The organism is Paenibacillus sp. 32352 (assembly GCF_002042965.1).
GTDB lineage: Bacteria > Bacillota > Bacilli > Paenibacillales > NBRC-103111 > Paenibacillus_S > Paenibacillus_S vulneris.
Genome location: NZ_MZNT01000010.1, coordinates 288,358 through 341,599, shown reverse-complemented (window position 1 = coordinate 341,599; position 53,242 = coordinate 288,358). Strand labels below are relative to the sequence as shown.

The 53,242-nt window shown below is 48.2% G+C and carries 43 protein-coding genes, 3 pseudogenes and 1 riboswitch (1 of these 47 cut by a window edge); of the genes and pseudogenes, 34 read left to right on the top strand and 12 right to left on the bottom strand.

Going from position 1 to position 53,242, the window contains the following annotated elements; all coding sequences use genetic code 11:
• Window positions 1-697: 697 nt before the first annotated feature.
• On the top strand, window positions 698-2,089 hold the full coding sequence (gene ltrA, locus B1728_RS23515) for a group II intron reverse transcriptase/maturase (protein ID WP_079912837.1): 1,392 nt from the start codon (window positions 698-700) through the stop codon (window positions 2,087-2,089).
• 786 nt (window positions 2,090-2,875) lie between these two features.
• Here ltrA and B1728_RS23510 read toward each other — a convergent pair.
• Window positions 2,876-3,217: a winged helix-turn-helix transcriptional regulator gene (locus tag B1728_RS23510; RefSeq protein WP_079912836.1), complete on the bottom strand. Its 342-nt coding sequence runs from the start codon at window positions 3,215-3,217 to the stop codon at window positions 2,876-2,878.
• A 152-nt stretch (window positions 3,218-3,369) separates the two neighbouring features.
• On the opposite strand from B1728_RS23510, the gene B1728_RS23505 reads away from it, so the two are divergent.
• From B1728_RS23505 to B1728_RS23480, 6 genes are all read left to right on the top strand, one after another.
• On the top strand, window positions 3,370-4,812 hold the full coding sequence (locus tag B1728_RS23505; RefSeq protein ID WP_256865473.1) for an MFS transporter: 1,443 nt from the start codon (window positions 3,370-3,372) through the stop codon (window positions 4,810-4,812).
• A 35-nt stretch (window positions 4,813-4,847) separates the two neighbouring features.
• The gene (locus tag B1728_RS23500) at window positions 4,848-5,783 is read left to right on the top strand and encodes an NAD(P)-dependent oxidoreductase (RefSeq protein WP_079912835.1); all 936 of its coding nucleotides are present in this window, start codon (window positions 4,848-4,850) and stop codon (window positions 5,781-5,783) included.
• A 397-nt stretch (window positions 5,784-6,180) separates the two neighbouring features.
• Window positions 6,181-6,789, top strand: coding sequence for a rhomboid family intramembrane serine protease (locus B1728_RS23495; RefSeq protein ID WP_079912834.1), 609 nt, complete (start codon window positions 6,181-6,183; stop codon window positions 6,787-6,789).
• A 203-nt stretch (window positions 6,790-6,992) separates the two neighbouring features.
• Complete coding sequence (locus B1728_RS23490; RefSeq protein ID WP_079912833.1) at window positions 6,993-7,205, top strand: hypothetical protein; 213 nt, start codon at window positions 6,993-6,995, stop codon at window positions 7,203-7,205.
• 10 nt (window positions 7,206-7,215) lie between these two features.
• Window positions 7,216-8,091, top strand: a complete 876-nt coding sequence (locus B1728_RS23485; RefSeq protein WP_079912832.1) for an isochorismatase family protein — start codon at window positions 7,216-7,218, stop codon at window positions 8,089-8,091.
• Between the two features lie 576 nt (window positions 8,092-8,667).
• Complete coding sequence (locus tag B1728_RS23480) at window positions 8,668-9,123, top strand: DinB family protein (protein WP_079912831.1); 456 nt, start codon at window positions 8,668-8,670, stop codon at window positions 9,121-9,123.
• Between the two features lie 166 nt (window positions 9,124-9,289).
• Here B1728_RS23480 and B1728_RS23475 read toward each other — a convergent pair whose 3' ends face one another.
• From B1728_RS23475 to B1728_RS23465, 3 genes are all read right to left on the bottom strand, one after another.
• Window positions 9,290-9,586: a hypothetical protein gene (locus B1728_RS23475; protein WP_144027975.1), complete on the bottom strand. Its 297-nt coding sequence runs from the start codon at window positions 9,584-9,586 to the stop codon at window positions 9,290-9,292.
• Window positions 9,587-9,751: 165 nt separating this feature from the next.
• Window positions 9,752-10,768: a phosphotransferase gene (locus tag B1728_RS23470; protein WP_079912829.1), complete on the bottom strand. Its 1,017-nt coding sequence runs from the start codon at window positions 10,766-10,768 to the stop codon at window positions 9,752-9,754.
• A complete protein-coding gene (locus tag B1728_RS23465; protein ID WP_179136165.1) occupies window positions 10,769-11,944 on the bottom strand; it encodes a glycosyltransferase family 4 protein in 1,176 nt (391 codons plus the stop codon).
• 172 nt (window positions 11,945-12,116) lie between these two features.
• Between B1728_RS23465 and B1728_RS37375 the strand changes: the two genes are divergently transcribed.
• Together B1728_RS37375 and B1728_RS23455 are read left to right on the top strand one after the other, a co-directional pair.
• Window positions 12,117-12,374: a serine hydrolase gene (locus B1728_RS37375; protein ID WP_179136164.1), complete on the top strand. Its 258-nt coding sequence runs from the start codon at window positions 12,117-12,119 to the stop codon at window positions 12,372-12,374.
• Between the two features lie 139 nt (window positions 12,375-12,513).
• Complete coding sequence (locus B1728_RS23455) at window positions 12,514-13,446, top strand: NAD(P)-dependent oxidoreductase (protein ID WP_079912826.1); 933 nt, start codon at window positions 12,514-12,516, stop codon at window positions 13,444-13,446.
• An 82-nt stretch (window positions 13,447-13,528) separates the two neighbouring features.
• Here B1728_RS23455 and B1728_RS23450 read toward each other — a convergent pair whose 3' ends face one another.
• On the bottom strand, window positions 13,529-13,942 hold the full coding sequence (locus tag B1728_RS23450; RefSeq protein ID WP_079912825.1) for a MerR family transcriptional regulator: 414 nt from the start codon (window positions 13,940-13,942) through the stop codon (window positions 13,529-13,531).
• A gap of 194 nt (window positions 13,943-14,136) precedes the next feature.
• Complete coding sequence (locus tag B1728_RS23445) at window positions 14,137-14,562, bottom strand: exosporium protein C (protein ID WP_079912824.1); 426 nt, start codon at window positions 14,560-14,562, stop codon at window positions 14,137-14,139.
• A gap of 264 nt (window positions 14,563-14,826) precedes the next feature.
• Between B1728_RS23445 and B1728_RS23440 the strand changes: the two genes are divergently transcribed.
• Window positions 14,827-15,693, top strand: coding sequence for a stalk domain-containing protein (locus B1728_RS23440; protein WP_079912823.1), 867 nt, complete (start codon window positions 14,827-14,829; stop codon window positions 15,691-15,693).
• 23 nt (window positions 15,694-15,716) lie between these two features.
• Here B1728_RS23440 and B1728_RS23435 read toward each other — a convergent pair whose 3' ends face one another.
• Both B1728_RS23435 and B1728_RS23430 read right to left on the bottom strand, forming a co-directional pair.
• A complete protein-coding gene (locus B1728_RS23435; RefSeq protein WP_079912822.1) occupies window positions 15,717-16,016 on the bottom strand; it encodes a hypothetical protein in 300 nt (99 codons plus the stop codon).
• A gap of 239 nt (window positions 16,017-16,255) precedes the next feature.
• On the bottom strand, window positions 16,256-17,287 hold the full coding sequence (locus B1728_RS23430; protein ID WP_144027974.1) for a BMP family protein: 1,032 nt from the start codon (window positions 17,285-17,287) through the stop codon (window positions 16,256-16,258).
• Window positions 17,288-17,562: 275 nt separating this feature from the next.
• Window positions 17,563-17,647, top strand: a riboswitch (cyclic di-GMP riboswitch).
• Between the two features lie 131 nt (window positions 17,648-17,778).
• Between B1728_RS23430 and B1728_RS35860 the strand changes: the two genes are divergently transcribed.
• The 8 genes from B1728_RS35860 (at window position 17,779) to B1728_RS23385 (ending at window position 26,403) form a co-directional block, all read left to right on the top strand.
• A complete protein-coding gene (locus tag B1728_RS35860; RefSeq protein WP_179136163.1) occupies window positions 17,779-19,491 on the top strand; it encodes a methyl-accepting chemotaxis protein in 1,713 nt (570 codons plus the stop codon).
• Between the two features lie 205 nt (window positions 19,492-19,696).
• The gene (locus tag B1728_RS23415; protein ID WP_079912865.1) at window positions 19,697-20,785 is read left to right on the top strand and encodes a low temperature requirement protein A; all 1,089 of its coding nucleotides are present in this window, start codon (window positions 19,697-19,699) and stop codon (window positions 20,783-20,785) included.
• An 89-nt stretch (window positions 20,786-20,874) separates the two neighbouring features.
• Window positions 20,875-21,876: a Gfo/Idh/MocA family protein gene (locus B1728_RS23410; RefSeq protein WP_079912821.1), complete on the top strand. Its 1,002-nt coding sequence runs from the start codon at window positions 20,875-20,877 to the stop codon at window positions 21,874-21,876.
• 184 nt (window positions 21,877-22,060) lie between these two features.
• Window positions 22,061-22,420 carry a winged helix-turn-helix transcriptional regulator gene (locus B1728_RS23405; protein WP_079912820.1) on the top strand — a complete coding sequence of 120 codons (360 nt, stop codon included), beginning with the start codon at window positions 22,061-22,063 and terminating at the stop codon, window positions 22,418-22,420.
• 120 nt (window positions 22,421-22,540) lie between these two features.
• Window positions 22,541-23,089 (top strand): cysteine hydrolase family protein, encoded by a 549-nt coding sequence (locus B1728_RS23400; protein ID WP_079912819.1) that lies wholly within the window; start codon window positions 22,541-22,543, stop codon window positions 23,087-23,089.
• A 155-nt stretch (window positions 23,090-23,244) separates the two neighbouring features.
• The gene (locus B1728_RS23395; protein WP_079912818.1) at window positions 23,245-23,844 is read left to right on the top strand and encodes an RNA polymerase sigma factor; all 600 of its coding nucleotides are present in this window, start codon (window positions 23,245-23,247) and stop codon (window positions 23,842-23,844) included.
• A complete protein-coding gene (locus B1728_RS23390) occupies window positions 23,819-24,967 on the top strand; it encodes a DUF4179 domain-containing protein (protein WP_079912817.1) in 1,149 nt (382 codons plus the stop codon). The genes B1728_RS23395 and B1728_RS23390 overlap by 26 nt, the downstream gene beginning before the upstream one ends.
• 38 nt (window positions 24,968-25,005) lie before the next feature.
• Window positions 25,006-26,403 carry an ABC transporter substrate-binding protein gene (locus B1728_RS23385; protein ID WP_079912816.1) on the top strand — a complete coding sequence of 466 codons (1,398 nt, stop codon included), beginning with the start codon at window positions 25,006-25,008 and terminating at the stop codon, window positions 26,401-26,403.
• A gap of 71 nt (window positions 26,404-26,474) precedes the next feature.
• On the opposite strand, the gene B1728_RS23380 is transcribed toward B1728_RS23385, so the two are convergent.
• The gene (locus B1728_RS23380) at window positions 26,475-27,236 is read right to left on the bottom strand and encodes an SDR family oxidoreductase (protein WP_079912815.1); all 762 of its coding nucleotides are present in this window, start codon (window positions 27,234-27,236) and stop codon (window positions 26,475-26,477) included.
• 62 nt (window positions 27,237-27,298) lie between these two features.
• Window positions 27,299-27,679, bottom strand: coding sequence for a MerR family transcriptional regulator (locus B1728_RS23375; protein ID WP_079912814.1), 381 nt, complete (start codon window positions 27,677-27,679; stop codon window positions 27,299-27,301).
• A 284-nt stretch (window positions 27,680-27,963) separates the two neighbouring features.
• Between B1728_RS23375 and B1728_RS23370 the strand changes: the two genes are divergently transcribed.
• On the top strand, window positions 27,964-29,073 hold the full coding sequence (locus B1728_RS23370; protein WP_079912813.1) for an ABC transporter ATP-binding protein: 1,110 nt from the start codon (window positions 27,964-27,966) through the stop codon (window positions 29,071-29,073).
• A gap of 93 nt (window positions 29,074-29,166) precedes the next feature.
• Here the strand turns inward: B1728_RS23370 and B1728_RS23365 are convergent, their stop codons facing one another.
• Window positions 29,167-30,105 (bottom strand): VOC family protein, encoded by a 939-nt coding sequence (locus tag B1728_RS23365; protein ID WP_079912812.1) that lies wholly within the window; start codon window positions 30,103-30,105, stop codon window positions 29,167-29,169.
• A 217-nt stretch (window positions 30,106-30,322) separates the two neighbouring features.
• On the opposite strand from B1728_RS23365, the pseudogene B1728_RS23360 reads away from it, so the two are divergent.
• The 5 genes and pseudogenes from B1728_RS23360 to B1728_RS36390 form a co-directional block, all read left to right on the top strand.
• Window positions 30,323-30,544, top strand: a pseudogene (locus B1728_RS23360) (transposase); the annotation flags it as partial.
• A gap of 220 nt (window positions 30,545-30,764) precedes the next feature.
• Window positions 30,765-31,182: pseudogene (locus B1728_RS36915) on the top strand (IS630 family transposase); the annotation flags it as partial.
• A gap of 280 nt (window positions 31,183-31,462) precedes the next feature.
• Complete coding sequence (locus B1728_RS23345; RefSeq protein ID WP_256865472.1) at window positions 31,463-33,937, top strand: winged helix-turn-helix domain-containing protein; 2,475 nt, start codon at window positions 31,463-31,465, stop codon at window positions 33,935-33,937.
• A 128-nt stretch (window positions 33,938-34,065) separates the two neighbouring features.
• The gene (locus tag B1728_RS23340; RefSeq protein ID WP_144027972.1) at window positions 34,066-37,776 is read left to right on the top strand and encodes an S-layer homology domain-containing protein; all 3,711 of its coding nucleotides are present in this window, start codon (window positions 34,066-34,068) and stop codon (window positions 37,774-37,776) included.
• A 627-nt stretch (window positions 37,777-38,403) separates the two neighbouring features.
• Window positions 38,404-38,556 carry a hypothetical protein gene (locus B1728_RS36390; protein WP_179136162.1) on the top strand — a complete coding sequence of 51 codons (153 nt, stop codon included), beginning with the start codon at window positions 38,404-38,406 and terminating at the stop codon, window positions 38,554-38,556.
• 106 nt (window positions 38,557-38,662) lie between these two features.
• Here B1728_RS36390 and B1728_RS37370 read toward each other — a convergent pair.
• A pseudogene (locus B1728_RS37370) lies at window positions 38,663-38,746 on the bottom strand (IS3 family transposase); the annotation flags it as partial.
• A 417-nt stretch (window positions 38,747-39,163) separates the two neighbouring features.
• On the opposite strand from B1728_RS37370, the gene B1728_RS23330 reads away from it, so the two are divergent.
• From B1728_RS23330 to B1728_RS23285, 10 genes are all read left to right on the top strand, one after another.
• Entirely contained in the window at window positions 39,164-42,280 is a 3,117-nt protein-coding gene (locus B1728_RS23330) for a family 43 glycosylhydrolase (RefSeq protein WP_256865471.1), read from the top strand.
• Between the two features lie 136 nt (window positions 42,281-42,416).
• Window positions 42,417-42,671: a hypothetical protein gene (locus B1728_RS23325; RefSeq protein WP_079912806.1), complete on the top strand. Its 255-nt coding sequence runs from the start codon at window positions 42,417-42,419 to the stop codon at window positions 42,669-42,671.
• A gap of 345 nt (window positions 42,672-43,016) precedes the next feature.
• Entirely contained in the window at window positions 43,017-43,973 is a 957-nt protein-coding gene (locus B1728_RS23320) for an ABC transporter permease (RefSeq protein WP_079912805.1), read from the top strand.
• 19 nt (window positions 43,974-43,992) lie between these two features.
• On the top strand, window positions 43,993-44,865 hold the full coding sequence (locus tag B1728_RS23315; RefSeq protein WP_256865470.1) for a carbohydrate ABC transporter permease: 873 nt from the start codon (window positions 43,993-43,995) through the stop codon (window positions 44,863-44,865).
• Window positions 44,866-44,909: 44 nt separating this feature from the next.
• Entirely contained in the window at window positions 44,910-46,550 is a 1,641-nt protein-coding gene (locus tag B1728_RS23310) for an extracellular solute-binding protein (RefSeq protein WP_079912804.1), read from the top strand.
• A gap of 101 nt (window positions 46,551-46,651) precedes the next feature.
• Complete coding sequence (locus B1728_RS23305; RefSeq protein WP_079912803.1) at window positions 46,652-47,767, top strand: glycoside hydrolase family 88/105 protein; 1,116 nt, start codon at window positions 46,652-46,654, stop codon at window positions 47,765-47,767.
• Between the two features lie 204 nt (window positions 47,768-47,971).
• Window positions 47,972-49,702 (top strand): cache domain-containing sensor histidine kinase, encoded by a 1,731-nt coding sequence (locus tag B1728_RS23300; RefSeq protein ID WP_079912862.1) that lies wholly within the window; start codon window positions 47,972-47,974, stop codon window positions 49,700-49,702.
• The gene (locus B1728_RS23295) at window positions 49,699-51,234 is read left to right on the top strand and encodes a response regulator transcription factor (RefSeq protein ID WP_079912802.1); all 1,536 of its coding nucleotides are present in this window, start codon (window positions 49,699-49,701) and stop codon (window positions 51,232-51,234) included. Before B1728_RS23300 ends, B1728_RS23295 begins: the two co-directional genes overlap by 4 nt.
• Window positions 51,235-51,514: 280 nt before the next feature.
• Window positions 51,515-52,465, top strand: a complete 951-nt coding sequence (locus B1728_RS23290) for a DUF1861 family protein (RefSeq protein WP_079912801.1) — start codon at window positions 51,515-51,517, stop codon at window positions 52,463-52,465.
• A 372-nt stretch (window positions 52,466-52,837) separates the two neighbouring features.
• On the top strand, window positions 52,838-53,242 hold the start of the coding sequence (locus B1728_RS23285; protein WP_179136160.1) for an ABC transporter substrate-binding protein. Its footprint extends 906 nt past the window's final position; only the first 405 of its 1,311 coding nucleotides appear in the window; the start codon lies at window positions 52,838-52,840; its stop codon lies beyond the right edge, outside the window.

Below are 53,242 nucleotides of genomic sequence, written 5' to 3'. Positions count from 1 at the left end.
GATTTCGATGCGGATACGCTGAAGAAAATCGTCAAGAGCTTCGGCGTTGGCAAGCCGTTGACGCAAGAGCAAATTAATAAGTCACAGTCCAATGTAGACAACTTGATTCAAACGCAGCGAGCGGCTCCGGCTCCTGCGGCTCGTCAATAAAATTGGACTCAAGACGTGCAGCATTTGTTATCTTCCAACTGTTTATACGTGAACACGTTTATAAGAATGTTGCAAGGTTTACAATTTAGCCGGGAGGCACAAAAAAACATCATTCAAAAAATGAATGATGTTTTTTTGTGTACGCCCAGCATGGGCGTCATCTCTAGGGTGAAAGTCCCGAACGGGGGCTGGCGAACGCCTACCGTTAGCCAAGAGCAAGGGTGTCTGCCGCGAGGCAGAATCTGAAGGAAGCTGGAGGCAAATGCACGAGCCAAGGTACACGAACTCAATTTGAGGCGGGATTAGCCGGATGAGTCACCACAACATGACGAAATCCAAAGTCGCCAAGGACTAATTTCGTAAACTTGAGTGGTTGCGGGCAGAAAGATGACGTTCTTATCTGGGGAGACCTGCGGAATACGCGAAGTAACTTCGTAACCGCGGCTGAGAAGTCGCGCTGAATCCGCAGGAGTCAGCAGAGGCCATAGTACGGGAGTAGGGGACGCCGGAAACCGGAAGGGCTGAACTTAAAGGAGAGAAGAAACCGATGCGTTCGCGCGAAGAGCAACGACAGCAGCCAACTTCATATGAAGGCTCACGGCAAAGAGCAGTGGTGAAGCCACAAGGGTATGCCGGAGCGCCGAGTTCTTCGTCGGCACAACTCGCCCCTTCTTCTCGCGAAGGACATAACGACTTGCTGGAAAGAATACTCGAAGGAAACAACCTTCGACTCGCGTTCAAGCGAGTGAGACAGAACGGCGGAGCGCCTGGTGTCGACGGAGTGACAGTAGATGAGCTACAAGCGCACTTATGGGAACACTGGGAAACCGTGAAAACGGAACTTCAAGAGGGCACCTACAGACCAACGCCTGTCAAACGGGTGGAAATCCCCAAACCCGGAGGCGGGGTTCGGCTGTTAGGTATTCCAACCGTAATGGATCGCTTCATCCAGCAAGCCCTCATGCAAGTGATGACACCGATCTTCGATCCACATTTCTCACTGAACAGCTTCGGCTTCCGTCCAGGAAAACGAGCCCACGATGCCATAAAGCAGGCGCAATCCCACATTCAAGAAGGCTACCGCTGGGTCGTGGACATGGACTTGGAGAAATTCTTTGATCGAGTCAACCACGATATTCTCATGGCAAGAATAGCAAGAAAAGTGTCGGACAAGCGTGTCCTAAAGCTGATTCGAGCATACCTAAATGCCGGTGTCATGGTAGACGGAATGAAACAGGAGACAGTAGAGGGAACTCCTCAAGGAGGCCCCCTTAGCCCACTCCTGGCAAACATTCTGTTAGATGACTTGGATAAAGAACTGACCAGACGAGGGTTGCGATTCGTCCGCTACGCGGATGACTGTAACATCTTCGTGGGAAGCAAGCGTGCGGGAGAACGGGTAATGGAGTCTGTGATTCGTTTCGTAGAGGGGAAGCTTAGACTGAAAGTGAATAGGGACAAAAGTGCGGTAGACCGCCCTTGGAAACGGAAGTTTCTTGGCTTTAGCTTCATAAGAAACCGAGAAACAACCATTCGCATTGCACCCAAGAAACTGGAACAACTCAAAGAACGCGTACGTGAGATCACCTCGAGAACGAGAGGAATCTCCATGGAGCGCCGCATAAAGGAGCTTAATCGCTACCTAATGGGGTGGATTGGCTATTTTCGCTTGGCATCCGTAAAGACACATTGCGAACGGTTGGACGAATGGATACGACGGAGACTTCGAATGTGTCTGTGGAAGCAATGGAAGTTGCCGAAATCCCGGCTCCGAAACCTACGCGCTCTAGGGGTTCCTGAATGGGCGGCCAGGATGATGGCAAATTCCCGACGAGGATGCTGGGAAATGTCCCGCAACATAAATAACGCCCTTAATCGCTCCTACTGGAACAACCAAGGGCTAATGAGTCTAACTTCTCGCTATCTTGAAATTCGTTAACCTTTAGGAACCGCCGTATGCGGACCCGCATGTACGGTGGTGTGAGAGGTCGAGGGCTAGGCGCCCTCACCTACTCGATTTTTAATAAATGCCCGTTTCGCGCAACGCGGGCGCGGGGGGGAAGTGCTATCAAGTTCTTGTCATTTATGTACTTTAAAAGCTTACCACTCTTTAGCTGATTGAGACATGGGCATTGCTCAAACGCTTGCGTAAGGCATGTGCGCGAGTTCCGTCTGGTAGTCGCAGAGCAACATGGGGGACGAAACTCTGTGGGTGTGTGTCTGAAGCGCTGAGCGTCGTTTTTTCGATCGGGCGTTCGAAGAAATTGAAGCCCCTACGTTGTCGTCGTTTGGTTTGACGAAAATGAGACAATGCCTGCGGCGTCCCTGTTGGGACGGGGCGTTACGCTAGCGAAAATTAGATCAAAGAAGCCGGAAATTCCGTACGCTAAGGAATCCGGTTTATGTGCTATGTAATATGGGAAATCAACTTTTAGGGTAATGCCAGCGAAGCTGTTACCAAGTGCCAACCCTCTTATTCGTAAATTACTAGAAATACCGGTGGTATAATTCCCTGCGCCGCTCTCCACGTAGCTGGGCATATATTTGGGTGGTTGATGTTTTTTCTTATAAAAAGCCGACACTAAACCTATCTCGAAATCCAAGAAAATAGATTTTTGTTGATAGGATTAGTAGATCACTGGCTTTTGGTCACCCTTTCTTTACTGGTGGAGTAACTATACGACACTCCCTATATGGAATCAATATCTATGTATCTCTTGCCCTTTTAATTGCTTTCGGGATAACGCTCCTGGATGTATTTTTCCCCCCAGTCGCACATATGATCAATGATTGTTTTCAGTGTCTCTCCTAGTTTGCTCAATTCATAGATAACCTTTGGCGGTATTTGGTTGTAAATTGTCTTATCGATAACCCCGTCCTCATGCAACTCTTTGAGTTGTTGCGTTAACACTTTTTGCGTAATGTCGGGTATTAGCCTTTTAAGTTCACTCGTTCTTTTCGGTCCATAGGTTAAATGGCATAAAATCAGCGTTTTCCACTTCCCGCTGATGACGTCTATCGTGGCCTCTATAGGGATATTATAAGTTGGTTTTTGGCGAGGCTCCATGTAATATTTCCTCCTGTCAACATAGGTACTTTTTAGTACCTATGCTACTTGTTTCTCTCTATATCACAAAAAAGTGCGTACTTCCTTCTTTTGATTATAGGATATATTATCTTTTTGTACCAGCGCCAACTACAAAACAAGGAGGGAAACAAATGAGTGCAATAAATGAATCCATGACGCCAAAAAGCACGAACAACAAAATCGCTTGGGGATTGTTGTTCGTGCTCTGCGGGGCGATATTCCTTGAAGGAATCGACGTATCGATGATGGGCGTAGCCTTGCCATCGATACGCGCTGAACTGAGCATGTCGGTTAGCGAGCTCAGTTGGGTCATGAGTGCTTATGTTCTCGGCTACGGAGGCTTAATGCTGCTCGGAGGCCGGGCAGCGGACTTGCTGGGTAGACGGCGAATGTTTTTGACCTGGCTTGCCATATTCCTTGTTTTTTCCGGCCTTGGCGGGCTTGCAACCGCAGGGTGGATCCTGATTGTCGCCCGGTTCGTTACGGGAGTAGCCGCTGCATTCATGACGCCTGCCGGTCTCTCGATCATCACGACAAGTTTTCCGGAAGGTCCACATCGCAACAAGGCGCTTTTGGCTTACGCAGGAACCGCGGCGGCTGGATTCTCACTGGGTCTTGTCTGCGGCGGTTTGTTGACCGAGCTCAATTGGCGATGGGTGTTCTTTGCGCCGGTCATTTTAGCTTTTGTAATTCTTCTTGCAGCCATCCGTCTCATCCCGCGCTTGGACCGCCCGGAACGCTCGTCTCAAGGCTTCGATATCGGCGGAGCGCTCACTGTAACGAGCGCGATGCTTCTGCTCGTCTTTACGGTAGTTCAAGCACCAGATACGACATGGGGCTGGACAATTGGCACACTTGTCGGCGGTCTCGCCTTCTTGGCCATCTTCGTCGTCATCGAGCGTCGATCGGCCTCACCATTAATGCGCCTTGGCATTCTGCGTTCGAGCTCCCTCGTGCGAGCCAATCTGGGCGCGATGTTGTTCGCCGGTTCGTTCTTCGGATTCCAGTTCGTCGCCGTCCTGTATCTTCAGGAGCTTCGCGGCTGGTCCTCGTTTGAGACCGGACTCGCCCTTCTTGCCATCGGCGTCGACTCCGTGCTCGCACCGACCCTCACGCCGCGTCTCGTCAACCGCTTCGGCAATGTTAGGGTCATATTCGGCGGGTTTTGTCTTGCCGCAGTTTCCTATGCTCTTTTCATGCGGGTTGACCTCGACTGGACCTATGCGGCAATGTTCCCTACGATGATTCTTCTCGGCACCGCATTCGCTCTGACCTATGGCCCTCTTACCATCGCAGCTACCGATGGCATCGCAGAAGAAGAACAAGGGCTCGCCAGCGGACTGCTAAGCTCATCGTTCCAATTTGGCTCGGCACTCGGACTGTCGGCAGTGACTTCTGTCAACGTCGCCGCTTCTGCAGAACAATCGCCTCTAGCCATGCTGGATGGGTTCCGAACCGCACTTATCGTGCCCGTTACCGCCGTCGTTCTCGGCGCGATCATTATTGCATTCGGTCTTAGGAAGCTCTCCGCGTTCCCTCACGGGAATCAGACAGATCAAGCCAATGCCCTGTAAAATCATCATAACTATACTTGAAAGGGGCTTTTCAAATGAGCCAAATTAACCCAAATACGCAATTGTTTTCGAAAGAGAACGAATCAATTAATCGCCAGCCAGTGACAGTCATTGGCCTGGGTATGTTAGGTTCGGTCATGGCTAAAGCGTTCCTGAATCATGGACACCCGACGACCGTATGGAATCGCTCGGCTAACAAAACAGATGTTCTTGTCGCCAGAGGAGCTGTCCAGGCAGCCTCAATATCCGAAGCGATTTCAGCTAATCCGCTTGTGATTGTATGTGTATCCGACTACGAGGGTGTACGCGAGATTCTCGATGCAGGAGGTGATGCTCTTTCGGGCCGCGTCGTCGTCAACATCAGCTCTGGTACGCCGGAATTGGCACGCCAGATGTCCGAATGGGTAACAAGTCGTGGCGCCGATTACCTTGACGGCGCTGCAATGAGCGGCACTCGTCTGGTCGGTCAGCCTGAAGCAGTCTTCCTCTACAGCGGATCGCCGGCTTCCTTCGAGAGCCATCGATCTACGTTAGCGAGTCTAGGCGGTGCCACGCATCTTGGAACAGACCCCGGTCTTGCCTCACTCTATGATACGGCTCTATTCAGCCTCATATGGGGAACTCTGAGCGGTTTCTATCACGCTGTTGCCCTTGTCGGCACAGAGAAAGTCGATGCATCGGCTTTCTCTTCTGTAGCGACGGAATACTTGCCTTTTGTGAGCGGGCTGATGACGAATCACGCCGGTCAGATCGAAAAAGGGCATTACCCGGGAGAAGACGGCACGGTCGAAATTCACTTGGCTGCGATGGAACACCTCCTGCATACCAGCCAAGCCAATGGGATCAGAACAAATATACCTCAGTTCTTCAAGACGCTTCTGGAGGGGGCCCTCACGGCAGGACACGGCGAGAACGGAGTGGCTAGCGTGATTGAAATGATTAAACATTCGGCATCGAAAAGTGCGCAATAACAATCCATTCAGAAAACGATAAAAATAGGCTGAGTTCAAGATAGTAGTTACTTAGGAAGCTATTTTCTGAGTTTCGTCCATTTTTGATATAATTGGGATGTAAATAATCGTGATAGGCTAGCCAGCCATGCGAAACCATTATGGTTTCACTCTGGCGGCCTATTGCCGCGGTTGTGTGGGACACTATACGTTTCTTTTCTTTCTGATACGCAGGGAGACTCAGCAGTCATAACTAAACCCAATATTCTAACGGGATACGAGAGTTCATTACTACTTAGTGCCAGGCTGCCGACACCAACGGGAGCCTTTCCTTACCTATCGGGCACGATTAGAGAATAGGGGTAATATTGAGAAGCTAGAACATTAATCTTTCCACAAGTCTTCGAGGTGAGATATTGTGAAAAATTATTTTCCAAAAATGGCGATATTGCTGATAAGCATATTTTTGATCGTATTTGTGGTAGATTCTTTCGTCCTCAACGGACTCTTACATCAATGGGGGACATTAAATAAAAAGAAGTTGTTTTTGGATTATCAATGGTGGAGGGCTGTAACTTCTTCATTTTTCCACACGGGAGTCGTACATATTTTGGCTAATAGTCTAGCGCTGTATTGCTCAGGAGTACTTATAGAATCAAAAATCAGGAGCAGTTGGTTTTTGCTGGTCTTTTTGATAAGTAACATTTTAGAACAAATTATTTTTTCCTTTGTTTTTTCGCCTACCTCATCTGTTGGGAGTTCCCCCGGAATATTTGGTTTAATGGGTATAATATTATTATTCTGTTTGAGAAATAGAGAATTTTTTGTAAAGCATATTAAGAGTCGAGAAATGGAGTATTTGATAGGATATTGTATTCTCGGAAATGTTATAGGTCTAGGTGGTTTTCATTTTGATAGGTTATTTGTACATGCGGTTGGCTTTACTATTGGGATTGTACTAGGTATTGTGTCAAAACCGATTTTGAACTTAATGCCCAATGATAAGACATCAAACAATATGCGGTAATACGAACAGTGACATTATAAGCTCATTTTGGGGGATTTTTCGGATGTCATCAACTGCGACGCAGCCGCGTTAACGGGCAGGTTATTGCAACCATACTCATTAGACACATATTACATAAAAAGGAAATTAAGTTGTTATCACGAATATCACTGGAATTGATTTTGTGTTCCAAAACCAAGTTTTTTTCGTGAAAGGAGTCAATTATGGATGGCCTCGTAGGATTCTTAATTTTAGGTGCGTTGTTTGGAATATTTGTTGCTATTCAAAAACTTAACTCAAATATCATAACTCAAATTGACCAAAACGAAAGGATTATTGAATTATTGCAAGAAAAATGCAATAACCATTCCAATGATCCGACTATACAAAATGGAGATAAAATGAGTTATAAGTTAGATCAGGATAGAAGGGAATGATTAGGGAAGTATGAAGTTCACCATTAACTTAGAATACACCCCAATGTCACCAGTTCCTAATTTACCGTTCACAGAATCAAGCTTTAAACGTATGGGATCACAATACACGTTGGATACGGAAGAAATCGGAATTGCCCTCGTCGATATTTGGAACTTCGGTTGGGAGAATGGAGCTATCGTACCAGAATTGGGGTTTGAATTGAGTACAGAACGCGGGGTTTCACATGCAAAACGAAAACGGCAAATAATTGAAGAAGTCATTGCACCTGCGGTTAACGAATTAAGGCAAATGGGGGTTCAAATATTTCATTGTAATCATCCGTTTTTTTTAGAAAAGTACCCTCAATGGATTGATTCTACTACAATAGCAGAAAGAGAACGGCTTAGAAAATCCATACAAGAAACTAGTTCTGAGCAGTTACCTACGGAGGAGATGAAGATATTTCCACCCAAAGAGTGGGTTCAGCATTGGCAATCTCAGCATTCAAATGAAATTAATAATTGGGAATGGTTGAAACAAAATGACAGTGTCTACGAGTTCATAGATATTGCAGAACCCGCCAAGCCGCAAGAGGATGATTTACTTGTTTATGAGCATGCCCAGTTTCATAGGCTTCTTTCAGAAAGAGGAATCAAAGTTCTATTTTATATGGGATTCGAAACCGATATATGTGTTCAATATAGCAATTATGGTATGAAAAACATGAGTAGTTATGGTTTTATGTGTAATATCGTTCGCGATGCGACATCAACTTTCGAAACTGCCGAGACATTAGACGGATTGTGGAAAACCAAAGTACATATTGCTTATATAGAAAATAAATATGGGTATTCAACTACATCAAGTGCCTTGATCGAATCAATAAAGAAAGCAATAAATCATTGAGGGATGTGTACAATACTAATAACTAGGGAGCAGATCGCACGCGACAACACGTTGAAAAAGATGCAACCACTCATTTCACTAAAAGGGGCATCAGTTTAGTGAAGAAAAGATGGTGCTGGATATCTCTCCGAGATCAATCGCCTGTTTTGTTTAACGAGGATTTTCTTAACTACCAGGCAGGATAACAACGTAACTCCTAGTGAGTGAAAACGTATAGATGTTAGTGAGAACATTAATCGGATGTGATGTTATGAAGTATCTTAAAGAGAACTTCAGTGACATATTAATTTGGAGGATTTGGGTTATACGCTCTATTTAAAGGGATAATGGGGCTGATAAACGGAAGAATTACACTAAGCCAACGAGGTGGAGGGCAATCAACGATTCTATATCCAGAATCGGTTGAAATTTCGATTTATTTTCTTGTACCAAGCATTATTTTTTTCTTCTGTATTATCCGTATTATATATTTTTATTTTTACATCTAAGGTTACGGAACGATAGCTTAATTAGTCATTCAAATGATTAAACTAACGGATAACAAATTTTTGATGAGACGAAGAGGGGGAAACCGAAATGAAGACGATCAAGTGCATGATGGACCACCTGTACTGGGCAGACGGACGCATTTTGGATGCACTCGAGCAGAGCGAGACGAAGAACAAGGACCTTCTGAAGCTGGTTCGGCACGTCGCGGTCGCGGAACGAGTCTGGCTGTCCCGATTGCAGGGCAAGGCCAGCGCGCAATATTCGTTGTGGGAGGAAGCGGAAGACCTGTCGGCAATCCGGACGATGTTCGAAGAAAACGCCGAGCAATATCGTATCTATATCGAAGAACTCGAGGAATCCGGGTTGGACGAGATGGTCGACTATGCGAACCAGAGCGGGGTTCCATTCCGAACGTCCGTCCGGGACATCCTGTTGCAGGTCCTCTTACATGGGCAATATCACCGGGGACAGATCAACCGGGCACTTCGAATCGAATCGGCAGAGCCTGCCCAAGTCGATTACATCACGTTCGCGAGGCTCTGACAGGGCGTAATAATCACCATTAATAGGTCTGTTGGCCGCGGGCGAATAGGGCACGCTGTCCATGCTATAACAAGAACTGTTTATCTGACAAAATGGCGATCACTCTACGGTTTGGAACCGGGAGCGATCGCCATACTAATACAGTAAGGATTTAATGTAACGCGTACTAAATGGGATTGTTGTCCTTCATGAACGATTTGGCCAAGCTATCAGCATACCGATCCCTTGTATGAGGATCCTCGTAATCTTCAAGAACATCGATGAGATATTCCTCCCCGGGTCTATATGCTTTGAAAATAAACTTCTCTTTATTTTCTATGCGTACATCGTGACCGCAGTCCTTAAGACATTGCTCAAAGTCTTGTATTGTAGGTTTCTGATGGTCCTCCAAATAAATAAGTCCTCTTAGCAGCCGTGTTCCTGTCTTACTAATCATTTTAAAATGGACGATATGCTCTTTCATTATTATTTTCCTCCAATAAAAGGTATCATCGTTCCATTGTATAGTAATGAAAATTTGAAGTAAGTGATATTTGATACAGACTGGTTCCTAACCGCTTCGGAACGGACGGCGGATTACGCGACAGCATTGGTGCTGTGTTTGAGCGAGCCTTGTAAGCTGGAACAGTTATCTCGCATATTTGTCCAAATGCCTGATAAAGGAGGTAATTCTCCTTTCGTCCTGAAGAACTTGCAGGAATTCTTTCTCCGAAGTTGTTTTATCTTTTAAACTTCTGTGATTAAATTTCCTGAGCAAAAGGTACATCGTTCGAGGAAAACGCAGCCAGACCTTCAAAAGAGCAAAATCTTCTTTTTTGAGCTTGTTAACCGACTGATATCCATCGAGGATGGAACGAGCGATCGCAAAATTCCATTTATGATCCTTACACGAATTATACAGGACCCTATATAAATCGTAAGCGCGTAAGTCGACTCGGAGGGTTTCAAAATCGATCAGATGAGTTCCCGTACTATTTAATATAAAATTAGTCGGTCCACCATCTCCATGACACAAGGTAGCCCTATTTCGGCTTCCACTGCAAATTGCCTTATACTTAGACTTGAGTAAACTCTGAGATGCTGCTTTAGAATAGCCCAAAATTTCATGTCCATGCTGCTTAAGAAGATTATCCATACGCCTGTGGTACCCGTTTTTATAGGCAGTAGTAACATGCTTTTTCAAGAAAAGGTGTTGTCCCCGAATCATTCTTGGCCAGCTTCCCAACATGTTAGAAGAACCGGCTTTCAAAAAATCAGCGCTCCGGCCCGCATTATGAAATTTCGCTAAGGCAATTCCGCATGCGCGCATATCTTTACTTGAACGAGGGTTAGGCCATCTTCCTTGTATCCATGGGGTGAGTATATAATTGGTTCTAGAATGTGTTTTTACGAATAATCGTTTCCCTTCCCGCGTCAGTGGCCTTCGCCAGGCGATTTTAGGAAACCCCTTTTTCTTAATTCTAAGGAGTGCTCTATCCATCCAATGCAGACGAGTCACGGGGCAGGGCATACGCTTTAAGCAATGCATACTGCCATCGCTCAAGACAACTTTATAAACCCCTTTTTGGACATAGTCTATTCGTTTGGCCTTTACCTTAAACTTGGTAAGCAATGCAGCTGCTTCAGGAGTGTAGTTGTTACCCATTTACTTCCTCCTTTTTAGGCGTACAAATAATTTTTTGTATCGCTCGGCTATGTCAGGCCACCGATAGCGCCGCGCCATGAGCTTGGCGTTTCGTATTCTCCACTTTGTTTTCGCTGGGTTTGTCAAGACTTGCTCGATCGATGTTGCGATGGCTTTACTAGTAACGTATGGAATAATTTGTGAGTTTCGATGATTGACAAATTCCTTCAAACCGCCGGCTCGGGTGGAAACAAGGGGGTTGCCATAAGCCATCGCCTCAAGTGCTGTAAGACAAAATGATTCCCCCTGAATGCTTGGTACGACGACTATACCGAAGGATGCATATTTATGTTTTATTTTATGTGGAGGAATGAAGCCCGAAAATCGGACTTTCGATGCAAATCCTTTACGTCGTGCGATGGCAGCAAGTCTATTTCGATATTTGCTAGAGCCTTTGCCGATGATCGTTAAACTGAGCTTACTACGCTTACGCGCCAACATACCCGTAGCCTCTACTAAGGAGGTAACCCCTTTGGACGAAATCATTCTTCCGACGTAGAGAATCTTATGCCAAGGTGCCCTTGATGCATGGGAGGAAGGCGTTATTCCATGGGGGACTACTATTGTCTTTGATGAAGCTTTTGGATATCTCTTCACAATGTTAGCCCGCAACCATTTACTTGGAGCAATGACCCGATCGGCACCTAGAATAATTTCCCTTAAGATTTTTTCCCATCTCTGTCCTGATTCAACTAAAGAGTGGCAAGTGTATACAATGGGAATCCGATACTTTTTCTTGTAAAACAATGCTTCCCTAGCATATTCCAAACTATGCACATGAATAACATCCGGTTTTCTCCTAATATATTTAGAGGCCGCCCGTCTTAAAGAACCGATTTTGTAAGAACGCTTGCTGCTGTCAAAATAAAGTGCAGTTCGGGGAACACCAATTACGAGCAATCCGTTCTGCCGGGTGTACGTTACTTGCTTGCCAGAACCTTGATTCCACACGATCATTTCCATGTTTTTTCTACCCATCGCTTGTGATAGGTTGGTAGCAACAGTTCCAAGTCCACCGATGATTAGTGGACTAAACTCCGTTGTCATCACCCAAATGTAAGGAGAACGGAATCCTCCCATATCAGCAACCATCCTTTCCAACGTTTTGATTCGTTCTTCCTTTTGAACTTCAAGCAAAAAATATGTCCACATCTATAAATGCGCGAGCTTGTAAAATGGGCTTTCGCATATATTTAGCTAAAACTGCTTACGCATAATTTATGTAGACAACGAAAAAGTGTTTGGACGATGTTGACAAATAGTGATTAGTACATAGTAGAATCCCAATACCATAAAAGGAGGGGAACTAGTGGAAAAATACGTACTTGATAGACTCGAGGCATACATCGAAGGACAGGTAAGTGTAGATGGTTTCTGTGGAACTATTCTCATAGCCCAATCAGGTAAATGCCTAATATGTAGAGGATGGGGATTGGCAAATCGAGAACATTTAATACCAAATCGAGTGGAGACAAAATTCCGTATCGGATCTGTTAGTAAACAATTTACAGCCGCAGCAATCTTGTTGAAACGATTTGATCGTCAGAGCAATTCCAATCCGTGGTAATACGAACAAAAATATAAAACGTCGATGAAGGGCATTTTAGCATAACGTTTATTCCACATAAATTTCATCCAAAAGTTAAGTTGACATAGACACAGTGTCAATGTTTTATGATACGGAGGAAAGGAGATGAGATATCCGAATGAAAGAAAATGATCGAAGTGAGACTGTGGCAAACTATGATTCTGGCACAGCGGGAGTTAACCTCCCGCCGGTGAGTGTCATCGGTTTAGGCATGATGGGATCAGCTCTAGCCCAAACACTCCTGAATGAAGGACATCAGACGACCGTCTGGAATCGCACGCCAGGCAAGGCTGACGCACTTATGAAGCAGGGGGCGAGGATCGCGAGTTCAGTGAAAGAAGCGATTACAGTGAGCCCGATTGTGGTGATCTGCGTAATGGATTACGGAGCTGTACATGAGATCCTTGAGGAGGCGGGTGAGATATTGGCCGGCCGGGCGATCGTAAACCTCACAAACGGGACTCCGGCACAGGCACGTCAAACGGACTCTTGGGTAACCAGCCGGGGTGTCGAATATTTGGACGGCGGGATCATGGCTGTCCCGCAGATGATCGGAACCTCCGGCGCACTTGTGCTGTATAGCGGTTCGGAAAAGGTTTTCCAAACCTATCAGCCGACGCTACAATGTCTAGGGGCCGCGAATTATCTTAGCGATGACCCCGGGTTGGCGGCCCTATACGACTTAGCACTGCTAAGTGCCATGTATGGGATGTTCGGGGGGTTCTTCCATGGAGTTGCCATGGTCCGTTCGGAGCAGATCAAAGCGGAAGCGTTCACGTCCATTGTGATTCCCTGGCTTCAGGCAATGTCGGCCTCTCTGCCTCTGTTGGCGAAGTCGGTTGATGAAGGTGATCACCTAACGAACGTGTCCAGCCTTTATGTCAACCAGGCGGGATTTATTAATTTCATTGACGCGTGTCGAGAGCAGGGCGTCAGTACGGAGCTGATGACACCGATTCAAGAATTGATCAATCGGGGGGTTGCAGAAGGCTACGGTACCGATGGACTTTCGAGGCTAGTTGAGCTTATCCAGAAACCCGTTTCGGTTTAAGCGATTGCCAGCAGCTTGTCGGAATGTTACAGAAAGGTCAGTTCTAGACCATAGAGCTGACCTTTTCTATACCCTTTTCCGCTCATAGAGTTTGGCTTGATTGTTCGGCGGAAGCGATCGCTGTGCTTATCATCGCTTTCTGGCCTCTCATTTTTTCTATACGTTGTTCGAGTTTGCGTTGTACCATAGTCATCGTTTGAATTTGTTGGACGATCTCCGCATGTTTTTCCTCATAGGCCCCGAGCATTTCCTCACAGAACTCATCACTATCATAGGCATCTAAATCTTCATGGCACTTTAAAATTTCAAGAATTTCCTTCGTTGACATACCGAGTTCTAAATAAATTTGTATCGTTTTGATTCGCTTGATGTCTGCCTCGTCAAATTCCCGATAATCATTATCTAAACGCTTTGCGGTCAGCAGCTTTTGCTTTTCGTAATACCGGATAGAACGGGCGCTGACGCCGGTTGCTTTCGAAAGCTGGCTTATTTTCATCGGATAGCCCCTTTCATAAAGATGTTATTTCTATTATATAGGTACCTTCCATTACTTCCAAGCATTGAGCGAAGCGGGAAAATCATTTTCAAAAAAAGAAGCAGCCCACTCCCTTGCGGAACGAGCTGCTTTTTCTCACTTAGAAAATCTATTACTGATGCTTTTGTAAGCATCTTTCAGGCATAGAGGCGCTGTTAATTTCTGGTTTTAACAGCTAATCCACTAAACGATATAGGCCCCACAACATCCACTCTTGTATTTGCAGTAAGATTTTCTGCCGTGACTGTGTAAGCATGGGCACCTGCTTTTACATTTCTATCTTCAGCCTGGAAGGTAACGATATAATTTTGTTCCGAACCCGTAGATTCGATGCCTTGCTGCGTGTTGAAAATTTCTGTGTTATCGCGGAAGACTCTAAAACGAATCTGCGCAATGCCTTTGATACCTCTGACACCAATGGAAGCTACCAAGTCCACCCGATTCGGTTGAGAATTCGCTGGAATCCGTATAGGGATCGATGCTATGCCGGATTTTTGGGGGGAACGCCGAATAGTGAACGATCTGGCCGGGTTGAATTTACTAAGCGGCTGGACGGCTGCTTTATCAAGAATACGTACCAAAAATATCAGCTCCTCTTTTTTTTGATACATCAAGATATGTAAGAGATTAGTAAAATGATTGGACAAACATTTAATAGAAGCATCTTTTTGGAAATCTCCACTCATGCTGGTAACAGACGGGTTTGAAATAAAAAAATGAAGCCTCTTTAAAGAGCTCCACGTAGATATATCGCGAATTTTCATTTTCCATTATATGGGTTACCAATGACATAGGGTATAATAAGACTCAGAAACTAAGAAGTACTTACAACAAGGGGGATTAGAATGGTATTAAAAAAAACAAAGCTAATTGCTTCCTTATCGCTTTTGATAATAGGTTTGTCGAGTTTTGGGATTCAAGACATTAACGCATGGGAACAAAAAATACTTATTTATCTTAATGGTAAAGAAAAGACAGATTGGAATCCCCAATTCATAGATGGTCGTGTGTATGTACCAGTTAGGTCCATTGCTGAATCTCTAGGTGCTAAAGTAAGTTGGGATGACCAAAGACATGCTGTAGATATTAATGCCGACATCAAAATGATTGCTTCTATTCCAGAGGAAGAAACTTACCTGTACGCTTTAAATAAAGCTGATAACTTGTATAAAGATCTAATATTAAGTATCAAAGGTGTTAAAAAAGTTTTCAATTGGGACACCATTGCTATGATAGAAGATTTACCGCAATTGTCTTATTTGGATTTGAATAATGATCAAAAGAAAGAGTTGGTTATTATTTTAAGTCAAGGTCATGGCACAGGCTACTCTAATGAAGCTATTCATATTATTAATCCTGAAAACTTTACGGAATATAATATAGAAAATCCACTAGATATCGTTAAAAACAATGTCACAACAAGAATCATATCTGATACTGAAGTTGAGATACAAATAGGTGATGCGATTTCCAAAATAAATGTAAAGGATGTCCCTTATGAATATTCCCAACTGTTCCCGGCTAACATTTCTGAAATTAGATATGAAAATTTTATTCAATATGAAGTGTCCAATAATACAATAAAAGCAGCTGTTGGAGTCGAAGGAGATTATTTGAAATCTATAGGGGATATTGTAATCGAATATTCGTTTAAAGATGAAGGGTTTACAATGAATAATATTTCATTTAAGAAAACGAGCTTGCCTAATTGAGCTTGAAACATAACCAAGTAGAATCATTTGCTTTTACCAAGGTACACCAGCAAACTAATTACCGACAAAATCGCAACGATAATAAACATAATAAAAGAAACAGGGTCGCCGCCCATGGATAATGCATCGGAGAGAATTCCTATTTGATAAGTCATAAAACCGGATACTATTAGACAAATACATAGGATAAGGCTGATGGTAAATCCATTCACTAATGGATAGTGCTTCTTCTGGAAGAGCATCACTAACACGGAGACAATTAGAACAATGATCAACAATAGATAGATCGGTCTGAAATTGGTAAAAACATTTGCAGTCTCCATATAATCCCCCTGTCACCTGCATTGTGAATCTTGTTTGTGATGCCTCTTTTTACTATTCTTCGAACCTCATTATTAGTATATTTCTTCCAGAAGCTGATGACAATTCGGTAGTGAAATTAGAATCTTCCTTCTTCGCTCGTCTTAATACATTGAGTAAAGAAAAGCACTTCTCTACCCCCTCTCGAGAGTAAAGAAATGCTCTTGGTACAAACCTAACGTATCGTTATCCGAACGCAGGCTTAATAATTTGTAAATTCAGGACCGGTGTATTCGGTAGGAATCACAATTTCACCAGATTTGATTTTATCGGCGAAAGATGCAATTTTGTCCTTCACATCTTGTGGAACAATAGGTGACAGGGCAAGACGAACGGCATCCGGATTCTCAAGTCCGATTTTTTTCACCGTATTCGGCTTCCATGTGCCTTCCGTCAAATCTTTAATTGCTCCGTATACAGTCAGGCTTGCATCCGAAATCGCAGATCCAATGAAAACATCAGGTGCATCGGCATAATAATCGCGAACGTTAGCGAATTGGTATACGCCGTTCTCGCGTGCCGCTTCGGTAACGCCGTTACGGGCCATGTTCAGCATGGTGAAGATCATATCCGAACCCGCGTTAATTTGCGCTTGTGCAACTCTTTTCGCTAGGTCAGCATCTTCCTGATTGCCCGTAAACGTGGTAAGGAGCGTTGCGTTAGGATTCGTGTATTTCACACCGTCGGCAAAGGCTGCGCGTCCCGCTAGGCCGGGACCTACGCGTGCGCCGGAAATATGGGAAACTACGTTGGTTTTAGTCAAAAGTCCTGCTGCTGCGCCCGCCAGCCATGCGGATTCTTCTTGCTTAACTTGATAGCTGGACAGGTTGTTGCCGGTCAAATTCGTTTGTGTATTCACAAATTTTATTTTTGGATATTCCTTGGCTACGAGCTTCACTGCTTCCGAGCTTTGCCCTGCATGAGCAATGATCATATCCGGATTTTTCTTAGCCAATTGACGCAATGCATCCGCGATTTGTGCGGTATCATGCGGGATATTTTCCACGTAGGTCGCTTTGATTCTGAAATCCTCTTCTGCCTTTACCAATCCGCGGTAAGCAGATTCCATAAAACCGCCATCCTTGGATGAACCTGGAATCAACAGGGCGACTTTAGCCTTTTTATTATTGGTGTGAGACGGGTCCTTGCTAGCTTCTGCAGTAGCTAAACCGGATGTAAATACAAGTGCCATAGCCAAGCTCGACAAAGCCAATTTCGAAAGAAGTTTTTTCAAGATGTACCCCTCGTTTCCAAAAAGTAGTTTTGTCCGGACAAATCAGAGAATAAACTAGACTTCATTTTTTGTCAAATTATGCCGAAAAGAAATAGAGGAGGTGAAACAATTTTCGCGGAAAAACGTCATTTGCAGGCCTATTTTCCCTAGGACAACCATGACGATTATCCTAAAATTCGACATTTCGGTACGTAAAGTAAGTATTTAGTTTTAGTAAAGAGGTCTTGTATTTTTCAAAACGCTATATTATACTTTGGCCAAACGATATACCCATATCACGAAAAAGGCAAACTTCTCGAAAGAGGGGGACGCAAAGCTTCGGGCCTAAGGATTTTGATCTACGGCAGCCGGGCCACCGAAAAATGGGGGGAAGTCCATCCCTTTTTTTGGGGATGGACTTTTTTTGCCTTGTCAAAATGTTTGAGTTCTTTAAAGTGATAAAGCGTTTAGTGTCTCATTACACAAATATTTCAATGGGGGATGCTTGGATCATGAAGTTTATCCAGAACTTGCGAATCAAAACGAAAATAGGCGGAATGCTGGGGCTTTCCATCGTGTTCCTGCTCATTATCGGCATTACAGGCTATTTCGTCATGGACAAGATGGCTAACAATGCCCGCGTTATGTACGAAGAAACCTTGATCCCGAATAGTCTCGTTGAAGGGCTTTTGTTCGGTAATTCGCAAATGGACTCCTTGCAGCTTGAATTGCTGCTGGCGAAAGATGAAGCGATTATTAAACAAATTCAACAGCAAATTACTCAAACCCGCGATAAAAATCAGGCTATACGAAAAAATCTCGAACAAATCACGTTGTCCCCGAGAGCACAGGAGCAGTACCAGCACTTCGTCGATTTAATCCCTAAAAACAACGATGCCAAGAAAAAAGTAGATGAATTGGCCGTTGCCAACCAAAAAGAAGCGGCGCATAAGGAATATGTAAATTCGTTCAAGCCGATCCGTGCGGAGATGATTCAAAGCCTGGAGAACGTTGTTAAGTACAATGAAGAGGATGCCAAAATCTTTTACGATAAAAGTATTGAAAGCTCCAAGGTGGCAACCTCCATCATCATTGTTGTCACAGTGCTTGCCGTTGTTCTTTGCTCCTTGATCGGGTATGGCGTTGCTAATATGATCACCAGACCGGTCCGCAGTATCCAGCAATTGATGGCTAAAGCGCAGGACGGGGACTTAACGGTTAACGCTACATACCAATCCAAAGACGAAATCGGTCTTCTTTCGAAGGATTTCAACGGAATGATCGCGAGCCTTAGAGAAATCATTGCGAAGATCGTCTATGAATCTCAGAACTTGTCTGCAAGCTCGGAGCAATTAGCAGCGAGCTCGGAGCAATCCGCCCAAACCACCCATCATGTCGTTGCGGCCATTCAGGACATTGCCGGAGGCGCAGATCAGCAGATGCAGAGTACTACCGAGAGCGTAAGAGCAATGGAAGAGATGGCGACCGGCATCAATCGGATTGCAGAATTTTCGGGCAACGTATCCGCCATGTCCATGGAAGCTTCCAAGGAAGCTGAGGAAGGCAACATTTCGATCCAGAAAGCCATGTCCCAAATGGATATGATCCGGGAATCCGTGAGCGATTCAGCCAAGGTGGTGAATCAGCTGGGAAAACGTTCCGATGAAATCGGTCAAATTGTCGATGTTATTACCGATATTTCGATGCAGACCAATCTGCTTGCGTTGAATGCCGCCATTGAAGCTGCGCGAGCGGGCGAACACGGAAGAGGCTTTGTCGTCGTAGCCGACGAGGTTCGGAAGCTGGCGGAGCAGTCGCGGCAATCGGCGGAGCAGATCGCGGAGATTATTCAGCAAATTCAAGGTGAAACCCGTTCTGCGGTGATCGCCATGGAAAAAGGCAGCAAAGAAGTAGAGCACGGAACCGTGATCATGCAGGAGGCGGGAGAAGCTTTCCGCAACATTATGAATGCGGTGCAGCAGGTCGCTTATCAGATGCAGGAGGTCTCTGCGGCATCAGAGCAAATGTCGGCAGGCACCGAGGAGATTACCGCTTCTCTCCATGATATGAGCAGCATTACAGAAGCCGCCTTCTCGAAGACGGAAAGTGTAGCGGCCGCCTCAGAGCAGCAGCTGGCTACAATGGAAGAAATTTCGGAATCCGTGAATGCATTGACACGGATGGCTCAAGAGCTGCACGAGATGACTTTGCGCTTTAAGAGCTAACTGCCCCCCATCTGAGGGGAACCATATCAAACCGCTGTTGGTTCTAACCGGCAGCGGTTTTTGCATATTATCCTATTCATAATCGGCTGCATCATTTAAGATAGGGGTAGCAGACAAATCTATACGATGGAGGGCTCAGCACACACAAAAGCAAAGGAGTATAATAATGAAGGAACATACCAAGGGGTACCAGCTTCATACAGCGATCGCCGATAAAAAGGTGACCTGGCTGGAGCTGTTTTATGATTTACTTTTTGTAGCAGCCGTTTCCAAGGCAGGTCATGTCTTGCTGCATACCGAAGCCGGCTCCATTCCGGCAGAATACTTTACGAAATTCTTCCTCATCTTCGTTCCAATCTGGTGGGCATGGGTAGGGCAGTCGCTCTTTGTCAACCGGTTCGGACAAGATATCTTTTCCCACCGAATCATGCTGATCCTGCAATTATTTTTTGTATTGATCATGACGGCCAGCTTGTCGGTCGATTTTGACCAATACTACGTTCCATTTTTAATAGGCTATGTGGGTTTAAGAGCTATGACCGCCATCCAATATCTTTTGGTGCATAAGAAAGAGGAAGCCGGCCGAAGGACCACGGCCCGTTATTTGGGAAGCAGCTTCTGGGTAGGTTTGGTGATCTCGGCTTTATCATTATTCTTTGACTCGTGGATTCGTTATGCCGTTTTGTATGCGGGAATTGCTGTAGATATGTTACTCCCCTTAATCGGCCGGAAGTACTTGGTCAAAAGCCCGATCCATACGCATCATTTATTAGAACGCTTCTCCTTGTTTACACTCATTCTTCTAGGCGAATCGGTTGTCAGTATCCTTTCCGTATTGCAGTCGAGCCATTGGACGTGGCAGACGATTTTATTTGCATTGCTCACGTTTCTCTTTATTATCGCGATGTGGTGGCAGTATTTTGACAATGTCGAGAAAAAGGTGGACAAGACGCTGGAGACGGCCGGGCAAACGATCATTTATGGCCATTTGTTTATTTATTCATCCCTGTGCATGATCGCTGCTTCGATCCAATTGTTATTTTTGGAACAGCTGCATTATAAATATATGTTATGTTTTATTTTTGGATCGGTATTGCTCTACTTCTTTTCGACCTCGCTGGTCTTCCACAGATATAGACATGTCCATCAAAGATTGCGGATCTCTCATTTGGTCTTATTCTTAGGAATGCTAGGCGTATTTTTTGCGGCGGATTGGTTATTCCTAATGCCCAATACCGTCATCATTGGAGAATTGATGATCTTCTTTGCGGTCTATGCTAAATTAACGACTTGAGTTAAAAAACGTCGGGCCAACGGGACACATTAGCTTTCTAACAACTACGACGCAATTGCCGTTACAAAATATGAATAGAGGTGTCAATGATGAAAGTCGCGATAATCGGTGCAACCGGGCACATTAATTATGTGTTCGGCGGGCTGCGCGAGCTGCCGGACGTCACGCTGGCCGCCGTATCGGTCGGGTCCGCAGGAGAGACGATGGACAAGGTCATTCATACGGCACAGAAGGAGGGCCATTCGCCCGTCGTTTATGCGGATTACATGAAGCTGTTGGATGATGTCGAGCCGGATATAATTGCAGTCGCGTGTTATTTTCACGACCACGCCCGAATTACAGCGGAGGCGCTGCGGCGAGGCATCCACGTGTTTGTCGAAAAGCCGATCGCAACGACGCTGGACGACTTGGCTATGCTGCGTGAGGTTTATGCAGCTGCAAAGGACAAAGGCGTACATCTTGCCGCGATGCTAGGCATTCGATATCATCCGGCTTTTTTGACGGCATGGCATGCCGTTAGCGGCGGCGCGGTGGGTGAAGTGCGGCTGCTGCAAGCGCAGAAGTCATACCGGCTCGGCCGCCGGGGCGAGCCTTTTACGAAGCGGCATACCTATGGAGGCACGATTCCCTGGGTCGGCAGCCATGCTATTGATTGGGTCCACTGGTACAGCGGCCAAAGGTTTGAAACGGTGTATGCGACTCATTCCACCTTATTTAATGAAGGGCACGGCGAGCTGGAGCTCACGGCACAGTGCCAATTTACGATGTCCGGCGGAGCCGCCGCCTCGGTCAGCATCGACTACTTGCGGCCGAACGAAGCGCCGTCGCACGGCGACGACCGGATTCGCATCGCCGGAACCGCCGGCGTGCTCGAGGTCCGGGATCAGCAGGTATTGCTGATCAATGAGCGGCAAAGCGGCGTGCAGGAGCTGCCGCTGGTGCCCAAGCGCGAAATATTTGCCGACTTCGTGCGGCAAATTAATGGAGAAGGGCGCTGCCTGGTCAGCGCCGACGATTCCTTTTACGTGACGGAAGCGTGCCTGCGAGCACTCGTATCGGCCGATGAGAAACGAGTCGTTCATTTTGAATAGGCCTAGAAATAAGAAGCTGCTTCTGTTGGTTATTTCCCTAATTCTGCTCATGCTGCCCATCACATTCATGGACCAAGTAGACGGAAGAAAGGAGCTTGTTTTTAAATCGATTTTCGTTTCTAACGGAAGCTAGGTTCCCTATCGGCTAGTAAAAAGGTAAGTTAGTTAAACAGAGGTGAGTTCTATGATCATTCGAGAGAAATGTTCCTGTCCGCTAGAGATTGTTCATGACATTATCAAAGGCAAGTGGAAGACGATGATCGTCTTTCAATTGAGAAGCGGGAGCTTGTCCTTAGCTCAACTGGAGCGGGATATTGACCAGATTACCCAGAAGATGCTGCTACAGCATTTAAGAGAGCTTCAATCCTGCGGGATCGTTGATAAAATCAAAACGGAAGGCTATCCGCTGCATGTTGAATATTATCTGACGGACCGCGGAAGAAAGCTGTTGGATGCGGTATTGATTATGCAGGAGATAGGCATTGAATACATGGTGGAGCTGGGGCAAACCGAGCTTCTTGACCGCAAAGGCATCAGCTATTAAGAAATTGTATCCATGGCAAAATCCATACCCACAAAAAAGTGGGTAATTCACGGTTCACCTTACCGATACTATAATACTTTTCAGAACCAAATTTAACTACAGGTAAAGGAGCCGTGAACCATGAATACAGCGTTACTTATAGTAGACATTCAGAATGATTATTTCCAAGGAGGCAGAAACGAGTTATTCAACACCGACAAAGCGGTAACCCATGCACAAGAAGCCTTGTCGTTGTTCCGGGCGAAGAGTTTGCCAGTCACTCATATTCAGTGTATTCTACTGGAGGAGAATGCTTCATTTTTCCTGCCCGGTACCGAAGGGATTCAAATTCATGAACGAGTACGTCCCTTATCGGATGAAAAAGTGATTGTTAAACATACTCCGGACAGCTTTTTTCAAACGGAGCTGCAACATCATCTTGACTCGATGAATGTAACGCGGTTAGTCATTTGCGGCATGATGAGCCATATCTGCATTGATTCGACTGTGAGAACCGCACACCGCCTGGGATATGAAGTCATCTTGCTCGGTGAGGCTTGTACCACCAAAGATTTAGTATGGGATGATACAGTCATTCCTGCAAAAACCGTTCATGATACCTTTATGGCCTCCTTGCAGGGTACCTTTGCCCAGGTCATAGAGACCGGCACTCTTCGCGATATGATATAATAGACTTTCTCATTTCAATTATATACAAGGGAGCGGATCGCTTAAGGCGCTGCTCCCTATTTTAATTCCGTAACCCAGATTTCACTCCTGTCACAATTCGGGCTTCACGGGTCGTTTAATATAGTAAAGCCGGCAAACATCAGGAGGTGATCCCATTGGAACAACCAGGCCCCGGGGCACAACAGGTTGAACATCATTCAGAAGCGATCGATGCTGCCATAGAACGGGTGGTATCAGGCGATAAACAAGCGTATGCCATTATCATTCGCGAATATGAAAAGAAAATTTATACTTATTGCTACTGTATTCTGAAAAGCCGTGAGGGAGCGGAGGATGCGGTACAGGAAATATTTCTAAAGGCGTATCAGAATTTGTCCCGTTACGAGAAGCAGGCATCCTTGCTCACATGGCTCTACAAAATTGCGTACTTTCATTGTGTGGATCTTATTAGAAAGCAGAGCCGCTGGCACCGTCTCCTATCGCTTTGCAAAGAACGGCTGTCCTTATCGGCTCCAACGTATGTTAATTACACCGAGCAAGCTGTCAATGAAATGCTGATGCATCTGAACTGGGAGGAGAGGAATATTTTGCTGCTTCGAGTGGCAGAACAATACAGCTTTGAGGAAATAGGCAAAATTATGGGCTGCAAACCGGCAACTCTGCGTCAGAGATTCGCGCGGCTTCGAAAAAAACTAATCAACCAAAGGATACAGGAAGGAGGTGCAGCCAATGGAGAAGTGGCCGAACGAACCTGAATCATGGAATTTGCTGCATATCCGACGCACCGTTCAGAGGATGGAGATGCCTGTCAACAGCTTCAGCGACAAAATAATGAGCAGGCTCGAGGAGCCGACATTCACTGCAAACAAAAGCAATCGTATGCGAAAGGCATTCATGGTTACTTCAGCAGCAGCGATATTGGGAATCTGCATCATCAGCAGTGCTCTTGTTTCGCCGGCAATGGCAGCATCTCTGAAGAATGTTCCGTTGATGAGCAGCATCCTCAAGCTAGTGGGAGATTTCACAGGCAATGCCTTCACATTCAGCAAGCCCGAGCCGTGGAGCATGGGGGAAGATTCCGGGATGACGTATAAGATGGACGGGTCCGAGTACAGTCAAATCATGCTGAATGCAAGAGGAGAGCTTAAAAATGTTCATCTGGATATGAAGTGGAGCGATTTGAAGGACTCCTACAAAAAAGAGATGGAGGCGGCACTGCAGCAAGTATTCCCTGGCCAAAATATCGCAGTCGATACCGTGGGGATCTCGGTACAATACGGTCTCCCGGATGATTCACCTATCAAAAGCGGCGCCTTGTATCTGAATACCCGTGTCAATAATACCTTCATCGAGCTGGAGAACGGCAAGCTGCACAGAGTGGTTAAGAGCCTTGCAAATGAGGAAGTAGATTTGGAGGCGCTAAAGACGGCTGAATCCGTATTTGTCGGCAATGGTCTGGATGGCTTGAAGAAAGGGCCGTTGAATAATCCGCTATTGATAGTCCAGGACGGCAAGGAGGCGTATGAGTTCCATTTTGCCGCTTCCGATAAGTTTCCGGTATTTGTTACCGTGGAAAAGGGAACTCGCAAAATTCTCAAAGTAAATGCAAGTGACCTGCAGGACAAGATAGACAAGTTCCCTGACGTCTTCGATACCATAGAGGGATATACCGAAGCTGAACTGTTGAAAAATGCGAAGGTCCAGGCAAAGCAATTATTGAAAATCGATTTGGAAGGCTATCAAGCAGCCAAGGATCCTAAAATGATGGCCGTCGTTTATTTTACCAAATCAGGCGCACCCACGGTGATGGGTCAATATAATTCAAAGGGACAATTCTACAATTTGGAATATGACGAACCGATCAGAAAAGCTGAATAGTTAGACTTTAGCTAATCTTCAAAAAGGGATGGATAGTAATGAAATTAGGTCGACTGGGGTTAACCGCCGGATTGGTGTTATCCGTCATGATGGCGGGATGTGATTCCGGCAGCTTAGCCGGGACGGGAGGAGAAAAGTCCTCCAATATGGTAAAACCGCTTGGTAAAGACGAAAAGGCGAGTATTAAAGTGGCTTATTACGATAAAAATTCTTTTCTCCAGATGTACGGAAATATGTTTTCTGTGAAATATCCGAATATAGATGTTCAGGTTGTCTCCATGCAGGATACGAGTGGCCCGGGCTTTCAGAAGCTCATCGATGACGAACAGCCGGATGTGCTTGTATTCCATTCGCCGGAGAGATTTAAAGAATGGGCAGAACAAGGGAGGCTTTATCAGCTGGACCCTGTTATCCGCCAGGACAAGTTCGATACGGAAAACATTTTGCCTAACGTCATGGATCTGCTCAAATCGAAGGGCGGCGGTAACATTTACGGCTTGGCCCCGTCCTTCTACAGCCAGGCACTGTTCTACAATAAAGATTTATTTGAGAAATTCGGTGTGCCGCTCCCGCACAATAAGATGAGCTGGGAGGAAGTGCTGCAGCTGGCCAAACGATTCCCGAAGGATGGACATGGGAATGACCGTATCTACGGATTTGCCAGGAATTCTGCCGATTGGATTGTAAGCGAGAATAAGGCTCTTGGTTACTATTTAATGAACAGCATCGGAACAACACACGGATTAGAGGATATGGATCCCGTTAAAGGGACGGTGACTCTCCAATCGGAGGGGTGGAAGCATGCACTTGGTTTGGCCGCAGATGCTTTAAAGTCGGGAGCGGTTTATACCGGTAAGACAAGTGATCCGGCCGATTCGAATGAGGCTTGGCTGAAACGAGACTTGTTCGTCACCGGCAAGGTCGCCATGACTCTGGAATCTCCTTATATGATTAACAACATTGTGCGGGCTAAGGAGGAACTGAAGGATGTCAATCCTGTCAATTGGGATATCGTCACTGTGCCGGTCGATCCGAAGAATCCCGATGCTTCAAGCACTATTGACGTATCCGAAATTTTCGCAATCAATACCAAATCATCTAACCCGAGAGCAGCCTGGGAGCTTGTCAAATACATTAACAGCGACGAAATGGCGAAGCAGTTGGCCAAAACCGAACAATTCGGCTTTCTTTCAAGAACCGCTTATGTGAAGGAACGGGATGGCCGTGATTTGGAGCCATTCTATATGCTGAAAATGAGTAACCGGGGTCTTCAAGCCGGGGAGCAGGTACCTTCGGAGTTTTATGCAACCTTCAACGAAATGGCGGGAAACGAGGTCCAACTGGTAGTTGACGGAAAGAAGTCCGTAGATGAAGCGCTAAACACAATGCAGACTAAGGGTCAGGAAATCTATAATACAGTCAAGCAAAAACAGTAATGATTTAACATGCTTCACAGAAGAATATATAAGGGCTGTCTGGGCAGCCCTTAGTCTTTTTGTAAGTACAGTTATTTGATAGAATCTTTCGTGGCTTTATACATAGTTTCTGTGTATTCGTCAATTTCATCTCGCGACATGCGTAAACGATTTACCGAAGTACCATAGCCAATTTCCTTCTTGCCCTCTTCCAACCCCTTGAAAATTCCATCTGCGAATGCATCTAAAGGTTCCCCTTGCGTATGCAGCCCGGCCCCGCCTAATTCCGTATTCACTGCCGGAGGAGCAACCTCAATGACTTCAACAGACGTGTCGGAAAGCTGGTGTCGTAGACTCATTGTAAAGGAATGCAGGGCTGCTTTCGTCGCTGAATAAATCGGAGCAATCGCAAATGGCGTAAAAGCTAACCCGGATGTCACGTTAATGATAGCCGCTTCTTCTTTTGCTGCCAAAAAAGGAGCGAACAGCATGGAGAGATGGAAAGGTGCTTCCAGGTTAGTTGTGATTTCTTTACTGAAATAACTCCAATTGCTCCTAGCGTCCGCTTTTAATACATTGAAGCGTTGTTGGATTCCTGCATTGTTAACTAATACATTCACTTCCGGATAGTTCGCAGTAACCCAATCAAACAATGCTGAACGTTCGGATTCAATGTCCAAATCAATTACACGGGTAATCAGGCTGGGGAATTGTTCTTTCGCCTTTTGAAGCACCTGTTCACGCCGGCCGCACACGATAACACGATTTCCCGCTTTGATAAAGCGTTCTGCAAAAGCTAACCCTATTCCAGTGCTTCCGCCTGTAATAAGGATTGTATTTCCTGAAAGCTTCATTATAAGTTCCTCTTCTCCATAAAGTTCTTTGTTTCATAATTTAATTATGTCTGATATTCGCCTTATGATTCTTCTTTTCTTTCCTGCATTCGTTTTGTATAGCGTGCAATTTTGAAGTTAATTCCTTCCATGGCTTCTGTCATCAACGAGATTTCAGCCAGCACAGCCTGTTTGTGCTTCATCATCATTTCAAGCCGCAGCTGGGTTGTGCTTTCTCCCTCAATTACCCAATCAATATACTGCCTGATACTACTTATTGGCATGTGCGTGTTTTTCAAACGAATGACGGTTTCAAGCAGTGACATTTGATCCTCTGAAAATAACCGCCGGCCGGCTTCATCGCGCTCGATTAGCGGCAGCAGCCCTTTTTTTTCATAATAACGCAGCGTGGATTCCGGAATATTAAGCTTGGCCGAAGCCTCGCTAATGGAATAGTACTTCATCTGAAGGCCTCCAAATGGTTTCTTTCATTGTCGACAAGAATAGGATACGACTTAAACCATGGTTTAAGTCAATAATAAATAAGCTGCCTCTATATTTAAAATTACTTTACATGTGCATAACACTCCGATAATGAACCTGATGTATGCTAAATACATTGTACCATTTGGGTGGGAGACTCTGAGAAAACCCAAAAGTAAACAGGCGTGAAAACAGCCTTGTTTCTTTTGATTTCCAGAGTCTTTTCGCTTATTCGCAGCATTTTGAAGGCTCAGGAGGTTATGGAATGGCCAAAATAATGATCAATCATTTATATAAGAAATATAGCAAGGACAAGCATACGGTGGTAAAGGACTTCCATATGGAAATTGAAGATAAGGAATTTCTCGTGCTGGTAGGACCGTCGGGGTGCGGGAAATCAACGGTTTTGCGCATGATTGCGGGACTTGAGGATATCACCGAGGGAGAGATCTATATCGGGGATACCCTGGTGAACCATTTGCCACCTAAGGACCGGGACATTGCAATGGTATTTCAAAATTATGCGCTGTATCCGAATATGAGCGTTTACGAAAATATCGCTTTTGGACTGAGGCTGCGCAAGCTGCCGAAACATGAGATTGATCTTTCCGTGAAGCGGGCTGCGCGCATTTTGGAATTAGACGCGTACTTAGACCGCAAGCCGGGACAGCTGTCCGGCGGACAAAGGCAGCGTGTAGCTTTAGGGCGCGCAATTGTCCGTAATCCGCAGGTATTCCTGATGGATGAGCCGTTGTCCAACCTAGACGCGAAACTGCGTGCACATATGCGTATGGAGATCATTAAGCTTCATAAGTCACTTGCTGCGACCTTCGTTTATGTCACTCATGATCAAATCGAAGCCATGACGATGGGAGACCGGATTGCTGTCATGAAGGATGGGGTCATTCAACAAGTGGATACGCCGGAAGTCATTTATTCCACACCGAGCAATATGTTTGTAGCCAGTTTTATCGGCTCGCCGCCAATGAACTTTATCCAAGGCCGAGTTCTTGAAAATATTCCCGGAAAGCTGGAATTCCACACCCAACGATTTTGGTTAAAAATTCCCGAGCATGCAGCAAGTCTACTAATCAAACACAAACAGGTTAACCGTACGGTAACACTTGGAATCCGGCCTGAGCATATGGAATTGGCTAAAGGGGCGGACGAACAGACTGCGATCCCTGCATACTACAAGCACAGCGAGCTAATGGGGGCGGATCGGTTCCTGCATTTGGATATTCACCAGAAGCAGCCGCTCATCGTGCGTGCTGACCCTGGGATTCGATTGGAGGAGGACGAAATAACGTACGTTACTCCGAATATGTCAGAGGCGTTGTTTTTTCACTTGGAAACCGGGGATCGAATAAGCTAAATCACTATGACATACACGGCATGATGCGGTACGATAGCATAATAACACAGGCTGCCAGTCATCGGCAGCCTGTTAAAATAATGGGCATATTGCTCATTTCATATGAAAAACATTTTGTAATTCCGATATCGTAAACTTTTTCATCTTCAAGTACGCTTGCGTGATCCGATCGCGTTGTTCCGGACTGCCTGTCGCCAACATCTCGTTCAATTCGGCGGGGCAGATCTGCCACGATACACCGTATTTGTCTCTAAGCCAGCCGCATTGCTCGGCCTCAGGTGCGGCAGAAAGCTGTTCCCAATAGTAGTCAATTTCATCCTGCGTCTCGCAGCAGACCATGAGGGAAATTGCTTCGTTGAAGTTGAACGGGTGTTCCAACGTGCTGTCCATTGCTGCGAACCAGGTGTTCTCCAGCATAAAGTCCGTAAACATCACCGTGTCCTCTTTGTTGGGCTCTTGGCCAGGGCCGTATCGGAAGAGGGCGCCAGGTTGTGCATTTCGGAATACCGAGAGATAGAACTCACGTGCCTCTTCGGCCTTGCCGCTGTTATTGCCCGTGAACATCAGGGAGGGGACAATGGTGGGCCGCGGCTCACCGTTCGGATTCGTAAGAATGAGCTGCCAGGAGACACCAAACTTGTCCTGAACCCAGCCATACCGTTCGCTGAACGGATACTTGTCTAACGGCATAAGCGCCAATCCGCCTTCGGACAACTTATTCCATATCTCGTCGATCTTTTCACTTGCGTTCTTTTCCCGAGACGGATCGAAATTTACTATAAACGAAATCGAAGGATTGATCTTAAAGAAAGGACCTGCAGATATGGCCATAAACGGATGTCCGTAGACGTTGAACGATACAGTATCGCAATCTCCCGATGGCGTATTGTGCAAGGTCGTCATGCTCGTAATAATGGAATCCGGAAATACGGAACAATAAAATTCTGCGGCTTCTTTTGCCTCTTTGTCGAACCATAAGTGCGGTATGATCGGCTGGATACCCTTCTCATATTGACTGTTGGCGTTACTCATCATCATTTCCTCCTTTGGTTTATAGGGTTTACACTTTTTGATTGTAGCACACGGAATCTTTCGATATTTCTTTCAGATTGCGGTATCGAGGGATGACAAAAGATAACGATAAAAAAGACACTTACTGGCGGTGCCTTTTCGTAGAGTCTGTAAAATATTCTGTGTAAACTCTCAAATCATACTTTAAAATGAAGGCTGGTTTGAGAGGATGGCTGGAATGGCTCGATTCAGCAAGGAACAAGTAAAGGCGTTTGTAAAAGAAAATAATCTAAAGACCAAGGATGACGTTCAGTCCGCTCTTAAGGAGTTGTTTGCTGAAACGCTGCAGTCCATGCTGGACGCGCAACTCGACACCGAACTTGGTTACGAGAAGCATGACGTGAAGAACAAGGCGACAACGAATAGCCGTAATGGAAAGAGCAAGAAAACGGTAACTACATAGACGGCACTAAAGGATTGTGGGAACATTTGTCTAACTCTTAGAGGTAACCAGATTGTTGCCTGAAGGAGGCGTTACGATGAACAAAACACTCCGAGAAGACAAACAAAACCCCGAAATCCACACAATAAAAATGGCTATGAAAGAAACAAAAAGTAAACGAGTGTTCGAAAGATATCAAGCGATTTTGCTTTACTTGCATGGAGTTACATACGATCAAAATACGCTGGCTCTCGCTGATTCCGAAAAACAAGAACAATTCAAGCAAGACTTTGAGACGGTAAAAAAAATTGATTCTGCGCGAAATTGATCGAATCCTGTTTCAGGATGAGTCAATGATTCGGGACTATCAGGCACTAGCCCATACTTGGTTTCCGAGAGGACAACAAAAGATAGTTCTTACTTACGGCAAGCATCGCGGTGTCAAACTGATTGGTATATTGGATTATGAAAGCGGTGAAATATTTTGCATCGAAGAAGAACAATATGATGCAAATGTATTTCTAGCCTTCCTTAAGCAAGTAGTTGCTCGCTATCCCGGAGAAAAGATTGTAATGGTCCTAGACAACGCCCGAATTCATCACGCCAAATTGATTAAAACTTTCTTGAAGGAACACTCCGATCGCTTACAACTGATTATGAATCTTTAGTGCCGTCTATATAGCACAACTGAATATGAGTCCTTATCAATGAAGATACATTCGTGTTTTAAAGATTGATTTCTTGGTATAGAAATTACTCATTCCCTTAATAGGGCTGAAAACTTATAATTTCTATAGCGTTAATAAAGACAACCTTGTTAAGAGAAACGGGTGAGCTTCAGTGGAAACAGTCTTATTAAACACGAAACTGCATATGCCTCCTCTTCTGTCTGCGGTTATACCGCGTGTCCGTTTGACGAAGAGGATGCAAGAAGGCTTGGACCTGAGAGCAACCGTCATTAAAGCGCCCGCGGGCTACGGAAAATCAACGCTCGTCAGCTCGTGGGCCGGGCAGCTGGCTCGGCCTGTCGGATGGTTGTCGCTCGACCCGGGCGACAATGACATTTTCCGCTTCTGGCGTTATGTCATTTCGGCAATCGATTGGGTCCGCGACGGGTTCGCGCTTAAGGCGAAGCCGGCTTTGGAGTCGCTGTCACCGGTAAACCATGAAACCTTCCTCGTTCTGCTATTAAACGAATTAAACAAGCTGCAGGACCCGCTCGCATTCGTTTTTGACGATTTTCACGCCATCCATGATTCGAACATTATCGCATCGATGACTTTTTTTCTCGAATATTTGCCTGCGCATGTTCACCTTTATGTAACGAGCCGAATGGAAGCGCCTTTTCTGAAGTCGCGCCACTTCAGCCGCGGATGGGCCGTTCAATTGGACGCCCAGGATCTGCGATTTGATGTACAGGAGGCCGAGGAGCTGTTCCGCCTGTGGGAGGACCGGAGCTATCCGCCGGAGCAAATCCAATTGCTCGTTCAGCGAACGGAAGGGTGGGCCACCGGATTGAAGCTGGCCGGTCTCGCCATGCCCAAGCAGAAACCGGAACCGTTTCTTGCGCAAGATTTTACGGCGGATAACCACCAAATCGAGCAATATTTGCTTGAAGAAGTGTTCCAATCGCTGGAGCCCTCTATGCAGTCGTTCCTGATCAAGTGCTCCCTATTGCAGCAATTTTCGGAGCCGCTGTGCAGGGCGGTTACGGGAGATGCCGACAGTCGCCGCAAGCTGATTGAACTGGCGGGCAGGGAATTGTTCGTTATACCGCTTGATACGAAAGAAGAGTGGTTCCGTTTCCATCACTTGTTCGCCGCTTTCTTGACAGGCCGGCTGCACCGGACGGATCCGGACGGCATTAAGGAATTGTACAAGTCGGCTGCGGACTGGCATGCGAAACAAGGCTTTCTGGAGGAAGCCGTGGAATACTATTTGGCCGGGCGGCATTTCCAGGAAGCCGTGGAGCTGTTGGAGCAAATGAAATCGTTCATGGTGAAAAGGGAGTTTTCCACGCTGCGCTACTGGCTGTCGCTCATCCCGGAGTCGATCCTGTGGGAGCATCGCCAGCTGTATTTTTCCTATATTTTATCGTTGTTATGGGATAATGAGCCGCTGCTGGCCGAGAACTATTTGCAGTCTGCCGAAGAGCGGTTTCAAGCTTCCGCTGCGGACTGGTCAGAGGAGGAGCGGAACCGGTTTCTGGGGAACCTTTACTATTTGCGAAATTCCAAGGCGACCCAATACGATCTGGATGTCGTCAAAGGGCTCGAATATATCCAGTTGTCGCTGCGGTACAGCCCCTCCGGCCCGGAGCTGCTGTTCGCCCCGCCCCATATGCCGATGTCTCCCACCATCTTCCGGTCGTACAACGGCAAGAGAGGAAGGCATTTGCCCCGCGAGGTGGCGGATTCCTTCTTTCGAACGATGATCGAATTTCTGAAGCCGATGGACCTGCACGATTCCACCCTCGTTTGCTACGGCGAGCTGCTTTATGAGCGCAACGACCTGAAGGAAGCAGAAGCTTATTTCAAGCTGGGGCTTCAGGAAAACATGCATAACCGACACCAGCCGGAAAAAGTGTACGTCACCGCTTACCTTTTTCTGTCTCGCATCGCCAAAGCAAGAGGAGATCGGCTGCAAGCGGAGCAATGGCTTGAGGAAGCCAGGCAAAGAGCGCTCTGCGAACGGGCTGCCGCCGCACTGCTCTTCATTGATGCGGAATTGGCGGGGCTGCGGCTGGATCAGGGGGAAGCGGCCGCCGCATCGGAGTGGAGGAACAAATACGGAGTGAGCGAGACCGATCCTGTCTCCGTATTTCAATTATATACCTACACGTTTCTTGTGCGGGTATTGATGCAGGAAGGGCTTTACGAGCAAGCTCAGGCTCTTGCGGACAGGCTTCTCGCCTTGGCGATCAAGGGGCATCGACCCATGGATGCGCTTGAGCTGCAAGTGCTGCAGGCGCTTCTTTGGCGCAACACAGGCAAGACGGAGCAGGCCTTCTTAACGCTGGAGCAAGCGCTGAAATACGCCGAGCCGGACGAATATATCCGCGTTTTCGCGGACCGGGGGATGCCGGTTGCCGAGCTGCTCACGAGCTATATTCAGCTGCGCCGAAAGGGGCATGTGCGGGAAAGCGAAGCCCCGTCCCTCGCCTTCGTACGGAGGGTGCTTTCCTGTTTCGGCGAACCGGCGGCAATCGGCGCGACCGCGGACCGTCTTCTAACGAAGCGGGAATCGGCGATTTTCCGCTGCATGCTGGAAGGGATGGACAACCAGGCGATCGCGGACGCTTTGGGCATCGGCATGGGAACGCTGAAAACGCACATCAATCATATTTACGGCAAGCTTGACGTCAGAAACCGGGTCGAAGCGATTCGGCGAGGCAAGGAGCTGCTGGAATAATCGTTTAAAAAATCTAACCCCGTCTATAACCGGGGTTAGATTTTTTTAAGGCCCAAATCCGGTATGCTTTGAAAGGGACGGAACTGTCGAAACCTGCAAAGAATGCAAAAAAGGAGAAGGAGATTTCATTGAACAAAAAAATAAGCACGATCGCGCTGCTGGCCTTGATTTTATTTCCGGCATTGGGCTCGGTTTCGGGTCCTGCAACGGCAGACGCTTCCGGCTTGTCGGTGACCTCGTTGTCTTCCCAAACGGGTACCGCGCTGGCATTGGACAGCGACGGACACCTATGGGCCTGGGGCAAAAACGATTATGGCGAATATGGCGACGGCACGAAACGAAGCGTCGCTGAACCGAAAAGAATCGTTGTCGAGGATCAAGGCGTCCCCGTCGTTTTTCAGAAAGTGGCTGCGGGATTCAACTGGTCGATCGCGTTGGACCGTTCAGGGCACCTGTGGTCAACCGGGGATAATAGTTTGGGTCAATTGGGTTATGGCAACGGAACCATAACGGAATCTCTGGTTTGGGGGAAACTTGCGGCGCAGGACAGCGGCGGAGCCGATGTCGTATTTAAGGATATTGCCGCGGAGCGCGTCAATGGGCTGGCAATTGATGCTGAGGGACAGCTGTGGGCTTGGGGGACTTTCAGAGGCTATACTCCGGGACAGTCTTTGGTGCCGATGAAGATCGCCGTGACCGACGGCGGGACTCCCGTGTCCTTCCAAAGCATAGACGCTGTGGATGAAAATGCGATGGCGCTCGATAACCGGGGAGCCATATGGCAAATTAACAACATCGAATTTCAGCCGCAAAATAAGATCAACATCACAGAGAACGGTTCTCCCGTGCGATTTAAAGCGATCTCGACAGGCGATTCATTCAATTGTGCCAGACGTCCATGCAATTTTTCCCTCGCTTTGGACGATGACGGTAATTTGTGGTCATGGGGGAGCAACACCAAAGGCGAGCTTGGGGACGGCTCGACAACGACAAATACTACGCCGAAAAAGCTTACGGTTACGGATTCCGGCGTACCCGTTACTTACACGGGCATATCCGCGGGAGACAGGTATGCCTTGGCATTGGATAGCAGAGGCGCGGTTTGGTCCTGGGGATTTAACGACAACGGTCAGCTCGGAGACGGCACGCAGACCGATAGCTCTGTCCCTCGCAAGGTCAACATCACGGATAATGGGAACCCTGTAACATTCACAACCATCCGGGCTGGATTCGGCAGCTCGCAAGCGGTGGACAGCAGCGGGCAAAGATGGGTCTGGGGCGAGAACGGCCAAGGGTCGCTCGGCGACGGTACAACCGTCAGGCGACGGAGCCCTGTAAAAGCACGTTTCAGAGCGACGACTTCTCTTTCCGTTTCGAAGGCGACCTCCACTTACCTCGAGCCGTTGACTTTAACGGCAACGGTAACGGGGGGGGTTGGGATGCCGACCGGAGTCGTAACCTTTAAGGACGGAGAAGCCGTTCTGGGAAGCAGCGCTTTGGATGCCAATGGAACGGCGGTTCTCCGCATAGCCGAATTATCGGCTGGAGCGCATAGCTTGACGGCTCAATATGAGGGCGACCGTTCGTACAATGCAAGCATATCGGGCGTCATAGCGAATCAGGTGAATATGCCTGCCGCACCTGCGCTTTCGGTTGTTCAATCGCCTGCGGATTTGACGAACGGCACCGTAACCATAAGCGTTGAAACGATCGTCTACGGAACCGGCAACTCGCTTGACGTCCTGAAATGGCTGCCGGGAGACAAAAGCGCCGCCGATTTCAGAGATGCGGGCAATGATATTTTGGCGACCGGACGCTTTCAGGTGAACCATAGCGGCAAATATACCGTGTACGCGGAAGACAAGGCAGGCAATGAAACGGTTCAGTCCGTCGCAGTTGACAGCATTCCGGCCGTGTGGTTGACCGGAGCAGCCCTGAACGGTTCCTCGTTCACCGAGCTAGAGGGCCAAAATCAGCTGATAATAACCGGAGAAGTGAATCACATCGATGCGGGCGACCCGCTGACCTTGCAGATCGACCTGCTGGATAGTCAGGGAACGACCGTAACCCAAGCCGTTTACAGCATCCTATCCACTGGACTGCATCAAGCGTTCCGGCACGATATGACGATCACGTCGGCACAGTTCCCGAGCGGATCGTATACTGCGCGTGTGACGATTTCGGATGCATCCCGTACGCCGGTTGTAGTGACGCTTCCCTTCACCGTAAACACCACCTCCCCGATTATTCGGGTGACGATGGTGACGGCGGACGGAAAGCCGTACACCAGCGGACATTGGACGAATCAAAACGTCACGGCCACCGTTTATGCAAACGTATATGCAACAAGCTCGCTCGCCTCCTTGATCTTGTCTGTAGACGGAAGCGCCGGGCAGGCCGTGGCGAATAATAGCACCTTTACCGTATCGCAAGAAGGATCGCACATCTTGACGTACCGGGCGGCAGACAGTGCAGGTCATGCGAGCACCCTGGCTTTCCAGATAAATATCGACCGGACGCCGCCGACCCTGGTGCTGAACGGACCGTCGCATATGACATTGACCGTAGGAGACGCCTATGTTGAGCAGGGCGCTACAGCTTCCGATAATGTCGGAGTCGCGGGAAATGTGAATATCAGCGGAAGCGTAGATACCCAAAACCCAGGTACGTATACCGTGCGCTATAATGTACTTGATGTCGTCGGAAATGCCGCTCTCGAAGTTATACGTACGGTTACGGTAGTGCCTGTTCCGACCGTTCCGCCTGATCCGCCGGTGCCGCCCAAGGAGGACACCGTACTGACAGACCTGAGCGCCAGCCCGGCGGATATTTCGGTCCAAGTCGGGCAGGCAGCATCGGCTACCATCACGGCAACATACTCGAACGGGAAGCAAACGAATGTCACGCAGCATGTGACGTGGACCGTTCAATCGCCTGACGTCGCTGCGGCGAAAGACGGCATGATTACTGGGCTTATGCCCGGCAGCACGGTCGCCCAAGCGGTCTATGGCGACCGAGCCGTCGATATTCATGTGACCGTGACCGGCGCCTCCTCGCCAGGCGGAAGCGATAGCCCTGGCGGCGGCAATAGTGGCGGAAACGAAAGCACTAGCGGCGACGAAAGCAGCGGAAACGACGACAGCGATAATCCGGCGACTCCGCCCGACAAGCCGGCGGCCCCCGCTGCGGATCTTAAGCGTGAGCCGTTTAAAAACTTCGTCCAGTTGGAGAAGATGCTGGACTATATGCAGCGCGCGATCAGCTCGAATCGTGCCGTCTCATTCACGGATACGGCGTCTCACTGGGCTGCTAACGATATTCGGCTTGCCGCCATGCTCGGCTTTGCCGACGGTTATCCGGACGGCACCTTTACGCCGGATGCAGCCGTGACGCGGGCGGAATTCAGCAAGCTGCTTGTACAGACTTTCGTTCTGACCGCAGGCGCGCAGCAAGCGCAATTCAACGATACCGCCGGCCATTGGGCTGAAGACGCCATCCGCATTTTGGCTTCGAACGGCATCATCCAAGGTTATGAAGACGGTTCATTCAGGCCGGATCACCGAATATCCCGCGCCGAAATGGTTACGATGCTCTCCCGCATTGCGGATTTCGCCGCACCGCGGCCGGGCGCCGCGAAGACGTTCGCCGACGTTCCTTCCGGCTACTGGGCGAAACCGGTCATTGAAAAAGCGGCAAATGAGGGCCTACTGCAAGGCGTGGACAACGACCGCTTTGCGCCGGATGGGGCGACGACCCGTGCGGAAGCGATCGCTTTGATTCTAAGAACGCTAAGGCTGAATTCGGCCATAAGCGATTTGCTGAACTCGATTCAACCATAATAAAAGCACAAAAAGCAGGAAGATCAGGCCGCTTGCGGCTCTGCGCTTCCTGCTTTTATTAATGTATTTCCAAGTCTCGGCAACGTCCCCCGTTTGGTCGGCAATCCGCCCGCCCTTGCTTGTCCTGCTGCTCCCCATTATCCGATCAGCCGGTCGAGCCCTTTCAGATCCAGCTCCCGGAATTTTTCCAGCACCGTATGTCGGTCCATTTCCCAGCTGCACAATTCCAATGCGCAAGCGACGGGCGCTTCGCAGCAGATCGTCGCCAAGCTTCGGGACAAATGCAGTAGAAAAGGGCGCGCAGTTAATCAAGGCTTATCATTCTGCCAACGATCAGGAAAAGACCACTATAGATAACATGCTCATGATCCTAACAGGTTGGAGCCTTTCCAGCCTTTGTGAAAAGTCAAAGGAACAATGCACGGAAATCGAAAGTTCCGATTGCGATTGGTGCAGCGAAGTGAATTTTCAGGAAATGGCTGCGTCCCCATACTGCGAAAACTGCGGATTCCATTTATGTGAGGATTGCCTTTCGTATAGTCCAGGCTGTCCCAATTGCCAAAGCGAAAACGTGAAAGAGATTGAACCGGCTGAATAAGCCGGTTCCCACAAAGGAGCCGAGAGCAGATGAATACATTGCACGTTGCTGATTATGCCGGGAAAAAGATTATGGCGACCGATGGTACACAGTTTCTTCTTATCACAGACGGGGAAAAACTAACATACATGAACTTTGATGTCTGCCGTATTTACCTTCTTTCTTTTTCTGGAATAGAGTAGTAAATCATTTAATGCTTTAATCATTTAATATGCTTCGATAGTGGAGGCTATATAGACGTCACTAAAGATTCATAACTGAATACAAAGCCTGTTAGACAATGTATGGTTAGGTAGTGTTTTGGGTATGAGTTCGGTACTGTACTGGACTCATGCTTTTTAGTCTTGCCATTATCCGTTTGTGATTGTAGTAATTCCGCTTTCAAACGGACTGTCCGGCTGCGGGTAAATAACAAAAATCGTACAGAAAGACCTAAAGAATCTTAAGGTCAAGAAAGGAAGGGTCACAGTATAGTGTAGGCATCCATGGAGCGAAGCTCATAGTGAAAATGAAAGCGATTTATTGCGAGCGATCATTCCTGTCTGCCGAAAGCTCCACATAAAATTGGTTTGTTTGTTGTGAGGTGATGGGATAGATCCCTGCGGGCTCCCCGAAAAGAATTCCAGCTTGTCATCAGCAAGATAACAGACAAGCAAAGCTGCGTTGGTCAGTCTCAGCTGGGCTGAAGGGAGGTGATTCTACAGTTCGTACCGCGGATAATCTATTGCTTCTCTAGGTAGCACGAACGCCGTAGACAATAGGATGATATGATTCCAAGGAGGATTGTACATGGTCAAAAATAACTTCAGACATCTACTGCTTTGTCTCGCAGTGCTGCTGATGCTGCCGCAATGGAGCGGATTAGCCGGGGCTGCAGAGCCGTCGCCGGGTACGGCGGATTCGATGCCGGCGTTTTCACAGGAGGGGAAGAATGTGTCCGATTTCTATAATGTCATCATGCAGACGGGAGCCGACCCTTGGGTTTACAAGCACACGGATGGCTATTACTACAACGTTTTTGCCAACGCTAGCGGCGTCATGATCCGTAGAGCGAAGACGATCACCGGCCTGGAGGCGGGCGAGAGGCGTCTGGCCTGGTCGCCGGTTAAGGGCACTATGTACAGTTCCAATGTTTGGGCGCCGGAAATGCATTATCTCAAAGATACCGACGGTCAATCCAAATGGTTTATTTACTTTGCAGCCGACAACGGAACCAACGCTAACCACCGCATGTACGTGCTGGAGAACGCGAGCGAAGATCCGTTGACCGGCTCCTGGGAGTTCAAAGGGAAGATTACCGATCCTGCCGACCGTTGGGCGATCGACGGCACTGTGCTGACGGTGGGCGAGCAGCATTATTTCATCTGGTCCGGTTGGGAAGAAACGGATGGAAGCTTCCAAAATTTATATATCGCACAGATGAGTGATCCGCGGACCATCAGTTCGGAACGGGTATTGCTCTCCACGTCTCAATATGATTGGGAATCGTCCCCGGCCCGCATCAATGAAGGCCCGCAAGTCACGATAAAGGGCGACACAATCAATCTGGTCTATTCCGCAAACGGAAGCTGGACCGACAGTTATTGTCTCGGGCTGATCACGGCCAAGATCGGCGACGATTTGATGAATCCGGACTCTTGGGTGAAAAAAGACAAGCCGATCTTCTCCAGCGCCAACGGTGTTTATGGCCCGGGCCACCACAGCATCGTCACGTCTCCTGACGGCACAGAGGACTGGATTATCTACCATGCGGCCCGCTGGCCAGGAGCGGGATGGACCCGCAAAGTCCACGGGCAGAAATTCACCTGGAATACAGACAATACACCAAACCTGGGAGAGCCTGCCGATCCGAACCTGCCGATTGCCACGCCTTCGGGCGAGCCGGCGCGGAAGCGCTATGAAGCGGAAAACGCGCTGTTGGTAAAGGATCCGGGCGGTGAAACCTCTCCCGCTGTCCGGATGGAGGCCACCGCTTCCGGCGGGATGAAGGTCGCCAACATCAAGAACGCTCGTGATTATGCCCAGTTTACTGTCAATGTGCCGGAGACGGGATTTTACATGCTGTCCGTGCGCAATGCCAACGGCTCGCCCAATGCGGCCGATGCTTCCCATATTTTGTCGATCAACGGGAACTCTGGCGTCAATTTGAACATCGTCTATTCCGGCGTGAATCGTTGGGGACTTTCCGCGGCGAAGGTCTTTCTGAAGGAAGGCGACAATATTCTCCGCTTCTCGAAGGGGAACAACTTTGCCGAAATCGACAGCCTGGATATATTTAAGCTGGAAACCTCGGAAATGCTATTCGATGCCCCGGGGTACACGCTCGGATTGGGTGAAACCCGCAGCTTGCCCCTGTATACCGTAACAGACGCTACCTATACCGCTGTTGACACAGGAGCAATCTTCAGTTCTTCCAATACGAAGGTCGCCGTTATTGACGGTGGGGTTAGGGTTAAGGCTGTAAGTGCGGGCAGTACCACAATCACCGCCACATATAACGGGAAAACAGCCACAGCCACGGTTACCGTTTCTGCGGATCCTAGAGCTGTGCAGTCCGTTGCCTTCGGCGGATTGCACCGCATCCTGACCAGCGGGCAGACAAGCGGACCATTGCAGGTAACGGCACACTATAACAACTATGAGGTTCAGAATGTGACAGCGACTGCCCGGTATACCAGCAGCGATCCTGGGGTGGTCAGGATTGATTCGGATTCTGTGACCCAATCGGTATATGCGGTTAAACCGGGCACAGCTCTTATTACAGCAGAATACAACGGCAAGAAAGCAGAGCTCAACTTGACCGTTATTGCAGCTTCTGATGTGGTTCAGGTTACTTCAGTAGTGAAGATTCCTTCCGGAGTGGCCCCTAAGCTGCCCAGCGTTGTTGATGTTGTCTACAACAGCCAGCCGAAGAAGGCTGAGGTTGTCAGCTGGGAACCGGAGGGACTTGACCTCAACTCCCTTGGTACTGTTCAGGTGCCTGTCACCCTGAAGCTGGATGGCCGTGATTTTCCTTCCACCGTTTCCGTAAACGTTATTCCGGGATGGGGCCTTGATGAGATTGTGAATCAACTCCGAAACAAGCTGGCCAACTTCTCCTATCCTTTGGGTGACGGGCTGGGCAACTATAGCCAATCCAAGTATGATGCCTTCGTGGCCGAAGTGAACAAGGCGGAAGAAATGGCTGCAAACGCCGATCTGAGTAAAGAACAGTTTAACGAGGAACTAGATAAGCTTGCTCAAGCGGAAGCAGCTTTGTTAGGTTCGCTGAACAGCATTCGGGACGGCGTAATGTATAACGCTTACCGGGATTTCTCCGGCGATACGGTTGGCAAATACCCTTACGGCATTACCACCGAAGATCTAACCAATGGCGCTACCGCCACTGTGCAGGAAGAGGCCGGGAATAAATTCCTCCGGCTGACTACAACCGCTACCTCGGGCAAGGCAAACCTGCTCCTACCGTATGCAGGCGAAGTTAAGGCTGAGGCGGATCAGCGTATCGTCATCGAATACCGTGCCAGACTAAACACCAGCTTCCAGTACGCCAATGGCGCCATGATGCGAAATGACAGCGGCACAGGCAATTATTCCATGGTCACGGCTTTTGATATGGGGAAAATTATAGTCCAGAATGGACCGTCCACTAAGGTCAAAGTCAAAGACTTTCAGTACAATACATGGTACAAAATCAAAATGGTGGCAAACTGGGACGCCAAGACTTATACCGTCTATATAGACGATGTTGAGGTGGCCACTGACTACAACTTCCGGCACACAGGCGGCGACAAGCTGACCGGCCAGCGGTTCGGCATCGATGGCTATGCCAACGCCTCCATCGACTTTGACGATTTCAAAGCGATGGTTATCGGAGGACCGAAGGCTGCGCCCGAAGGGCAGCAATGAAACAGCGGTTGGGGCCAATGATGGACGCATCACTGGGGTCAACCCCTCCATGGAATGGTCCTCCGGCTATGGGAGCACCTGGTTGAATGTCGAAGGGGATACTATCGCAAATCTTTCTCCCGGGACTTGACGCGCCATGCTATTTACCGTGCTGGCCCGTTTGCATGACGTTGAGACCGAATATTGGTACAGCAAGGCGAAAGACTGGGCTACCGCTTCCGGGATCAGTGATGGCGGTACCCCTGAAGCTTCTATTTCCCGGGAACAACTGATTACTATCCCGCACCGTTACGCTGGACTGCCTGCTGCAAGCAACAATAGCAAAAGCTTTGCAGACAGCGGCGAAGTGTCCGCCATGATCGTGCGCTTTATAGCCTGGCGTAGCAACTAAAGCCATTGAGTGGATCACAGGTTTAAAAACCAAGGAGCCAAGGGAACGTCCGCCCGGCTCCTTGGTTTTTTGCGTTCCGCATAGGCGGATTTGTCAGGGCGTAGGATTTGCGGAGGGGGGATGTTGGCGGAACGGTATTCCAAGCGGGCATAGGGCGTGTTCGGCTGATGACTTTTGAAACAGACCCAGTGCTGCCCTTTTCCGTGAGGCTCCCTGCTGATTTGAAGGAGAAACAAAAATCGCACAGAAAGACCTAAAGATTTTTAAGGCCCGGAATGGACGAACCGCGGTACATTATAAGCATCACATCCAACAAAAACTTTCATCAGGAAAGAAGGGGAAGCCATGAAAACGACGCCTGCCGCCGTAGGAACAGATAGAGTACCGGCAGCCAAAGAAGCTTTTTACCAGACAAAGCGGTTTCGGCAGAATATTCCGCTATTTGTCATGCTTATACCGGGAGTGCTTTATTATCTGATATTCCGTTACTTGCCTATGGGCGGTCTTGTGATAGCTTTCAAGAACTACAACTTTCACGATGGCATATGGTCAAGTCCGTGGGTGGGATGGAAATATTTCGAGATTTTGTTCCAGTCCAACGTCACGCTGCAAATTATCTGGAATACCCTCACCCTAAGCGTTCTGAACCTGGTCTTCGGGTTCCCTGCGCCGATTCTTATCGCCATTGCCTTGAATGAGGTTCGGAAGAGCTGGCTGAAGCGCTGGATTCAGACCATTATTTATCTGCCTCATTTTTTGTCCTGGGTTATCGTTGCGGGCATTATCCTGACCCTGTTCTCCATCGACGGCGGCACCATCAACAAGCTGCTGGGCCAATGGGGGATGGAGCCGGTGCCCTTCCTGTACCGCACAAACTCATGGATCGCCATCTTTGTCGGCTCCGGCATGTGGAAGGAGATGGGCTTCAGCGCTATTATCTATCTCGCCGCTATCTCCGGCATTGACCCCAGCCTGTACGAATCCGCGGGGATGGACGGTGCAGGCAAGCTTAGGCAGATTTGGCATATCACCCTGCCGGGTATCCGTCCTACGATTATCCTGCTGCTGATTCTTGGCATGGGCCGTTTGATGGAAGTAGGGTTTGACCAGGTTTACAATTTGCAGAATCCCACTGTCCTGCAGAAAGCGGAGGTCATCAGCACCTACGTGTACAAAGTGGGGCTGCAGCAGGCCCAATTCGGCCTGACCACAGCCATGGGCTTGTTTGAATCCTTCGTCGGCCTGGTACTTGTGCTGTCGGCCAACGCCTTGGCCCGTAAATTCGATCAGGGATTATTCTAAAGAAGGGAGGGAAATGCTCTTGAGAGAATCCACAGGCGGAAAAATTTTTGTCATCCTTATTCACGTGGTATTGATCATTATTTCGCTCACCTGCATCCTGCCTTTCCTGCATCTGATTGCGCTGTCCGTAAGCTCCGGGCACGCGGTTGACCTGGGCCAGGTCTGGTTCTGGCCGGTGGGGCTTGATTTCACTGTTTACCAATACTTTTTTGAGAATACGCCAGCCTTGCGCGCCTTTACCAACAGCGTGATCATTACCTTATGCGGAACGGCCTTGAGCATGCTGGCCACGGTGCTGACGGCCTATCCCTTATCCCGCCGTTACCTGTATGCCCGCAAGCCGATCACAACAGCTGCATTGTTCACCATGCTTTTCAGCGGAGGCATGATCCCTACCTATCTGGTCATGAACAGCTTGCATTTGACCAACACTTACTGGTCCCTCTGGCTTGGCGGGCTGATCAGCACCTATAATATGCTGATTATGAAAAGCTATTTTGAGAGCATCCCGGGAGAAGTGGCGGAATCTGCCCAGATGGATGGCTGTGGCGAGGTCCAACTGCTCATGCGCATCATACTGCCCTTGTCTCTTCCCATGCTGGCTACGCTGACGTTATTCTACGGAGTGGGCTACTGGAACATGTTCATGAGTGTTATTCTTTACATCAATAAGACGAATTTGCAGAATCTTACTGTTATCGTCCAGGGGATGCTGCAAATTCAGGGGAACTTCAATATGTCGGCCATGGATATGATGCAGCAGCAGGAGATGGTATCCGAAAAGCTGAAAGCGGTTGGGGTTATGGTTATGGTTGTGCCCATGCTGGTGGTATATCCGTTCCTGCAGAAATATTTTGTCAAGGGCATTATGCTTGGCTCAATCAAGGGTTAGCGGCAACAATGAAATAAATCATAGAAGGATGAGGGGGATTCCACATGTTTGGACAAACATTCGCACCAAAAATGAAGATCACGTTAGCGCTGGGACTGTCGGCGGTTATGGCGGCAGGGGCAGCTGGTTGCAGCCAAAAGGAAGAAGGGGCAGGAGGGCAAGCTGAAGGAAAAGCCACAATTACCGTTTCCAATTATGACAGAGGCAATATTCCTGCAGCGGAGGGAACGGTTGAGGACAACCGTTGGACCAAGTGGATCAATGAGCATTCTCCCGTTACGGCCAAGTATGTGCCGGTGGCCCGGGCAGAGGCAGTCAAGAAGCTGAATGTGTTGTTCGCATCGGGCAGTGCGCCGGATATTGTCAATGATTATGATACGGGATTCAGGAATTCCCTGTACCAGCAGAAGCAATTGATGCCTTTGGATGATTACTTGCAATATGCCCCTGAATACCAGAAGCTGCTGGAGAAGTACCCCCAGCTTCGCAAAATAGGCACCAAGCCGGACGGCAAGCTTTACGAAATCGGCAAAATTAATGAGCCCCACCTGCAGAGTGTAGCCTTTATCCGGATGGATTGGCTGAAAAAGCTGAAGCTAGAGGTTCCGAAGACCACCGACGAATTGCTTGTCGTTCTGAAAGCATTCGTTGAGCAGGACCCTGACGGCAACGGGAAGAAGGATACTTATGGAACCAATATGAGCTACACCTCGGATGGCATGGTGGATTCCATGTTCGGCTCGTACGGCTGGAAAATCTCCAATGATGACAAAATTGTCAGGACTTGGGATAATTCGCTGGAGTCTCTTAAATTCAAGAAAAGATTATTTGAAGAAGGGCTTATCGATAAGGATTACTTGGCGGACAAGAATGGAGCCAAAGCCAAGCAGGATTTTCTGAACGGAAAAATAGGCGTTTATCTTCCTCCTGCTATCACCAACTGGTTTGAGAATACGGTAACGGACGTTAAAACGCTCCGCAAGGTTGTTCCGGGGGCGGAGATTGCGCCGATGGCGCAGCCAAGGTCTTCTATGGGACAATTCGTTCATCATGTGGTCAATCCAGTTCAAATGACCACGGTGATCAATGCCGCGGCCAAGGATCCCAAGGCAGCTATGGAATATATTAACTTCATCATCAAGCCGGAGAATGCCCTAATTTTGAAGAAAGGAATTGAGGGAGAGCATTGGAAGAAAGGCGAGGACGGTTTTCCCAAGGTCATTGATCCTGCGAAGAATGCCAAGGAGCTGGATTGGGCCATGGACTACTCCATGTTCTACTCAATCCCAGAGAATCCGCTTCTGATTTCCACCACTGCGTTCGACGTGAATGATCCTGACCAGAAGGCTGGCCTGGACATGTTGAAGAAAGCCGACGAGTTTCTGCTTAATCCCGAGGCCCAGTATCCCGCGCTGAGTCACTATGAGCATATGCCTACCCTGCCGAGCGATTTGGTAGTGATCAATACCAATATCGACAAGGAAATGAAGGACATCTTTACCAAAGGCATTATTGGTGGGGCCCAATATACCCCTGAGCAGGCCATTGCAGATGCTAAAGCTGCCTGGGAGAGAGGCGGCGGCAAACAGATCGAGGAATTCATGAATACCTGGTATAAAGAAAATAAGGACAGAGCCTTCCTCGGCAAGGATATCCTGGAGTTGGTCCGCTCCCAACACAAGTAAGGGCTGAAGGGCCTGGAATAGGATAAATGCGGACCTGGTCCGGCAAAGGCCGGGCCAAGTTTGCTTTCGGAACAATTTATATGAGAAGGAGTATATGAATCATGACAAATGAAATGCTGCTTCAAAAAATCGGACTGGTAGTGGACAAACTTATGAATCTGGGCGGCAGCGACTATGAAAAGGATAAAACCGCGGTCCAGGCCGATACAAGAAAAGGGATTGTCCAACGGGATTTCGGAATTGAGGAATGGGACTGGCCCCAGGGCGTCGGTCTTTATGGTCTGTACAAGCTGCAGAAGTATTACAGCGATACTCGCTATATGGAGTTTTTTCAGAACTGGTATTCCCGCAATATGGAGGTCGGCCTGCCGTCAAAAAACATTAATACGACCGCCCCTTATCTGGCTCTGGTTTTGCTCCTGGATCAGCTTGAGCCTTCCAAGCAGCTGGAACAGCTATGCCGGGATCATGCGGACTGGCTCGTTCATGAGCTGCCCAAAACCAAAGAAGGCGGCTTCCAGCATACAGTCACTGCCATTGGTAACCGGGATGGAATCCACTTGCACAATGAGCAGTTATGGATTGATACGCTCTTTATGGCGGTTCTGTTTCTGAACCAGGCCGGGCGCAAGTTCAACCGGCCGGAGTGGGAGCAAGAAGCAGTACACCAGATTTTGCTCCATATCAAGTACTTGTTCGACAAACATACCGGACTGTTCTTCCACGGCTGGAGCTTCGAGCGCAATGATAATTTCGGCAGCATCTTCTGGTGCCGCGGCAATTCCTGGTTCACCTACGGCCTCGTCGATTACCTGGAAACTTGCCAGGATACGATGAACCCGGGTGTCCGTCAATTTCTGGTTGATACGTATAAGGCCCAGGTCAACGCTCTGGTTCCTCTCCAGGCCGCTTCCGGCCTATGGCACACCGTCCTGCAAGACCCAACCAGCTATGAAGAGGTATCCGGATCGGCCGCAATTGCCGCGGGTATCCTAAAAGGCATAAAAACCGGTATTCTGGATTCCTCCTATCAGGCTGTTGCAGACAAGGCCATCCAGGCGGTTTGTCAAAATATCAGCGGTGACGGAACCGTGCTGAATGTGTCGGCCGGAACCGGTATGGGAATGGACAAAGACCATTATAAAAACATTACCATTATGCCAATGGCATACGGACAGTCCCTTGCTCTAATTGCCTTGTATGAAGCTTTAAAATAATACAGGTCAACCGGATGAAGCGTTTCCTTCCTACGTAGACAGGTAAAATGTAAACGTTGTTTGCTTGGAAGGAACCGTTTTATAATACAATATGAAATTCAAAGGGGGGAGGGGAGCCGACTGCGTCCGACAAGCTGGCCGGGTTATATAGCAGGAAAAATAAAGGGCAGCTTCAAGATCAAACTGATTGTGCTGCTCTCGTGTATGGTAACACTTGCCTTTGCCTTGGCAGGCTGGATGGTCTACCGGTCAAATATCCAGTTAATGGAGGATGAAATCAGCAAGCAGTTCTCCATCGCCAACGAACAGGCTTTGGCCAGACTGGAGATGTCCTTCCAGGAAATCAACCGCGTATCCCAATCCATTATCCTGAATCCGTCCATCGAACTGTTCCTCAAGGAGAACATCGTTCCCGTAAGCGATTCCTACACCCAATTCAAGAACCGCAAGTATGTAGAAGAGCAGTTGAATATGCTGCTGGTGGATGCGCCGTCCATCCGTTCCGTTTTCCTGTACAATGAGAACGGGGAAATGACGGCTCTCTCCAAAACCGGTGCGTCAGGAGAGCCGGGAACGGATGACTTGACCAGGATGATGGAAAAGCTTAAGCCCCATCGGGGGAATATGGTCTGGGGCCGGGCCGAGGCGGCCAGTACCATTGATCCGGACGGCCGCAGAACGGTTCTGGTTGCAGCCAGACGGATGCTCAATGAGAAGCTGATCCCGTACGGCACCATGGTGATGGTGATGGAGGAAAGCCTGGTATCCAAGGTGCTGCGGGATCTTACGGAGAACGGCAGCGGCAAGGTGCTGCTGCTGGAGCCTATGGGCGGTGTGCTCTACTCCAATACCGATCAGAGTGAGATGGAGCAACTATTGCAACTGACAAAGGCACATTATCCTCGTTATGTCAAAATGAATGGCATCACATATCTGTTTGTCCGCCACGAGCTGATTCCGGCAGGTTTTACCCTATATGGAGGGGCTTCCTTACAGGAGATACAGAGGAAAAATAAAGACATCATCCAAGTATTGGCATTTGCCGGAATCGGCGTGATCCTGCTCAGTGCGTTACTTATTACGATTTCCACCCGGACGCTCCTCACTCCTCTTGCCCATCTGATGCAGGGACTGCGTACGCTGCGTTCCGGCGATTTCACGGTCCGTGTCAAAGTGGATTCCGGCGATGAGCTGGGCTTCATCGGAGACAGCTTCAACAGCATGGCGGAGCAAGTGAGCGAACTGATTAATAAGGTATATCTGGCCCAGATCAGCCAGAGGGAATCGGAGCTGAAGGCCATCCAGGCACAGCTAAACCCTCATTATCTGCACAACCTGTTCAATGAGCTGTATTGGAAGCTGTACAGCAACGATCAGGAGGAGACGGCGCTTCTGATCAACGCCATCTCGGAGATGTTGAAGTATTCCCTTAAATCTGTCCAGACGGATACGACTCTTGGCGAAGAGTTGCACCAGATCCGCAATTACATCAAGATCCAGACAGAGCTGTTCACTGGCGAGATTGAAACCATTATCCAAGCTGAAGAGTCCCTGCTGAGTCTGCGGATGATGCGATCCCTCTTGCTGCCGGTGGTGGAAAATGTTTTTGTACACGCTTTCCGTGATATGGAGAAAGACCGGGTGCTGCGGATTAAAGCGTTCCTGTTAAATGAGGCACTGCATATCGTAGTGGCTGACAACGGATGCGGTATGGATAAAGAAACCCTGAGAGCTTTGACAGAGGCGGAGGCTGTGCTGCCGGACGGCGATAAGACAGGAATCGGCTACAAAAGTGTGCTGAGGCGCATTCAACTGGTATACGGACCCGCATATGGGGTGGAAATTACCAGTAGTGAAGGGAAAGGAACGGTTGTTCACATGACGCTTCCTATTAAATCCGGGACACTGGGGAGTCATGAGGAGGGAAACGGGTGAAGGGCAAGTTGTTTATTGCAGAGGATCAGCCTAACTTCCGCAAGGGGCTGCTGAAACTGGTGGGGAAGCGGTCCGCCGAGTGGGTGGTGACTGGGGAAGCGGCCAATGGCCGGGACGCCTTGTCAATGATGGAGAAATGTGTCCCGGATCTCTTGCTGACCGATATCCGGATGCCCCATATTGATGGTCTGCAGCTGGTAGAAGAAATCAGAAGCCGCGGCTGGCTGACGAAGATTGTGATTGTAACCGGATTCAAGGATTTTTCGTATGCCCAGTCCGCCGTCAAGTTCGGCGTGGTGGACTTTATTACGAAGCCTTGTGTGGAAATGGATATATTAAGCGTACTCGATCGGATTTATGTGCAGCTGATTGAAGAAAGCCAGTCTCAGTTCTTGGTGGAGGGCTGGAAGCGTCAGCATGAAGACAGCGAGCTGCGCTCGGCTATTATGGGCATGCCCTGCAACGGTGAAGAGGTGGAGGCTCTGCTGAAGCGGATGAAGCAATGTGAGCTGCATTTTCTCCGTATTCCCACCTATTTTCCTCCAGAGAAGCATTATTCCGCCGAGGATGTGCCGCTTTTGCAATTTGCTTTCGCGAATATTGCCGGGGAGCACTTGAATAAATGGTTTCCCGGCGGCTTTCGCCTGTTTCCCATGAATGCATCGGAGTGGGCTTTATTGGTGGACCGGAGTGCTTCCCGGCCGGATACATTCCCCTCATGGCCGCAGATACTCACCGACTCGGTCCATCATTATCTGAGGCTGGCTCTTGAATACAGCGGACAAGGGCTATGCGCCAGTACGGAGGAATTGCGTCAGGGCTACAGACGGTATTGCCGGGAAGGGGACAGGGACCACGGTTCTGCCAATGAATCACTGCTCAACCAGACGGCGCTTTACGAGAAGGAAAAGGAAATTGTAACCTGGCTTATGTCGGAGGATAACAGCCGGCTGAGCCGTGAGCTGCAGGAGCAAGTCGTCCGGATCAGCCATTTGCCCCCGCAAACCGCCAAGATTGAAGCGCTGCTGCTGGCTGCTGCCATTCTTCGGCTAGTGCAGGTCCAGTTTCCCGAATGGCAAATGGCTGTGCGCCCCATAGAGTGGGATACTGTCTACAAATGTGTGACACCGGATGATATTGCGGTATGGCTGCAGGGATACATCCATGAATTCCTGCGGTCACACAATAACTGGCTTGCCAGCAAGAATGATAATCCGGTCAAGCAGGCTATCCGGTTTATTGAAGAGTCATACATGGGGGTATGCGGCTTGGCCGAGGTGGCGGCCCATGTCCATCTCAACCCCAGCTACTTCAGTAATCTGTTTAAAAAGGAAACCGGGGAAAGTGTAACCGGCTATATCCAGAACCTGCGCGTACAGAAAGCGAAGCTTCTGCTGAAAAGTACAGATATGAAAATATTCGAAATTTCCGAAGCCACCGGCTTCAACGACTCCAATTATTTCACGCATATCTTCAATAAAATAGCGGGAGTCTCGCCCAAAGAATACCGCAAGCAGATGGCCGGCCAGTGACTCTTCCAGGAAAAAAGTTCATTACACCGTGCCCAAACCTCGCCATAGAAGAGGACTGGATGGACCAGCTTTCGGAAAGCGCATCATCGATTCGTTTGATCGGAAGCCGGTTCTTTTTTTACGTGAATGACAATACGACAAGGCTTTCCTAGCATAGCTGGAAAAAATGGGTAATATGGTATGGATAAGGTAGTTACGGATACCTGGAGCAATTCACTAAGAATATCAGGCTTCTAAAATAAATAAGCGAGTCGAAATCAAAAGGAAGGTGTGAAGAAATTTGACCCTGCAGAAGCAAAGAATTGAATTTGAGGCGGCAAAAAAGATCTATGAGAGCCAGACACTGGTATTTCATGGTGTAGACGGTTTTGATGTCTACAATATTTCGATTCCGTTCATACGGGACGGGAAGCGCTATTTGTTCGGACGGGTAGAACGCCGTGAAGAGTGGGCCCGCTCTTGGGTCCGCCTGTTCGAGGAGACGGGGCAGGATGAATGGACCGTGGTGAAGGATAGCATGATCTATACTCTGGAGGACCCTTTCATCAGTGAGATCGGCGATGAGCTAGTAATGGGAGGGACTCATGTGCAATATCAGAGTGGAAGATACAGTACGTTTTTTGGTTATTTCTTCCGGGGTACCGACCTCCATAATTTGTACTACTTCACTACCGGACCTAACAAAATGAAAGATATTCGCCTTGTTCCGTTGTCGGATGGCAAGATCGGTGTCTTCTCGCGTCCACGTGGCGCGGAGACTAGAGGCAAATATGGGAGCGAAGCAATGATCGGCTTCACGGTCATTGATAGACTGGAAGAGTTAACTGCAGACGTCATTGAGAACGCACCGTACATTTACGGCATCTTCGGGGAAGGTGAATGGGGAGGCGTTAATCAGGCTTATCTACTTGATAGCGGCAAAATCGGCATCATCGGCCACATTTGCTACAAGGATATGGATGAGAATGGAGGGGAAGTGAAGGTGTACCTGAACATGGCCTTCGTCTTCGATCCAACCATCCGAGAGTCCTCGGATCTTCGTTTGATCGGAAGTCGCTCCTGCTACCCGCCGGGACCTGCCAAGGCACCACATTTAGTCGATTGCGTCTTTACTTCGGGAATTGTTATGCGTCCGGACGGCAAGTCCGATCTTTACAGCGGCATTGGCGATTGTCAGGCGGGGCGTATTACGATCGACTATCCGTTCGAAGGACATGGGCGTATTGTTTAGAGGAGGAAGATGAGGTGAATGCGAATCCCGCAGGATGATGCATGACGACCTGAAGATCACTTAAGGATCGGGATCTCCCCTGTGGCTGGTGGTTAGTCGCCCAAGATTGGGAGGGTGGCTAGCATCCTGTGGGATTCCGTAGGTATAAGCACATTCGGGTTCTCATCATTGGCATTGTTTATTATTCTGCACAACGGCAACGGGCGGAACTCCTGCCTGCAAGCGACATTCTATACCATCACGGATCGACCGTGGCGGTGACTCCGGCATAATACTGAACTATTTTCGACTTGCCCGTACATATGGCATATTGTAATCGTTCGCCGAGACGTGTGAAACTTCGCTCCAACATTGATGAATGGGGGAAAAGACATGGGAATGAAACGAATGGCCGCACTGTCACTATTATTGTTTGCAACCGCTTGCAGCGGCGGAAATGACGGTAAAACGGCCGGTGAGCAGCCCGCTGGTGAGAAGAATGCTCCGCCTCAGGTTTCGACCGAGCCCGTCACGATCAAATTTGGTATTAGTATGGGATGGCTTGGACCTGGAGAGTTCCAGAAGTACTTTGAGGAGCCAATGAAAAAACGCTATCCGCACATTACAATCGAACCCATTGACTTGTCAAAACCGGAGAACGGTTTTGATAAGCTGATGGCCGCCGGCAACATACCGGATTTGGTGATGACCGCCTCCCCGATCATTTACCGGTTTGTAGGAACCGGAATGGAAGAAAATATGGAACCGCTGATTAAAAAATTCAATTTCGACCTTTCG

What these genes read in the sequence shown, in the direction of transcription:
- ltrA (WP_079912837.1), top strand. Translation starts at nt 698, where the DNA reads ATGCGTTCGCGCGAAGAGCAACGACAGCAGCCAACTTCATATGAAGGC.
- B1728_RS23510 (WP_079912836.1), bottom strand. Translation starts at nt 3,217, where the DNA reads ATGGAGCCTCGCCAAAAACCAACTTATAATATCCCTATAGAGGCCACG.
- B1728_RS23505 (WP_256865473.1), top strand. Translation starts at nt 3,370, where the DNA reads ATGAGTGCAATAAATGAATCCATGACGCCAAAAAGCACGAACAACAAA.
- B1728_RS23500 (WP_079912835.1), top strand. Translation starts at nt 4,848, where the DNA reads ATGAGCCAAATTAACCCAAATACGCAATTGTTTTCGAAAGAGAACGAA.
- B1728_RS23490 (WP_079912833.1), top strand. Translation starts at nt 6,993, where the DNA reads ATGGATGGCCTCGTAGGATTCTTAATTTTAGGTGCGTTGTTTGGAATA.
- B1728_RS23485 (WP_079912832.1), top strand. Translation starts at nt 7,216, where the DNA reads ATGAAGTTCACCATTAACTTAGAATACACCCCAATGTCACCAGTTCCT.
- B1728_RS23480 (WP_079912831.1), top strand. Translation starts at nt 8,668, where the DNA reads ATGAAGACGATCAAGTGCATGATGGACCACCTGTACTGGGCAGACGGA.
- B1728_RS23475 (WP_144027975.1), bottom strand. Translation starts at nt 9,586, where the DNA reads ATGAAAGAGCATATCGTCCATTTTAAAATGATTAGTAAGACAGGAACA.
- B1728_RS23470 (WP_079912829.1), bottom strand. Translation starts at nt 10,768, where the DNA reads ATGGGTAACAACTACACTCCTGAAGCAGCTGCATTGCTTACCAAGTTT.
- B1728_RS23455 (WP_079912826.1), top strand. Translation starts at nt 12,514, where the DNA reads ATGAAAGAAAATGATCGAAGTGAGACTGTGGCAAACTATGATTCTGGC.
- B1728_RS23450 (WP_079912825.1), bottom strand. Translation starts at nt 13,942, where the DNA reads ATGAAAATAAGCCAGCTTTCGAAAGCAACCGGCGTCAGCGCCCGTTCT.
- B1728_RS23440 (WP_079912823.1), top strand. Translation starts at nt 14,827, where the DNA reads ATGGTATTAAAAAAAACAAAGCTAATTGCTTCCTTATCGCTTTTGATA.
- B1728_RS23435 (WP_079912822.1), bottom strand. Translation starts at nt 16,016, where the DNA reads ATGGAGACTGCAAATGTTTTTACCAATTTCAGACCGATCTATCTATTG.
- B1728_RS35860 (WP_179136163.1), top strand. Translation starts at nt 17,779, where the DNA reads ATGAAGTTTATCCAGAACTTGCGAATCAAAACGAAAATAGGCGGAATG.
- B1728_RS23410 (WP_079912821.1), top strand. Translation starts at nt 20,875, where the DNA reads ATGAAAGTCGCGATAATCGGTGCAACCGGGCACATTAATTATGTGTTC.
- B1728_RS23405 (WP_079912820.1), top strand. Translation starts at nt 22,061, where the DNA reads ATGATCATTCGAGAGAAATGTTCCTGTCCGCTAGAGATTGTTCATGAC.
- B1728_RS23400 (WP_079912819.1), top strand. Translation starts at nt 22,541, where the DNA reads ATGAATACAGCGTTACTTATAGTAGACATTCAGAATGATTATTTCCAA.
- B1728_RS23390 (WP_079912817.1), top strand. Translation starts at nt 23,819, where the DNA reads ATGGAGAAGTGGCCGAACGAACCTGAATCATGGAATTTGCTGCATATC.
- B1728_RS23385 (WP_079912816.1), top strand. Translation starts at nt 25,006, where the DNA reads ATGAAATTAGGTCGACTGGGGTTAACCGCCGGATTGGTGTTATCCGTC.
- B1728_RS23380 (WP_079912815.1), bottom strand. Translation starts at nt 27,236, where the DNA reads ATGAAGCTTTCAGGAAATACAATCCTTATTACAGGCGGAAGCACTGGA.
- B1728_RS23375 (WP_079912814.1), bottom strand. Translation starts at nt 27,679, where the DNA reads ATGAAGTACTATTCCATTAGCGAGGCTTCGGCCAAGCTTAATATTCCG.
- B1728_RS23370 (WP_079912813.1), top strand. Translation starts at nt 27,964, where the DNA reads ATGGCCAAAATAATGATCAATCATTTATATAAGAAATATAGCAAGGAC.
- B1728_RS23365 (WP_079912812.1), bottom strand. Translation starts at nt 30,105, where the DNA reads ATGAGTAACGCCAACAGTCAATATGAGAAGGGTATCCAGCCGATCATA.
- B1728_RS36390 (WP_179136162.1), top strand. Translation starts at nt 38,404, where the DNA reads ATGAATACATTGCACGTTGCTGATTATGCCGGGAAAAAGATTATGGCG.
- B1728_RS23330 (WP_256865471.1), top strand. Translation starts at nt 39,164, where the DNA reads ATGGTCAAAAATAACTTCAGACATCTACTGCTTTGTCTCGCAGTGCTG.
- B1728_RS23325 (WP_079912806.1), top strand. Translation starts at nt 42,417, where the DNA reads ATGCTATTTACCGTGCTGGCCCGTTTGCATGACGTTGAGACCGAATAT.
- B1728_RS23320 (WP_079912805.1), top strand. Translation starts at nt 43,017, where the DNA reads ATGAAAACGACGCCTGCCGCCGTAGGAACAGATAGAGTACCGGCAGCC.
- B1728_RS23310 (WP_079912804.1), top strand. Translation starts at nt 44,910, where the DNA reads ATGTTTGGACAAACATTCGCACCAAAAATGAAGATCACGTTAGCGCTG.
- B1728_RS23305 (WP_079912803.1), top strand. Translation starts at nt 46,652, where the DNA reads ATGACAAATGAAATGCTGCTTCAAAAAATCGGACTGGTAGTGGACAAA.
- B1728_RS23300 (WP_079912862.1), top strand. Translation starts at nt 47,972, where the DNA reads ATGGTAACACTTGCCTTTGCCTTGGCAGGCTGGATGGTCTACCGGTCA.